This window comes from Rhodoferax sp. GT1R46 (assembly GCF_056521285.1).
The window spans coordinates 115,026-169,353 of the sequence record NZ_JBWMBC010000007.1 but is presented as its reverse complement, the minus strand read 5'-3'; the positions used below and the strand labels follow the sequence as shown (position 1 = coordinate 169,353).

Genomic DNA, 54,328 nt, shown 5'->3' with positions numbered 1-54,328 from the left:
CGTCTTCCGCCCACAACGAGTTCGTTGGCGGCACCACGTACAGCGACGTTTTCACGGTCACCAGCGCTGACGGCACCACCAGCTCGGTCACCGTCAATATCCTGGGCACCAACGATGCGGCTGTGATCTCCACAGCCACTGTGCCCCTGACCGAGACCAATGCGCCTCTCACCGCCAGCGGCACGCTGACCATCACCGATGTCGACAGCGCCGCCACCTTTGTGCCCGCCACCCTCACCGGTACCTACGGCAGCCTGGCCATCAATGCCGCCGGCGCCTGGACCTACACCGCGTCTTCCGCCCACAACGAGTTCGTTGGCGGCACCACGTACAGCGACGTTTTCACGGTCACCAGCGCTGACGGCACCACCAGCTCGGTCACCGTCAATATCCTGGGCACCAACGATGGCCCAGTGGCCATCGGCTCAGGCAACATCGGACTGGAAGACGCCGCCTCTATTCCCGTCATCCTGCAAGGAACCGACGTTGACGGCGTCGTCTCCAGCTTCAGCCTGTCATCACTGCCCACCAACGGCGCCCTCTATCTGGATGCGGCCCTTACCACGCTAGTGACTACCGGGACCGACATCGCGGCGACGGGCAACAACTTGACGTTGTACTTCAAGCCTGCGGCCGATTTCAACAGTGGTGCTTTGAGCGGATCCATTGTCCCCAGCTTCAATTTCACAGCCAAGGACAACACCGGATCCGTGTCGGGTGTTGCGACTGAGACAATTACGATCACTCCGGTCGATGACGGTGCGCCAACGACAGCCAACGATTCATTCAGAACCCTCGTCGGGACACCTCTCACCTTCACACGCGCACAGTTGATGGCTAACGACAACCTGCTCGACCATGCGACCATATCCACGACTGGCACATTGCCATCTGGCTTGACCTATGACACAGGAACCCAGACTTACACCTACAACCCGGCAACTGCAGGCACAGGGTCCTTCACCTATACCGTGACCGATGACGACGGACAAGCAAGCACGGCCACAGTCAGCCTGAGTGCATTCAACTCCCGCGATGACTTGGCGACGGTAAACGAATCTGCGCTCGCAAATGGCACGGGCGGCGGAGCAAGCACGTTCTCAGGCAATTTGTTTACCAACGACGCAGGTCTTAGCGGCAACATCAGCGCGATGACGGGAGGTACCGTTACGCTAGTGGGCAACACGTACACAGTAACAACAGTCTATGGAACGCTTGTGGTTGATCGAACCTCCGGCGCATACACCTACACACTCACCGCGACGGTCGACAACGACAGCGCCGCAGGTGCATCGCTCACAGAGCTGCAACAAACTTTTGGGTATACCCGCACAGGCGGCAGCGCCAATCTTGTCGTCACGATCGTTGACGATGTCCCGACTGCGCAAAACAATGTCGTCGAAATTCCGCAGTCCGGTGCACTCACCAACTACAACCTGGTGCTGATGCTTGACGTCTCGGGCAGCATGTCTGGACAAACGTCAGGGGGCGAGGTGCGCCTGACGGATGCAAACGGAAACGTAACCATCACAACACGCTTGGCAGCAGCCAAACAGGCCATGGTTGACATGGTCACCAAGTATTTTGATGAGTCAGCCAGCGTTTCAGTCCAGGTTGGATACTTCTCAACCAATGCAACGGCGGGAACAACAGTACTCACGACGAAAGCCGCAGCCATCGCTGCAATCAATGGCATTCCAAATGACGCAGGTAGCACCAACTACGAAGATGCGTTGTACAAAGTACAAAACATGTTTGGCACAGTGGACACCAGCAAAACAAATATTGCATACTTTATTTCGGATGGCGTTCCTACCGTGCAGGTGGGCACGGGTAACGGCATCAATGACCCGGCCAATGAGATTAACGGAGCAACCAATCCTGTCAGCTACACCCAATTCCTTGCTAACAATCCGTCGGTCAAGTCCTATGCTATTGGCATCGGTGGAGGTATCAGCAACACTGCACCACTCAACAGCATCCACAATGTGGATGCTGACGCCAGCAACGTCAAGGATCCCGCCATTCTGGTCAACGATCTGAATGGTTTGTCTGCTGCACTCACAAGCACCATTGCCCCCACCTTTGGCGGCAACGTGGGAACAGGCGGAACCAACCCCTACGTCCACATCGGAGCAGACGGCGGTTTCGTTCAGTACATTGACATGATGTTGGACAGTAACGACGCGGGAACGACACCGGATACGGTCGTACGTTTCAACTTCAATGGCACCAACCAAATCACTTACGACAACTTCTATCTCACCGGCACACACACCATAGTTACCGTGACTGGCGACCAGCTCACCTTGAACGCAGCACTTGGATTTACCAAAGGCACCCTGGTTTTCAGTTTCAGCAACGGTGACTACTCCTACTACTCGCAAGGCGCCGCCACCAGTGGTGACCAGTTTGACATCAGTTACAGCATCAAGGACAACGACGGCGATATTGCCAATGCGATCGAAACCATCAAGGTCATCAACGGAAAGCCCGTTGCAAATGAGGACCAGGACACCTTATTGCCCAAGAATGTATCCTTGGACGGCAACGTCATCAACGCAAGCAGCACGGATGGAGCCAACCAGTCCGTCACCGTATTCAGTTCCGGTGCTGGCGCTGACAACGCCCTTGACAACGCCAAGGTAACATCCATCACCTTCAATGGAGCTACATTCAACCTGGCAACTCCCAGCGCAGGCATTCTTGGCGGCGGAACCTACGCCGTCAATGCAGCCAAAGAGTTGACCTGGACCAGTTCTATCGATGCGACCAACACGCTGGTATTCCATAGTGATGGTTACTACAAGTACACGCCTCCATCAACGCAGACCACCAGCCCCGGACAAGGCACTTTGCAAACGGTGAGCTTTAACACTGCCGCGCTCGTTACCGCAGGTGGACTCACACTGCAAGCGGTGACCCGAACTGGCAATGTGAACGCACCCAATGGCACGGTGGACTACTCCTCCACGGGTGCAGGGGTCACCGGCGGATCCGCAAGCAACCGCGTCGACAACCTGGAAACATTGATCATCAATTTCACGGGCTACGCACAGGGGGTACAAAACGTCAGTCTCAATATCAATGCCGGGAGCAGCAACCTGACCACAGGCACGGCCATTGCCGTGAGTGTTTACGACATTTTGGGCAACCCACTGGGGCAAGCGGCCATAACCACGGAAGGGCTTGTCGGTTTGTCCAGCAACTGGAGCAATATTGGTAGCATCCGCATTGAACCCAATAGCAACGCGTCCGTTTTGATTGACGGCATTCAGTTCAACCCTGTCAACCTGAACACCACGGCAACCAACATCGCCGACACGGTGATTGGCTACACGCTGACCGATGCTCAGGGCGACACATCGTCCACCAACCTGACGCTGCATATCGTGACCAACGAAATTCAAGGTACAGCGGGCGTAGACACGATCACAGGCACAACCGGCAACGACGCCATCGAGGGCTTTGCTGGCAATGACATCATAAGCGGCGGTGCCGGCAGCGACATCCTCAAGGGTGGCGCTGGCGACGACAACCTGGATGGTGGTGCCGATAACGATCAGCTCTATGGCGGCGATGGCAACGACACCCTGGTCGGTGGGACGGGTGATGACCTGCTCTCTGGTGACGCCGGAAATGACAACTTGCAAGGTGGCGCCGGCAATGACACGTTACGCGGCGGTACGGGTAACGACACCCTCTCCGGTGGCGACGGAAACGACGTCCTTGTTGGCGGCGCTGGAACTGACATATTGACCGGTGGACTCGGTTCTGACGTGTTCAAGTGGTCATTGGCCGACGCCGGAGCAAAAGGCTCACCCGCCACGGATACCGTTACCGACTTCAATGTTGCCTCAGTTGCCGCTGGTGGTGATGTGCTCGACCTGCGTGACCTGCTGTCAGCGGAGAATCATGTAATCGGGACCGGCAACCTTTCAAGCTATCTGCACTTTGAGAAAGCAGGTACAGACACTGTTGTACATGTCAGCAGCACGGGGGACTTTGCAGCGGGCTTCAACGCAGCCAAAGAAGTCCAGACTATTACACTGGCGGGGGTAGATTTGATCGGCGGCTTCAGCAACGACCAGCAAGTCATCCAGAGCCTGTTAAACGCCAATAAGTTGCTCGTTGACTAGAGTAATTCTTTGACAGCAGGCCCGGTCGCTCCATCAAAGCCGACCGAGGCCAGCAACTCAAGCTCAGCCTCACTGGCTACACCCTCGGCAATCACCTTCAATCCGATGCCATGCGCGATGGCGGCCAAGCCTTTAAGGAAGTTCTGATTGCCGGCATTACCCTCCAGGCCCCGTATAAAACTGGCGTCCACTTTGATGAAGTCCAAACCCAAATCGTGCAAACGACCAATTTCACTGAACTGGCGCCCAAAGTGCTCCAGGCCCAACTGACAACCAACATCACGCAACTCCAGACAAAGCGATCTGAACGCATCAAAGTGGGCCAATGCACCCGCCTCCGAAACTTCAAGCCAAAGCCGCCGTGTCCCTTGGCGCCGCCTTAGCAATGTCTGCAACTCGCCGCGAAACTCAGGCAGCTGAATTGAACTGGCCGACAGATTGATGGCCAGGCCAGTCAACGACGGCTTGGCCTCCAATTCGTCCAGCCCAAGAGAGACTGCGGCAAGATCCAGCTGCGGTGTCAGTCTGAGGCGCTCGGCTACCGGCCAAAACCGCCCAGCGGGCTGCCACTCGCCTTTCTCGTCAAACATCAGGCGCAGCGGACACTCCCGGTGCAACAGACGACCCTCCAGTGATACAACAGGAAACGATACCAAGCGCACCCAATTTCGATCGAGCGCGCGTCGAATCAGCTTTGACCACTCTTCGGCGCTCTTCGGTACATCGTCTCCCTGGTGCATGTCCACCATGCGCAGCCCATTTCGCCCCTCGATTTCGGCCGATGCAAGCGCAGCATCCACCTGAGCCAAAATAGTCTCTGTCTCGACTCCGCGCGGAAAATGCCCACAGCCCAGCCACGTACTGGTCTGATCCGGCAGGAATGCGGTTGCAGCCTGGGTCAGCGATTGCAATAGCCGCTCCGCTGCGGGCTCTGACACGGCAATGCCCGGCACCAGCAGAGCAAAGTCAGCCCCATTCAAACGTGCGGCAAGGGCTTCGGAATACTCTTTGCCAACACCCGTGAGTGCGTTACCAAAAGCGCGTAACAGCTCGTCCGTTGCGTTGCGGCCCAACGCCTGATTCACAACAGCAAGATTGGCCAGCCGCGCGATGAAAACCGTGCCCCCCGTCGACTCGTCTGCTGTTGTCGCGTCACGCAGACGGGCCATAAAGTAACTCCGATTGGCCAGCCCGGTGAGGGAGTCGCAGTTGGCCTCGCGGCGCACCGCCTCCAGTCGCCCCGCCTCATCGTCAAACATCGTCTTCAAGCGGGTCACGGTCGCATTCATGGCCGTCGCCAATTGTTTGAGCTCGGGTACGGCCGGCTCCTCGATGGTGACAAAGCGACGTTGTGTGATCGCATTGGCCTGACCAATAACGGCATCCAGCGGCCGCCTCAAGCGGCGCAACACCAATGTTCCAAGGTAGCCGCCCATCAGCCCCGCCAAGGCCAGGGCCACCACGGTCTGATTCGCACTTTTCCACAAGGCGGCATAGGCAAATCGACTGTGACTGACCAATGTGACGGTGCCTACTTGTTTCCATCCGTTGCTGATTTGGGCCTGCCCGGCCTGCGCCGCAATCGGCAAGACTTGGACGAACCAGCCTGGGGCTCCCAAATCGCCCTCCGGGGCTGAGCGCTCGACCATGACTTTTCCTATGGGGTCGGTCACCCGGATCAGTTCGTAGTGCCCACGGTCAAACAAGGAGGCAACGACCAGGTCCACCATCACTTCATCCGGATTGCTCTGACTAAGCGAAAGCGCAAGCGCAGCGGCGTTGTCAGCATTCTTGATGGAAAGCTGAGACTCCAGATAGCTGCGCGCACTCAACAATGAAACGAACAGGCTGCCGGTCAGGGCAAGCAGCATGCTCGCAATGATTGCAAGCCATAGTTGACGGAACATCGACATCTTTTTCCTACTTTCCAAATCGCCTAATCAAAACCTTCAGCCCGCGCCCTTCGCAGCAAGTCTTCCCACCGGGACAGACGGCTCGTCCCCGCCACCGGGGTGGCATCCCTGCCAGACAAACCGGCAAAAACACCTTCACTATTGAAACTGAACACGGGAACCAGATCGGGCCTTCGGGATGCCGGTCGAATGTCCCCAATCAGGTTATCCAATACCAGGGGCTCGGCACCAGGCTGCGCATAGTAGGCCAGGATCATGTGTGCTTGTGAAGGAGCACTGTCAGACGACCCCACCTTGGCCCGCACATAAATTAGCCGGAGTTTTTCTGGGGCCACCCCGCCTTCTTTGAGGGAGTAGTATTTCGCAATGGCGAAGTCCTCGCAATCGCCCGCGCCGCGACCCAGGGTTTCCAGTGGCGTCGCCCAATAATCAAGTTGCCCCCAAATTTCGATGTCCTCACCAAAACGGATTTGCCGGTTGAAGAAATCGTTCACGCGCTTGAGACGCTCCGCATCTTGTGCCCCACTCAGACCCGCGACCAGATTGCGCCACCCGTTGAATTTTGCAGCATTGCTTTCGCCCCATCTTTGGGAGAATGACACCAGCAGACGGTCGAAATTGGCGCCGCTGTAGGCTGCACCGGCAAACCACACACCGCACCCAAGCAGGGCCACTGCCCCAATCAGGGCCTTAAGGTAGCGTGGGATAACCATGTTCGGTCTTGTGAACGGGCACTAAAGCCACCCAATCAATGCGCTCAGCTTTTTCGCACGGTGCATCGTCATCGCATCAAGAATTCGGGAAAACGTGAAATCCATCGCACTTAGCCCCTGTAATTGCATCGCAAGCCATTCGGTCAATACCCAAAAGCCAGTCATTCGAGGGAGAATTGATAATATCTATGGGTGGTCCACCTTGAGCATAGCCCACAACCCGCCACACTAGCCCCGCTCACGAGGCGATTGAATACTGCATTAATTTAATGACCAAACTGAAAGTCCTTAGTCAATCTGTCCTGTTCGCTTTTGCCGGACTCGGGGCAGGACTGGTCGCAGCTCAATCGCCAACTTCACTCAAAGAAGCGGTGGAGCGCGCCATATTGCAGAATCCGGAAGTGAAACTGCGCTTTCACAACTTGGAAGCTGCCCAACAGGAGCGCAAAGGTGCCGAGGGGGCGTGGCTGCCCCGCATCGACATTGAAGCCGCGACGGGTTCTTACCAAATCAAGACGCCATCCTTGGCTTCGTCTCTGAACTATCCCGGTAGCCGCTCATCCATTCAGTTGCGCCAGACGCTGTTTGATGGTTTTTCCACGCTAAACGAAACCCGCCGATTGAGCTACAGCGAGCAGACCGCATTCTTTGAGTTGCTCTCTGCCAGCAACCAGACCGGCCTGGAGGCCGCTCGCGCCTATATCGACGTCTTGCGGTATCGGGATCTGTTGCGCCTGGCTTCAGACAACTTCACAACGCACCAGGAAGTGCATGACCGGCTCAACCAGAAAGTAACGGCCGGTGTCGGACGACGAGTAGACCTGGAACAAGCAACCGGTCGCATGGCGCTTGCCGAATCCAACTGGGTAACCGAAACCAGCAACCTGCATGACGTATCGAGCCGCTATCAACGCCTGGTCGGTGAACTCCCGCCAGAATCATTGACTCCCGCAGAATCATTGGGTGGACTACTACCCGCCAACACGCGTTTTCTGAGTGAAGCGATTCGAAAGAACCCGGACTTTCTTGCTGCCGTTTCCACTATCCGGGCATACCGTGCTGACAGCGAAGTGCGTCGGGCTGCGTATTCACCTACGCTGGAGTTTCGGGCACGTCAAAGTTTCGAGACCAACCAAAGTGGTACCACGGGCGATTTTCGGGACTCGGCGCTGGAGCTGGTTCTGAACTACAACCTGTTTCGCGGTGGTTCAGACCGCGCCAGGGTCAAGCAGTACGTGGCAAAACTCGGTAGCGCGTTTGATCTCAGAGACAAAGCCTGCCGCGATGTGTGGCAAACCGGTGCCATTGCATTCAACGATTCCCAGCGGTTGGTGGCGCAGCTCAAACTGCTCAGCCAGCACGAACTGTCCACCTCCAAAGCTCGCCAAGCCTATCAACAACAGTTTGACATTGGCCAACGCTCTCTTCTGGACCTGCTGGACACGGAAAACGAGCTCTACCAAGCTCGCCGCTCTCTGTCAAACGCGGAATACGATCTGGTGCTGGCGCAGATACGCGTGCTTGCATCATCGGGTTCGTTGCTGAGCGCCTTGAAGTTACAGCCCCTTTCCAACGAATTGCCATCGGCGAATGGCGGCACGGAAGACGACGATGAATTGATGCAGTGCAGCAACCTGCCGCCGCCTGCACCCACCTTGAACCGCGATTTTGACTCCCGTCCGGCGACGCTTCCACCCGAACCCGTCAAGCCGGTCCCAGCGCTTGTCGCTCCAGCTACCGCGGTACCCAAAGCCGATGCATCCGGGCCCGCTTGCGCCCAGCTGCCACAAGTGGTCGAGACTTGGCTGGGTGCATGGAATAGCAAGAATATTCCACGCTATCTGAGCCTCTACTCCGACAACTTCGTGCCAGCGATGGGCATGACCCGCAACGCGTGGGAGAGCTTGCGCAAGAAACGCATTACGGAAAAGAAAGGCGATATTCAAGCCAGCGCCAGCCAGCTTCGCCCGGTGCGTTGCGATGCCCAGTCCGCAGAAGTGGCTTTCACACAGGGTTACGGGTCCACCGACTACCGCGACCAGGTCGAGAAGACCCTTTTGCTGGAGCGCGTACAAGGCACGTGGAAGATATCCCGCGAAACCGTGACCAAGGGACGGACGTACTGATCGCCTATTGATGAAGCGCTGCAGCGGTCAGTGTCAGCAGACCGATCAGCAGCGGCTGGTGCACCATGTACCAGGTCAGACTCCAGCGGCCGATGAACGCCAGGGCGCGCAAAGCGGCTCCGCTCCGGTTTGGCCGGGCCATGGTCAGCCATCCGCGAGCGATGGCAAGCTGTCCTGCCGCCATTCCCCACCACATGACGCCCAACCAGGGCAATACGGGAACGAAGTCTTCCGTGATCGGCTTCTGGCTGACAAAGCCAATCCAGCTCAGTACCTTTTGGTTCAGAACGACCAACTGGGGGAACATCGCGTGTGCAGGCTGTGCCAATAAACCCACGCCTATTGCCACGGCACCGGCCAGCCAGAGCCATTGCCGCCAGCGGCCGGTCAGCCTGCTGATCAGCAGCATCACCGCCATGCCATGCAGTACCCCAAAGTAAATCCAGCTTTGGGGAAACATGAAGACGGACCCGATACTGACCAGGGCGGCGCAGCCCGCAATCTGCACCCAGCGCCGCCAGAATTTGCCCCAGGTTTGACCGCTCGCTACCGCCAGCGACTGACCCAGACCCGCGCAAAATAGAAACAGGCTCAAGATACACGTGCGCTGCGTCGTCCAGAGGGGCGAGGTGTAGAAATCCTGATGAATGAACCCGAAGTGATTGAGGTCGAACGCAAAATGAAATGCCGTCATCCACAACACCGCAAAGCCACGCAGCGCATCAACGGATCCATTTCTGGCCGGCGCCAGCGCCAAGGCAGCCACCGGATGACCCACCGCGCGTCGCATCATTTACCCAAAACAGGCAGCTCCAGCGCGACTTCGGCGGGCGCATGCATGCCCGCAGCCAGCACAGCCCGACGGCCGTTGACCGACTGCAGCAGCAGCCGACCGTCCACGGTCGTTCCTACGCGAAACGGTTTGGCCGGCTTGCCATCCACCGCGATCAGTGCCGCCCCGCCACTGGACGTGTCGGCAACAACACCCACCAGAGCAAAGCGACTGCTGGCGGAAGGCGCTACGACGCCAGAATCGACTTGCGCAGCAACCACTCCACCACCCAAGGCACGGGCGACTGCCTGGGGGTCCACTGGCGGCGCAGCAGCAGAAAGTACCGGCGCGCGCGCGAGTGACGCGGAACCGAACCCTTTCAGGCCCCAATAGGTGGCGCTCACGGCGGCCAAGGCGGCCAGTGCGAAAGTCGCAACCCTCACCCCCCACATGCTGTTAGCGTTTGTTTGCATAGCCGGATTATGATTGACACAACATCCCCAAACGACTCACTCTTTCCATGCATCTCCTTCATACCGCCAAGCGCCGCTTGTCCGCCGGCTTCACCCTCATTGAACTGATGGTGGTGCTGGTGATCATCGGCGTGCTGGCCGCGCTGATCGTGCCCAATGTGCTGGACCGCGCCGACGACGCCCGCGCCACGGCGGCCAAGACCGATGTCAACAACCTCATGCAGGCGCTCAAACTGTACCGGCTGGACAACCAGCGCTACCCCACCGCTGCGCAGGGTTTGCAGGCGCTTTTGACCAAACCGACCACGGTACCGGTGCCTTCCAACTGGAAGCCCTACCTCGACAAGCTGCCCAATGACCCTTGGGGTAACGCCTACCAGTACCTGAACCCGGGCATCAAGGGAGAGATCGATGTGCTGTCCTTTGGCGCCGACGGGCAGGCCGGAGGCGAAGGCAAAAATGCGGATGTTGGCTCCTGGCAGTAGCCTGACGAACCAGCCGCGCCATCGCCGCGGATTTACCCTTCTGGAGTTGCTGGTGGTGGTCGCCATCATGGCGATTGCCACGGCAGGGGTGGGCTTTGCGATGCGTGACTCCTCGGGGGCCCAACTGGAGCGCGAAGCCCAACGGCTGGCAGCATTGCTGGAATCGGCCCGTGCACAGTCGCGCATGAGCGCCGTGGCAGTGCGCTGGCGGGCCACACCCACCGGATTTTCATTTGATGGCATCACTGGTGCGCCCCTGCCATCCAGCTGGCTCGGCGACGATGTCCGGTCCATTGGCACCGGCACGGTTGTACTGGGCCCTGAGCCCATCATCGGGCCACAGCAAATTCGATTGGTGTCCGTATCCAACCCGGCACAAAGCCTGACGCTGGCCACAGACGGTATTCGGCCCTTCTCGGTGCTTGCAGAGCCGCCCGCACCGGCTGGCACACCATGAACCACCATAAGACGCGCGGTTTCACGCTGGTGGAAGTGCTGGTAGCCCTTAGCATCGTCGCGCTGGCGCTGGCTGCCGGTGCGCAGGCCACGGCCGCGCTGACTCGCAATGCAGAGCGCCAGTCCGATTTGCTGTTGGCCCAACTGTGTGCCGAAAATGCATTGGTCGGCATGCGCTTGTCCAGACAAATGCCCGCGGTAGGCGACAACTCGACAAGCTGTGAGCAGGCGGGTCGCAGTTTGGATGTGCGGCTGGTAGTGCGGCCCACGCCCAATGCCAACTTTCTGCGGGTCGAGGCACAGGTGACGGAGGGCAGCATCCCGATGCTCACGCTGTCAACGGTTGTGGGCCGGTATTGATGGCCTCCCCAAAACATCTGCGCGGCTTCACCTTGATCGAGCTTCTCGTGGCCATTGGCGTCATGGCGCTGATGGCGGGTTTGAGCTGGCGCGGCGTTGACGGCATGGTGCGGGCGCAGACCCAACTGCAGCAACGTGCAGATGCGCTGCTGACCCTGCAGGCCGGGCTGGCGCAATGGGCTGCCGACCTGGACGCATGGGCCGATTTGCCGCAGACACAGACGCTCGACTGGGACAGTCGCGGCCTGCGCATCATCCGGCGCAGCACGACCGCACCGGAAGACGGCATGGTGGTGGTGTGCTGGTCCCGCCGCAACATCGATGGCACGGGTCAATGGCTGCGCTGGCAATCTCCACCCGTACGGACCCGCGCTGAGCTGCAAACCGCCTGGGCCAAAGCCGCCTTGTGGGCCCAGAACCCCGGGGATGATGAAAAGAAGTACGAAGTTCGCATCACCCCACTGGCGCAGTGGGAGATTTTCTATTTTCGCAATGATGGCTGGAGCAACCCTCTGTCCAGTGATGGCACCGCCGCCGCGCCGGTCGCCGGCAAACCCGTTGCGGCCGACCTGGCACACCCCGATGGGTTGCGCGTTGTCATCACGCTGCCGCCTGGCGAAGCCGTCAGCGGGGCTCTCACCCGTGACTGGATACGCCCCACCCTGGGAGGCGGCAAATCATGAAGACCCGCCAATCGGGGGCCGCGTTGCTGACCGCCATGCTCACGGTCACTCTCGTGGCCAGCCTCGCCGCTACCGCCCTTTGGCAACAATGGCGCAATACCGAAGTGGAGTCTGCCGAGCGCTCACGGCTGCAGTCCCTGTGGGTACTGACCGGCGCGCTGGACTGGGCCCGCCTGATCCTGCGTGAAGACGGCCGCTCGGGAGGGGCAGACCACCTGGCCGAACCCTGGGCAGTGCCGCTGGAGGAAGCCCGGCTCTCGACGTTCTTATCCGCCGACAAAAGTACCGCCGTGGAGAATGACGACACCATGCCGCAGGCCTTTCTGTCCGGGAGCATCAGCGATTTGCAGGGTCGCCTGAACGTGCTCAACCTGGTCGACGGCGCCAAGGTGTCCGAACCCGCCCTCAAAGCCTTTGCCAAAATTTTTGACTTGTTGGGGTTGCCGCCCACCGAACTGGCGGCACTGGCAGAAAACCTGCGTCTGGCACTGGACCCGAGCGCTGACAAAGGTGCCGCGGCGACGGCGCCCCTGCTGCCGCAACGCGTGAACCAACTGGTCTGGCTGGGGCTTTCGCCCCGCAGCCTTGCGGTTTTACGCCCCTACATCACCCTGCTGCCCGTGCGGACCCCGATCAACATCAACACCGCCAGCGCAACGGTGCTGTATGCGGGCGTTCCTTTTCTGGACATGGCGCAAGCGCAGCGACTGGTCAGCGCCCGACAAGTAACCCACTTCCGCACGCTGGCGGATGCCAGCAAGATATTGGGTGATGCCCCGGGGCAACTCAACGAGGTACAACACAGCGTGAGCTCCCGCTTTTTTGAGGTGCGCGGCCGTCTGCGCCTGGATCAGGCTGTAGTGGAAGAGCTGTCGGTTGTTCAGCGCGAAGGCCTGGAAGTGAAAACCCTATGGCGGGACCGTGGCGCACCGCCATTGCAAGGCACCTCCCTACAATGACGCTCCAGAGCACACCATGTCTACCCTGATCGTCACCCTTCCCCTGTTGCCGTTCTCGGCCTCAACGCCCTGCGAGAGCGTGCTGGTTGACGACGGTGCAACCGTCGCGCGCCAGGTCGAGGCACCAGTGGCTCTCTTGCCATCGGCGCCGGGTGCCGAGGTCGTTGCGGTCGTGCCGGTGCAAAGCTTGTCCTGGCACCGTCTTACGCTGCCACGCGGGACCCTGTATCACGGCTACTTCAGTGAAGGCAGCGCCCCCCGCCTGCGGTCAGTGTTGGAGGGGCTGCTGGAAGACCGGCTACTGGATGACCCCTCCCATTTGCACTTTGCCCTGGAGCCCAAGGCCCAGGACAGCGCCCCGGTGTGGGTGGCCGTCTGTGACCGCGCCTGGTTGCAGGCGTGGATCGCGGCGCTGGAGCAAGCGGGTCGCCCGGTGGCCCGCATCGTTCCCGAAATGGCGCCGCATTCCTCAGGCGCACCAGCGGGCGCGGACCTGCAGATCATGGGCACTCCCGAGCAGGCCCAGCTGGTGCACAACGGGCCAGACGGCCTGACCCTGCTGCCCCTGTCTTCTGCTGCGGTGGCACTGGTCACGCGGCCTGACGCGCAAGACGCCCCGGATGCTGTGGTGGCGGTCGTTGCCGAGCCAGGTGTAGCGGTCCTGGCGGAGCAATTTTTCAAGCGCAGTGTGGCCTTGCAGACGCGTACCGAACGCGCGGTTGCGGCGGCTCAATCCTCCTGGGACCTGGCCCAGTTTGACCTGCTGCGCACGCGTGGCACCCGAACCCGAAAACACCTGTCTGCGATGGTGACAACCCTGCTGCGTGCGCCCCAATGGCGCGCCGCCCGGTGGTGCGCGATTGCACTGGTCGCCGTCAACCTGGTGGGCGTGCAGGCCTGGGCATGGAAAGAACAATCCGCGCAGGCTGCCAAACGCACGGCCATCCGCGATACCCTGACGACCACTTTCCCCGATGTGCGCGTGGTGGTCGACGCGCCCCTGCAAATGGCCCGGGCCCTGGCCGACCTGCAACGCCAGAGCGGCGCGGCATCCAGCGCCGACCTGGAGACCCTATTGGGACAATTTCAGGCTGCAGCCCCCGGTACACCTGCGCCAGCAGCTATTGATTTCATAGCGGGCGAGTTGCAACTCAAAGGGCTCGACCCGGCTTTTGCCAGCTTGACCGACATCGCCTCCAGGCTGCAGACCCAGGGTTACGCCGCCCGCTGGGAAGCCGATTCTCTGGTGATGAAGCAGGAGCGTCGCCCATGAGCCGGATGACACCCATCACGGGGTTAGCGCCGCTACAGGCGCGCTGGGCGCAACTCGCCACCCGTGAAAAAAATCTGTTGAAACTGGCCGCCACGCTGGTGCTGGTGGCCGTGCTGTGGCTGCTGGTGTTGGCACCGACGGTTGCCACGCTGCGTACCGCCGAGACACAAGCCCGTGCGCTGGACGCACAGCTGGAACAGATGCGGGCACTGCAGTCACAAGCGCAGTCTCTCCAGAAACAGCCTCCGCTCGGATTCGACGAAGCCGTGCGGGCGCTGAACCTCGCCACCAAGCAGGTGCTGGACGCCACCGCCCAGGTCAATGTCGCAGAAGAGCGCGCCAGCGTGACCCTGCAAGGCGCATCACCCGACGCGCTGGCCCAGTGGCTGGCCCAGGCGCGTCTCAACGCCCGCTCAGTACCCGTGGAAGCCCGCCTGGTGCGCGGTACGGCCACACCCGCTTCGGCTGCCGCCAACGCCACCGGAGTCACCTGGAGTGGCGTGCTGGTGATGTCCCTGCCACAGCGCTAACGCCCATGGCGCGCACACCACCCCACTCCGCAAAAACCGCCCCTTGGGGCCTGGCGTGGGCGGGCGCGCTGGCCGGGCTGGTGCTTGCCACCGTGGCGTTTGCCCCGGCACGCTGGCTGGCAGCCGCCGTGCAGCAGGTCAGTGGTGCGCAAGTGCAGTTGGCCGATGCCCGCGGTACGGTCTGGCAAGGCTCTGCCCAACTGGTACTGTCAGGCGGCGAAGGCAGCACCGACGCCGTCGCCCTTCCGGGTCTGCTGGCCTGGCGCATTCGCCCCACCTGGGGTGGCGTGACGGCCCAGATCACTGCAGACTGCTGCACTGCGCAGCCGCTGCAACTCACCGCCGGACTGGCCGGCTGGGGCGGACTGAAGCTCACGCTGACCGACGGTCAGTCCCGATGGCCCGCCGGTCTGCTGGCCGGCCTGGGGACACCGTGGAACACGGTGCAGCCCCAAGGCCAACTGGTGGTCTCCAGCCAAGGCTTTGCTGCGCAGTGGGTGGAAGGACGGCTGTCCCTGTCTGGGCGCGTGCAGCTGGACGCCACCCAGGTCTCGTCACGCCTGTCGACCATCCAGCCCATGGGCAGTTACCGGCTCACGTTACAAGGAGGCGCCCCCTCCACCTTCCAGCTCACCACGCTGGAGGGCAGCCTGCAGCTCGCCGGCCAGGGCCAATGGGTGGGGCAGCGGCTGCGATTCGAGGGGGAGGCCAGCGCTGCGCCGGAACGCGTGGAGGCGCTCTCCAATCTCCTGAACATTCTTGGGCGACGCGACGGCGCGCGCTCCATCATCAAAGTGGGCTAAACGTGGGATCACGCCGTATGCAACGCATTCTCTACAAACGCCATCCATCCGCTATTATTTCAATAGCTGCTTACGCCGTATTGGCGGGGGCTACAGGCCTTTTTTCCTTCAATCTGCAGGCGCAGACGACCCAGCCAGCGGCCAATGCCGCCGTACCCAAACGCGGCCAGCCCATCACGCTGAACTTCACCAATGCCGACATTGAGGCGGTGGCCCGCACCATGGCTACGCTGACCGGGCGCAATGTGGTGGTCGACCCCCGGGTCAAAGGCACCATCACGCTGAACACGGAAACGCCCGTGTCCCCCGCCGTGGCCTACCAGCAATTCCGAACGCTGCTGCGGCTGCAGGGCTTCACCATCGTGCAGGGCGATGACCTGGACAAGGTACTGCCCGAGGCGGATGCCAAGCTGCAGGCGGGCACGGTGGCCGTGGCGGAATCCGGAGACCGGACCGGCAGCGGCAGCGGCAACCAGTTGATGACCCAGATCATCCGGCTGCAGCATGAGAACGCCAACAACCTGGTTCCTGTGTTGCGGCCCCTCATCAGCCCCAACAACACCATCAACGTCAACCCCGGCAACAACTCGCTGGTCATTACCGACTATGCGGACAACCTACGCCGCCTGGCCCGCATCGTGGCGGCGCTGGATGTGGCCAATGCCACCGATCTGGAGGTCGTTCCCCTCAAGAACGCCAATGCCTCCGACCTGGCCCCGCTGGTCCTGCGCCTGCTGGACTCCGGCGGCGGTGCGGTTGCCGGCCAGGGGGACACGAGCTTCAAGACCACCATCCTGGCTGAGCCCCGTTCCAACGCACTGATCTTGCGTGCTGCCAACCAAGCCCGCCTGGCACTGGCCCTGTCGCTCATTGAAAAGCTGGACAAACCCGCCAGCAACGGGGCCAATGGCGACGCCGGCAACATCTACGTGGTGTACCTCAAGAACGCCAATGCGGTGCAACTGGCACCGACCTTGCGCGCCGCCATGAGCGCGGAAGCCCGCCCGACCGTGACCCCTACACCCGGGCTGCCGGTCGCTCCCGGCACCACCGCAGCCGCAGCCAGTGCACCGTCCACCGGTGGCCAGATTCAGGCAGACCCTGCCACCAACGCCCTTATCATTACCGCATCGCAACCGCAGTACCGCCAGTTGCGCGCCGTGATCGACAAACTCGATGCGCGGCGCGCGCAGGTGTTTGTGGAAAGCCTGATTGCCGAGGTCAATGCCGACAAGGCGGCCGAGTTCGGCATCCAGTGGCAAGGGGCACTGGGCAAGGCCGGTGACGCCAACGTGGGCCTGCTCGGCACCAACTTCAGCATTGGGGGTGCCAACATCATCAGCCTGGCCACCAAGGCAGCCTCGGGCACGGTCGCGCCGTCCACCGGGATCAACATCGGCGTCGCCAACCAGACCAACGGCGTGTATGTACTGGGCTTTCTGGCGCGCTTTCTGGAGGCCAATGGCGACGGCAACATTTTGTCCACGCCCAACCTGCTCACGCTGGACAACGAAGAGGCCAAAATCGTGATTGGCCAGAACGTGCCGTTTGTGACGGGCCAGTACACCAACACCGGTGGCACAGGCAACACGGTCAATCCGTTTCAGACCATTGAACGCAAAGACGTGGGTCTGACACTGCGGGTCAAGCCGCAAATCAGCGAGAGCGGCACCGTCAAACTCACCATCTTCCAGGAAGTCTCCAGCGTGCAGGCCTCGTCGGTGAACTCCGCGACCGGCCTGATCACCAACAAACGCTCGATTGAGTCCAACGTGCTCGTGAACGATGGCGCCATCGTGGTTCTGGGGGGGCTGTTGTCGGACGAATACGCCGGAAACCAGGAAAAAGTGCCGGGCCTGGGCGACATTCCGCTGTTTGGCAACCTGTTCAAAAGCGAGGCCCGCAGCCGCAAGAAAACCAACCTGATGGTGTTCTTGCGCCCGGTGGTGGTGCGGGATGCCGCTGCCAGCGACGCCCTGTCCCTGGACCGCTACGACATGATGCGCAGCAACCAGCAGCAGGCCCAGCCGGTACCCAGCACCATGGTGCCGATCAACGAAGCACCCATGCTGCCTGCCGCCCCCATTCCGGCGCTGCCTGCCCCCACCAAACAGCCATGAGCCTGCCCGCACACTATTCGCTGCCCTACGCGTTTGCACGCAGCCAGCAGATGCTGCTGGAGGACCATGGGGGTGATCTCACCCTGTGGCTGCACAGCCTGGAAGGCAGTAGCGCGGCCAGTGGCGTGAGCGAAGTCATGCGCAAGTTTGCGGTGCACCGCGTTGAGGTGGAAGCACCGGAGTTGCTGCGCCAGCGCATCAGCGCCGCCTATGCCCAGAGCGAATCCAGCGCCGCCACGGTGGTGAGCGAGGTAGAAAGCGACATCGATCTGTCGCGCATGATGCAGGCCCTGCCCGCCATTGAGGATTTGCTGGAGACCTCGGACGACGCGCCCATCATCCGCATGCTCAACGCGCTCCTCACGCAAGCGGCGCGCGACGGTGCCAGCGACATCCACATCGAACCCTACGAGCGCAACTCCACAGTGCGCTTCCGAGTGGACGGCACGCTGCGCGACGTGGTGCAGCCCAACCGGGCGCTGCACGCTGCGCTGATCTCGCGCCTGAAGATCATGGCCGAGCTGGACATTGCCGAAAAGCGACTGCCGCAAGACGGCCGCATCAGCCTGCGCATTGGTACCCGCGCGGTGGACGTGCGGGTCAGCACCCTGCCCAGTGCCCACGGCGAGCGCGCCGTGCTGCGCCTGCTGGACAAGAGTGGCGCCAAGCTCAGTCTGGAGTCGGTGGGCATGCAAGGCGAGGTGCTGAAGCAGTTTGAGCATCTGGTTTCGCAACCCCACGGCATCATTCTGGTCACGGGGCCCACAGGCTCCGGCAAAACCACCACGCTGTACGCGGCCATGGAGCGGCTCGACACGCGCGGCCAGAACATCATGACGGTGGAAGACCCGATTGAATACGAGCTGCCCGGCGTCGGCCAGACGCAGGTCAACGCCAAGATTGACCTCACCTTTGCCAAGGCCCTGCGCGCCATCCTGCGCCAGGACCCGGACATCATCATGATTGGCGAGATTCGCGACTTCGAAACCGCGCAGATTGCCATTCAGGCCTCGCTCACGGGTCACCTGGTGCTGGCCACGCTGCACACCAATGACGCAGCCAGTGCCGTGACGCGTCTGACCGACATGGGCATTGAGCCGTTCCTGCTCAGCTCCTCACTCCTGGGCGTGCTGGCGCAACGGCTGCTGCGCAAACTGTGTACCCAGTGCCACGGCGCGGGTTGCCCGAATTGCGGGCAAACCGGCTACCAGGGCCGCACCGGTGTGTTCGAGCTGCTGGTCACCAACGACGCCATCCGGGCACAGATTCATAGCAAGGCATCCGAAGCCGAGATCCGGGTCGCCGCGCTGCACAACGGCATGACCTTGATGCGGGACGATGGGGAGCGATTGGTCCAAAACGGCATCACATCGCGCGAAGAGTTGGTACGCGTCACGCGGGACTGATTCAATTGGCCGGATTTCCGGCTTTTCTTTCGCTTTAGTTGTCCCTGCCGCGGCCCACAATCGGCAGCATCCAGGAGACAACATGGCACTGCAATACCAGCTCAAAAAAGGCAACTACCATTTGTATGACCTGAGCACGCCCGCGAGCAAGGTCACCGGCGAGCACCGTCTGCGGCTGATGACCGACACGGTGGCCATTGCCTTTGACGCCCGCACCGGCGAACTGCAGGAGCACGGCAGCCCTTCGCGCATTCACTCGTGGGCCAGCAACACGCGCCGCAGGCTGCGGGCTGCCGGCGCACAGGACAGCGCCAACGACATCGTGGTCATTTCAGGCCCGTTGCCGGTGGACGAAATCAACAAGTGCCTGGACATCACGGGTTACTGCGGCCATATGTTTTCCCGCCTGGCCAGCCTGCCGCACGGCAAGCGGCTACAACACTGACCAGACCCCAGAATCCGCCTTACTGCTCGTAGGCAGACAAGCGGCGGCGCTCTTCCTCGGTGAAACGGGATTGTTGCAACTGCGTCAGCGCAAGTTGCCGTTCTGACTCACTGACGTCCGCCTGTGACTGGAGCAGTTTTCCGCGTTCGCTCAGGTAGTTCGCGATGCGGCTTTTCCAGTCGGCCTCGTCCCGGTCCACATCCGCCAGACGCGCAGCGGCCTGTGCATCGAATTCCTTGGCACGCATCCGGTAGATCTCGTCTTCGCTGGCGCCCTTGGCCCGCAACTCGGTGGCCTGCTGTTCCACGCGAACCACCACATGGCTGGCTTCGCGCTCGCTGCGCAGGTTGGCGGGCATGGCGGCATCGAGGGCCGCGAGTTGCTGCTTCTTCTGCGCGTCATTCAGCGCCGGATTCTGGCTAACCTCCAGGCGTGCCACCGCATCCAGGTCGTAGGCATCGTCAAAGCCGAACATACCCCGTGATTCGTCGCCGCTGAAATAGCGGGAGCGCAGGTCCTGCATGGCCAGCATGCGCCGGCGAATGGCTTGCACGCCATTGCCTGCAAGGTCTGGCTTGGCTTCCAGCTCCACCAGTTCACGCTTGAATTCGAGGTACAGGGCAAACAGCCGCTGGGCCTTTTTCGCCTGTGGCGCAGGCAATCGCCGATCGAGCTCACTGTTCACTTGTTGCGCGATGGCCGCAATACTCTGCTCTCCCACGGCGCTCAAGTAGTAGTCAAACAAGCGCCTCAATTCTGCATACGCCAAACCGCCTGGCTGGCCCAGTGCCGGCCCGCTTTGCAGGGCACGCAAGTCACCATCAGGAATGGTGCCCTGCATGGAGGGCACAAAGGCCGCAGGTGGCGCAATGGGCGCAATCGCGGCTAACGTAGCGGGCTGCGCAGGCGCCTCAGCAGCCTTGTCCGGCCCGCCAAAAAACCAGAGCGCACCCGCTGCCACGGCAGCCAGTGCCCCTAAGCCCAGGATGGTCCGGGTGCGATTGCGCTGCATACGCTTTTTTTACAGACCCAGATTTTTGAGCCGGTTGGCGTGCTGGCGGTACAGGGTGACCGGGTTGGTCTCGAACAGGTTGACCAGACCGATGGTCTGGTTGACTTCGTCGAGGTGGTTCATGGCGTAGTCGTCACGGATCACGCGCCCCAAGTGGCTGGAACAGCTGGCCACCAGGCCATCATTCTTGGCGCCGCCAAACGCCAGAGACGTCAGTGCCAGCGCCGGGTCGATGATGTCGAGCAGGTTGGTGTAGGGCTTGGCGCCGCTCCAGGAAAAGTAGGACACGCCACGCGCGGTATAGGCCCCTTCACCGCATGCGGTGGTGGGCACGCCTTCCGGGTAAGCCTGGTTGAACTTGAGCGAGCCTGCCGTGCTCAGGGATTGGGACGCGGCCAGCGAGTTTTGGGTCAAACCTGAACCACCGGACAGGAAGTTGATGATCGTGGCGAGTCCGTTGGTCACCGAGACCAGCACGGTGTTGGACAGCGAACCTGCCGGGGCCACGCCCAGGATTAAATCGGCCACCGCGGAGCCCTTGTTGACACCCCCCACCGAGGTGGCGGATGCCACCAGGTCAGGGCGCACCGATGCGACATAGCGAATGGTGGGCCCACCATGGCTGTGGCCAATCAGGTTGACTTTGGCGGCACCGGTGGCAGCCAGAATCTGCTTGACCTGCGTGAGCAACTGCTCGCCCCGCACTTCAGTACTGTTAGCGGCAGACACCTGCGCCACATACACCCGGGCACCGTCCGAGCGCAGCGCCGACGGAATGCCGTACCAGTAGTCCACCGGTCCAATGTTGTCAAAGCCGAACAAGCCGTGCACCAGCACGATGGGGTACTTTGTTTCGGTGTAGCCCGCTGCCTGGGCAGAGGCAGGCGTCAATGCAAGTGCCAGGAGGCAGGCACCCAGCCAGGTCATCAAAGTCTTTTTCAAAATAGTCTCCAATAAGGCCCGTGAGGCCAAAAGGGTTGAAGGAATCCGTCTGAAAAGGCAGTGCGACCGGTGGGGGTGTGGGCGCTGTCGCCGGACGATCGGGTACCGATTGCTTGTGTCAGTCGGCCCCAATCAAAATAGCACGGTCGTGCTTTTAACGAAGCATAGTGTTGCGACTATTTTTTGTCACGCTGGTAAACCCGGGTGCGCCGGCCCACGCCAATAAAAAAGCCCCGCTGCGCGTCTGCGCAGCGGGGCTTTTCGCCCAAGCAGGATCGGGTTTAGAAGCGCCAGCCCACGCCCATGCCGAACAAGACAGGGTCCACCTTGAAGGTGCCGATGCTATTGCCACCTGTATTGACGTTGGACTTGATGTAGACCTTCTTCAAGTCGAAGTTCAGGTACATGTTGCCACTGAGTGGAATGTCCACGCCCACCTGCAAGGCACCACCCCAACTGCTGTTGTCCAGGGTGATGGCTCCGCCTGCAATATCCACGCTGGAAAACTGGGTGTAGTTCACGCCAGCGCCGACGTAGGGTTTGAAGCCGTTGGCATCAAAGTGGTACTGCGCCAGCAGCGTCGGTGGAAGATGCTGCAGCGTGCCGATTTCAGCGCCGTTGGAATACAGGGTGTGCTTCTGCGGCACGGTCAGAATCAACTCGACCGCCACATTCTTGTTGAAGAAGTAGCTGATATCCACTTCGGGAATCCACTTGTTGTTCACCGTCAGTCCCGCGCCCGTACTGTCGGTGTTGGAACTGATCAGATCCACGGCGCGAACGCGCACCATCCATGGGCCTTCCTTGGCCTGTTGGGCGAACACAGCACCCGACATCAGAGTGCAGAGTACGGCGGCGGCGATGACTTGTTTTTTCATATTGACCAGCTAATAAAGTGTCGGGGACATTCCCGAAATCGATTGAACGTCGCAACGCCAGAAACGGGTTTGATGTGCATCAAAGGGTTTACCCTTAGTCACACAAGACAAGAAAAAGTGGCCGCCGCACCACAACAAGCCTGCGGCTAACATAGCCCCATGCCCGCCTACACCTTTGAAGCACTGACCGCCGACGGCGAAACCCGCAAAGGAATCATTGAAGCCGACAGCGCCCGTACAGCCCGCGGTTTGTTGCGTGCCCAGGCTCTGGTGCCGCTGGGTGTGGAGCTCGTGGGCGCAGGCACTCCGGGCAAAGCGGGTCAGGGCACCGCCAGACGGGGAACCACCCTGTGGAGCGCGCGCGTATTTGGATCCACCGCGCTGGCCATCTGGACGCGCCAGATCGCCGGGCTGGTGTCGTCCGGCCTGCCGCTGGAGCGCGCACTCACCGCACTGGCTGACGAGGCCGAGGACGAGCGACAACGCAATCTGGTGGCCGCCCTGCGCGCCGAGGTCAATGGGGGTGCGGCATTTGCCACGGCGCTGGCGCAGCACCCGCGTGAGTTCTCCACCACCTACTGCGCCGTGGTGGGCGCGGGTGAGCACAGCGGCAACCTGGGTTTGGTACTGGAGCGGCTGGCGGACGACCTGGAGGAGAGCCAGGCCCTCAAATCGCAGTTGATAGGCGCCGCGTTGTACCCGGCCATCGTGACACTGGTGGCCGTGGTGATCGTCACCTTTTTGCTGGCCTATGTGGTGCCACAGGTGGCACAGGTGTTTGCCGGCAGCAAACGCGCACTACCCGTGCTGACGGTCATCATGCTGGGGCTGGGCAGCTTTGTGCGCAACCAGGGCTGGCTCATCATTCTTGCTATTGTTTTTATAGCTATCGGCGCACGTTTGGCGTGGGCTAGCGCCGCATTTCGTGAGAAGTTTGATGCCGCGTGGCTGAAGTTGCCGCTGGTCGGACGCCTCTCGCGGGGCTACAACGCAGCCCGCTTTGCCAGCACACTGGCCATGCTGGCGGCAGCGGGCGTGCCTATTCTCAAGGCGCTGCAAGCCGCCGCAGACACCCTCTCCAACCGCTCGATGCGCGCCGATGCGCTGGACGCCCTGGTACTGGTGCGTGAAGGCGCGCCGCTGGCTTCCGCCCTCTCGCAGAAGAAACGCTTTCCCGGGTTGCTGGGCATGTTTGCCCGCCTGGGTGAACAAACTGGCCAACTTCCGCTGATGCTGGACCGGGCCGCCAAACAGCTGAGCACCGAGGTGCAACGCCGCGCCATGCAACTGGCCACGCTGCTGGAGCCGCTTCTGATCGTGGGCATGGGTCTGGTGGTGATGCTGATTGTGCTGGCGGTGCTGCTGCCGATCATTCAGCTCAACCAGCTGGTGCGATAAGCGTCGGGAGCCCAACCGTCAGCGCAGCGTCGTCGCCTTTACCGCCACGTCAAAGCGCAACTGGCTTGACGCTTCACCGCGCCCCGCCGTTTTGCTGCGCCCGACCCAGAGCCAGCTTTTGCCATCACTGCTGCGCGCATACTGAAACTTGCGCTTGAGGCTGGCGCCGATGCGCGGCACCTCTTCTTCTTCGATCAGCAGGCGCTCGTCATCGGGCATGGGTTTCCCGGGATCATTGCGCAGAAGGTGTCCGCGTGGGTAGAACACATAGGCCCGCAGATTCGCATCAATCGCGAGTTTTTTTATGAAGTTCTTCTGCGCATCCAGCCCGTCCAAAAACGCCGAGTAGTCCGGGTCAACCGACCCCAGCATTTCAACCGACGCTTCGGGGTAGAACCGCTTCATGCCGGCGCGCTCCAGCCGGATTGCGAGCGGGTTCAGCACATCCAGCGGTAGCGGGCGTACCGGCAGCAGCGGCGTCCAGTTGGCGGGAACCGGCGTTGCCAAGCGGTAGACGAGTTGCGGGCTATCGTCAGCCGATTTGAAATCAATTTGCTGCTGGAACGCCAGGTTTTTGGCCTCCATGTCGCGGTCCAGCGGTTCGCCAGAGACGCCTTGTACTTTCTTCTCGATCGCCCACGCCAGGTTGGCCATCTCGTCGCGCACCAGAAAAGTATTCTCCAGCACGGCGCCTTCCTGCACGCCGTCCACGCTGTCGGGCAGGAACATGTTGTGGCGCAGTTGCCCCTGCAAGTTCGCGCTCGCAGTCAACTCAAACAGGGTCCACGGAACCGGGTTAGCCTGGTTGCCTGGCTCGCTGATGGGGCCCACACTGGCGGGGATGCCAAAGGTGTCGGTGACCTGGAAGCGGGCCACCCGATAGATCTCCCCTACGGGCAGACGCACCGGCACCACGAACCAGTCGTTGCCAAAGGTCAGCGCAAATTCGGTGATGGTCATGCGCAGCAGGTCGGTGACGCCGGCTTCAGCTCCGGCAAAGCTGACGTTGCCGTCCTCAAATTCCCAATACCGCTCGGCTGGCATGCCCGGGTAGCGCACTGGTGACGGGTGGCGCGATGCCACAGTGAACGTCTGTACCGGTGGTGCGCCGACTGCGGGTACCGCCTCGCCTGCTGGCGCGGCTTCCGCGCGGAAGTCATCCCAGTCCAGATGACCATCGGTGTATTCGTCCGCCTTCAGCACCACATTGCCGGCTTTCATGGAGAACGCATATTCCATGCGGTTCTTCTGCCAGGACGGGTTTTCGCCAGCGCCTTGGGTCGGGCCTTCATAGGCCAGTTCATCCAGCCAGGCCAGCCACGCGGCCAAGGCGGTTTTACTGGCTTCGGCATCAACCGGCGTGATGTTCAGCACGGCGGGAAGGGCGACAAGCCCACCCGCACCATCGTCAAGAGGCCGCAGGTCATCGGCCAGCCGCTGTGCATCAACCGTTCGGGCGTTGAACAGTGTTGACCAGAGCATGCCCGCCATGTCAGCCTGCGGGTCGGTCGGTGTCGCCAGCGTCATGGCGTACGCGGCGAGCAGCGCAGCGCGCGCGTCTGCGCTGGGCAGCATGCGCAAGGCATGCAGCCCGGCTTCGCCCCGCAGCCGCGCATGGGTCTTCCACACGGGTTCGGCTTCGACGTGGGCTTCAAGCGGCGCACTGCCTTGGACAAGAGGCTCCCACGGGCTTTGCAAATCGTGGCCCGAACGAAAAAAATCAGCGGGTGTGCCTTCTACCGAAAACGCCAGGTTCAACGGTGTACCGGCATCTTCACCCTGAAATTCATTGAACTGCCATTGCCGCGACAACATCCACAGCGGGTCGGCCAGCGCTGCCTGCAGGCCGCTCTTCAGGTTGATGGCTGCGGGCTGTGTTTCAAGCCGGGTGACGCCCGTGATTGACGGCTTTTTCGGACCGAAATATGTGGGTGCCGCAAATTCTTTTTTAAATTCCCAAACCATGGTGCCCTCCTGATTTATTACACTTTTCCGAGCGTGAAGGCCGCACCCTTCTTGAGCTGCGTGGACACCAGCCGTTTGCGCGCGTCGCGCAACAGCTTGAGCATCTGCACGCTGGGCAGCACGTCGGTGTAGTTCTGTGGCAAATAGTTGCCCGGCAGCACCAGACCCAAGCTGCCTTCCAGGTCTAGCGGTTTGACGCCGCGCAGCCTGGCCAGGTCCCAGGCTTCATGGATCACGTCCAGCACGTCGTCAAAGTGCCAGTTCTCCTGGCCCAGTCGCGGCGGCAGCGCCAGAACGATGCTTTGCGGAGGCCGCGCGCCCGGCGCGTCGTAGTGAAAAGCAATGGCGGCGGTCTGAAACGGGTCAGGCACAAATTCCGGCCATTCGTCGCACACCAGGCCGGCCAGCAGGCGGTCCTGAGCCAGTGCGTCCAGCCCGCCGGGCGCATGCAACACCAAGGCAAGGTCGGGCGCGGTGCGATTGATGTTTTTGTACGGCGCGCCGGATTGCTGCTTCAGATAATCGCGTAGTTCTTCGGGCACTCGGGTGGTGTCCAGCGGTGTGCCCTCAGGCTCACGCCAGGCCTGCGGCAAGGCCGCCCAAATTTGGCCGGGACGGTGCGGAAATTGCAGCAGTTTGAAGTCGTCGGTCCCCAGTCCAACCAGCGCTTCACGGGCCGATAGCGTTGCCGCAAACCGGTCCAGCCCGTCGCGCACACGCGCCAGCTTGGGCACCCAGCCAGCGACGCACCATGGCCTTTGCTGCGTCAGTGCGTCCTGCTCGGCCAGCGACGCATTGAACCCGGTGGCATAGGCGCCAATTGAAAATAGCGGCAGCACGGGGAAGTCTTTGCCCAGCAGCAGCTTGATCTGATCCATGGCCTGCTTGACGAGTTGCCCGTGGGTGGGTGCCAGCTGGTCTGGCAGCAATTCAATTGGCTCATTGACGGCTTCGCGCTTGCTGTCGGTAAGTGCCTTCAAAGCCAGACGTGCCTCCATCGCTCGCTCGTCCCGCGTGGCGGGGTCGGCTTTGGCTGCATCAATGGCCAGCACCTGCTGGGGCCATGCCTGGCGCGGCAGAAAGTCGTCCATGGCGCCCAGGTTGGCCAGCAACTCGTCGGCATTGGCGCTGGCGTCGAGCAGGTCTGCCAACGCGGAAAAATCGGCCATGAGTGCCGCGGCGCGCGCTTGCAGTTCCGCGCTGTCAACGCCGGGGTATTCGCCCTCAGGGGGCAGCGTCTTTTCAATCTTGTCGTCGGGCGGGAGCATGTCTTTGCGGGTCAGCACGCGGGTCTTGTCCAGCAGGGCACGCAAGGTGGTTGCCAGCGCCTCGAAGTGGCCCAACCCCAGCATGCCAGCATCCTCGCCCTCCTGCGAAACGTCCAGGCCAATGACGTTGCCCGGGTTGTCCAACTGGTCGGCAAACGCCGTGACCAGCCGGGCGCGAAAGCCGGTGTCGGCACCGTTAGCCACCGGGCCCGTCATGTTGCTGGCCGAACTGCTGGTGGCCATCAGAACCAAGGAGATGGGCGACAGGCCCAAAGCTGCCAAAGCCACGGTGCTGGATTGTTCGTCCACGACGGGTTTTCCCTGCGGATTGGCGTCATCAATGACAAGGCGGTGCACCTGGGCTGTGAACGAATAGCGTGCCGGGTCGCCCAGCATGTGCGCCAGCCAAGCGTTCAGCGACGGTTCCGTGCGCGAGCGGCGATCACGCGGCCAGGCCTCGTCTGGCGGTGGGCACAGCAGCGCCACGCGTTGCGTGTAGCTGGCACCGCCGCGCGGCGTGCGGGACACCTGGGTTTCAATTGGCAGCGACTGCTTGTCGGCCACTGCCATGGCGGCGCCCGCGCGCTCAAAATTGCCCTGCATGATCTGGTGCATGCCTTCGGCCATGAGCAGGTCGCTCACGCTGTCTGCCAGATCGAGCCCGTCGGCAACTATTTTTGCCACCTCGACCCACTCCACGTCAGACGGCGGCGCACCGGTGCCCGGGCGAGCGCTCATCGTTTGGGTCAGCCGCGCACGCACGGCCGCGCCGGCGTCCAACTCCCACGCCGCAAACAGGGCAACACCGTCCACCACATCGCGTGCACCAATGGCCTCCTGCGGCTCGTCTTTGGCGTCGCCACCGGCAGCGCGCCACGGGTACGTCAGGCGCAGCGGCCAGATGAATTTGCCCAAGGCCGCGTCGCGCAGGCCACGTTCCACGCGGTAGCCGTACAGCGCTGCCAGCGGCTGGTCGCGCCGAAGCCCTTCCAGAATGGACTGTGCGCGCCCCGTGCGCCGTGAGTCCAGATCGATGTTGAAGGCGCCCTGCTCCTGGTTGGCCATGAAGCCGCTGCGCAGAATGGCCGCACTGGATGCCTGCCCGAGCGACGGTGCCAACAAGTAGCCGTCACTGTCGGGGCGGTGGTCGGCCTTGAGATTTTCCACCCAGGCAAAGCCGCCAATGTGAATGCCCGTGGGGTTTTGCACGCGTAGCTGCTCCAGCCTGCGGCTGGCGCGCGCTGTGTGCCAGGCGTCCAGTCGGTAAGAGAAGGCATCCAACGTGGTGCGAAACGCGTGATTCAAGTCGCCTACCGTCTGTTTGGAGAGATAGTCCAGGCTCAGTGCCACGGCACCTACGTCGCGTGTTGGCTTGGTGTAGGACTGGACCGCGTCAAACAGCGCTGCTGTGGCCTTGGTGGCTTCGCTATCGACCAGTGCCATTGGCTGCAGGTTCAATTGCTGCACAACATGTTCACCCAGCGTGGCTTTGCCGGTGATGGACGGTATCGACACGCTCGCCAGTTCTTTGGGGCTGCTCACGCTGAAAGTGGCCTCCGTCTGGCGGACCGCTTCCACGTACACCATCTTCGTTGTCGCGTAGGCTGCGCCTTTGGACAGGGCTGTGCCCAGCCTGGCCGTGGCCTCCACTGCGTCATGGCGTTCCATTTGCGCCGAATAGGCCAGCAGGGTTTGTAACAGCGCCGGGCCATCCTGCTGGGCATTCAAGTCCGTGTCGCCGGCAGCGGGTGATTTTCGCAATGCGGCGGCGATGGTGGCGATGTAGTTCTTTTCAGGCGGCAGCGTGGCGTCGTTGGGTGCCTCGTGCTGCTCTGCCTTGGCATCGGCCAGCACCCACGGCACTCCCGCCAGGTACTCAGCAGGGTAAGCGTCCTCGGGCAAAAAATTCTTGTAGGTGTACAGATTGACGCGCCAGTAGTCCTTCACGCCAAACGAGGCCAGCAGCTTCTGGATGAGGTCGCCTTTGGTTCCGGGCTTTTCCTCCAGGAACGGTTGTCGAACCGACAGCAGCGGATCAGCCGCCCGGTCCCTGTAGTACGCGGCCTGGGACCACGGTGATGTTTGCAGAATGTCCTGGGCTTTTTTGACGTTTCCGTCCTTGAGCAGCGGCACTTTTGCCACAACGACTTCCCACATGGGCCGCAAGACGCCCAGTACACCGCCAATGGCATTGTCAATGGCCGTTTCGGCACTGCGCTCATTGGCATTCTCAAACCTGCGACCCACCACAGGCAATACCCCGTAAGGCTGCTTGTTCACGCGCAGCAACGGCAGCGGGCCCGCAGGACGCAAATACGACACCGCGTAACGGCGCAACGCATACAGCGTGGGCGTTTTCAGCAGACGGAACTCTTCTTCCCCCGGTGTGTTCCACAACTCCATCAGGTAATGGCCAAACGTGCCGCGCCACAATGCATTCATCATATGCAGGGCGGTGCGCTGCTCCGTCAGGTGTGCGTTGGCAATGTTGTCGGCGGGCAGGCTGTCAGGTGGCAATCCGAATGCGCTGGTGAGCAGTTGCAGGGCGTCTTTCTGCTTGGGCAGCAGCGCGTTTTCAGCAACTGTTGCGGGCGCAGTGCGCTCCTGTGACGGGCTGTGGCCGGCTGGAGCTGTTTCGGTATTGTTGGTCGGGGTGCCCAGTGGCACAAACCCCAGGCCATGCGAGTCACGCTGCGCAGCCAGCAGGTCGGCCAGTTCTTGTGCGCTGGTAGCGGGGTCTTTGGTCCATTCCAGACCCACCACCACCAGCCGCTCCAGTGTGCCGGTGGCCAGGTCAAAGGCCCGCGCGTGGTGCTGGCGGGCGTAGTCGTTGACGGCCTGCTGGCTGATGGTCAGCGCCATGCCTTTCTCCACAGCGGCATCAAAATCAACCAGCCAGGCCCGTTCGCCGCCCAGCAGCGGCTCGGGCGTGCCCGCGTTCAGCCAGTCGGGCGACAGCAGTAACTCGTCTGGAATGCGCTTGCCCCAGACGCGGAACACTTCGCGCCGGCCCGCCGCATAGCCGATGCCGCACCAGCGGTCGGGCAGCAACACAGCGCGCGTTTCCTTGGCTTTGGCGCTGATGGTTTGAACATCCGCAAAACGGGGTACCGCGCCTTCCTGGCCCAGAGCGTCAAGGTTGTCTGGCGTGGTGGCGCGGATGACCCAGGCGGCACGTCCGCGACCAAATACCAGCGCCAGGTCGCGTGAGATGCGTGCAGCGTCGTCTTCATCACCGCGAAATCGCGCCTGCCAATGGTCCATGCCGCGTTGCAGCTCGTCGCTGGTCAGGGCGTTGGTGTGCTCGATGGTGTTCAGGTCGTCCGGATAGACGCGCACGCGCAGGCTGTCGGGTTGCCCTGGCGGGAAGTAGCGTGTTTCAAGCCGCATCGGCAGCAAGGCGATAGGCTGCCCGCCGTCCATCGATTCGACCAGCTGTGCGGGATCGAGCTCGCGCAGCAAGCCGTTGGCAAGGCCGTCAACGTCGGCTGACAGGGCGCGACGCCGGTCTGCCAGGCGCTGGCGTGCCAGAGTGGCCTGCGCCACGGCCTCGCGCAGCACGCCCGTGACGTTGGGTGACTCGCCAGCGCGCTGCGCCGCGTCCAGCGCCGCCTGCTTGGCAGTCAGGTCAAGCTCGACTCTGCGCTGCTCTGCTTGAAGCGATTGGAGCGACAGACGCTCCCGCGCCAGTGCTGACAGGTTCAGATCAATGCGTGGCATGGCTGGCACCCCTCCCTGGTTATTCAGACGTATTTTTCTGTTTGTCTCACGCGTTTTTCAGCGTTTTCAGGCTCGCGCCGGAGTAGTAACCCCGGAAGGGCCGTTGCAGCAGGGCATCGGCCACCATGGCCGCGTGCGGTGCGGCCCATTTCGGATTGCCTACTGCCGGCTGGGCCTGCTGCAAGGCAGCGCTGCCGAAATAGGCGCCAGAACCAACGCCAATATCGAGCCAGTCCACATCCAGCCACTTGTTGCTGTTTTCCCCATTGCCAACGCGTTCGTCAAAGCCAAAACGCGGCTCGGTCATTTGCTCTTCGAGGATGAAGAAATACTTTGCCATGTCGTCCGGGTTGATGGCAAAGCCCACATACGTGATGTCTTTGCCAAGATGGCCTTTCATCACCGGTGGAATCATCCGCTTGGGGTCCATCTGCCTGGGGTCGTCCACATCGGCAGCCACTGGCGGGCTGCTACCGCCCGGCCGGTTTTCATTGGCGTCAATGGGATAGCCGTAGACCGACAGGGTGGGGAAGCGCTCCAGCAACTGGCCCCTGATCAGCAGGACCAGCATCGGTGTGCTGCCGTGTTGCTGGCCCAGCGGGCTGTCGAGCCATTCATTGATGGGTGCAATGTCAGTGCCGCCGTTCAGTCGCTGCCAGAAATGCTGGAACGGGGTACCGCGCTGGTCCGTGGGAAAGCCCTGCCAGAGCAGTTCACGGCCCATTTCGTGGTTGGCTCCCACCATCAACGCCTCGACAAAACGCGGGTTGGTCTTGACGGCCATGATGAAATCCTCAGGCAGCACGCCAACCCCTGGCAGGAACACGTCAGGCGCCAGCACCTCGAGTTTGCGGGACAGGGGAAATGGAAGATGAGGGAAGGCCATCACGCGGTCAAAGGTGCGCGGAATCACGTAGCGCAGTTGTTCTGTAAACGCGCTTTTCAGGCTTGTGGAAATGAAGGTGTTGGACATGCCGGCTGACGTCCAGGCCACCGGCTGATCCCCAAGCGACAACGTGCTGGCCAGCCGCGCTGGCACGGTCTGGCCTGGGTCTACCCGCGTGCGGACCTGGCTTGCCGAGCTGGCCATTGCAAAATCCACTGCAATCACCGACTGCTCCTGCGGCAGCGCGCTCCATTGGTCCTGGTATCCCTTGAACGCTTCCGAATAGCGCTCCAGCACCGCGCGGTCTTTGATGGCCGGCGGCATGGTGATGGTAGGCAGCACTCGGACCGGGTCATCCGGGCGAAGGCCGGGCACCGCGTCGAAGCGGCCCGGAGCTGACACACCGATGCTGACCGCCTTGCCACCCTGGCCCAGCGTGTTCGCAGGCAGGCTGGTGAACACGGCGTCGTTGCCATAGAGGCGCAGCGCACGGATGGAGACAGCGCCCACGCTGCCAGTAGCGGTTGCGCGGGTGGCCCTCTCCACCGGCGCGCCCCGGCCGCCGCCCGTGACCAGCCTGCCAGCAAAGGGCTTCAGGTTGCCGCTGCGGCCATCGATCTTCAATGCCTGCGCGCTGACTTGATTCTCCAGTTGGCCGTCTTGCTGCACCGACAGCAACACGCCTTCCGAACCGCGCACGCTGGCGCCTTGAATGAGTTGCACAAAATTGCCGGCCAGCGGCGCACCCGCAGCGCGCTCCAGCTCGGCCAGCCGCAGCGCATGCGTCTCGGTAACAAGGCCGCGGTGCCAGACATCGCCTATGGCGGGCGGCTTGCGCACAGCGCCTTGCGCCTGGCCCCGCAGCGTGGCATTGTCGCGCTGAATCTGTCGGATCTCGCCGACCGGCAGACTGCCAGGCAGGCCCAGGTAGGGCATCAAATCAACCATCGCCGCCGCATCGTCCGGCAGTTTGATGTTGTCAAACGAGCGGCTGCCCAAAAAGCCATCCGGCACCACACGGTTGGGGTCAATCGCATCCAGGTTTTTGGTGACGTTGGCAAAGCGGTCCACCAAAGACGTCATCTGCTGTGTCATGCCAACTTGCGCCAAATCCCGCTCGCGCCATTGCGCCATGCGGAAGGTGGGTCTTCGCGCACTCGTCAGCCTGCGCATGGCCCCGCCAAAAATTTCGTCGGGCAGCGTGGCCGTGCCAATGCGCCCGAACAGGCTCTCCTCGGGCGCGACCTTGATGCGCGCTCGCGCCGGTGCCAGTACCGCCAAGAGCCGGGCCTCTGGCAGCTTGGCAAGGTGGCGCACTTCAATGCGTTTCAGGATGTCGCGCGACAGGCGCGACAGCGAAAACGCCCGCTCGGCCGCCAGCACATCACCCACCTGTTGCCACGCCGCCTGCATGAACTCGTCCTGGTTGCGGCGTACCAACTCAGCCCCCCAGCCGGCAGCGAGCCGGTAGCGCGGCTGCAGGCTCAGGCCGTCAAGCCAGTGCTTGTCTGCCTCACTGCCCACCACGACATGCCGCTTGGCCGGGTGCTCGCCGTAGATGGGTGGTGATAGCGTCGGGACGAGATCCGCTTTGGGCACGCCGCTCGTAGCGAGTGCCTGGCCGCTGTTGAGCATTGCTTCGAGCCCCGCGGCAAAGCCGCCGTCGGCCGGGCTCGGCTTGAAATCAAGCGACACCATCGCACCTTCGAAAATGGTGCGCCCCGGCGTTGTGCCAGTAAACAGGAGGTGATCACCATCCACTGCAATCACCTGCTCGCCGATATGCTGCAACTGCGCGCGCAATGCCACGTCGGCGGGCGAGTTGGACGCGTATTGGTCTGGCCGCTTCAGCCGCCGCGCCAGGGTTTCAATGTCACCTACCGGGCCGGTCGAAAACTCCCAGTGGAAGTACACCGGCAGTTCCATCTCGGTCGGCTGCGCGCTGTCCCACGCGGGGCCCAGGCTGGCAGACTGAACCGGCTGACCCAGACCCCGCAGCCGGCCTGCGTCAAAGGCTGGCACCACACAGGCCACATAGCTTTTGCGCTCTTCAAGGCGGCGTGGGCAGACCAGTCGCGAAATGTTGCGGGCGGGCGCTGCCTGCATCTCCCGCCCCAGGCCATCGGAATCCGCTTTGCCGCGTTCGGACACGGCCTGTGCATGCGCCCACAGCGACGATTCGGCCAAGTCGGGCAACTCGGTGGCTACGGCTGCCGCACTCAAGGTGATGGAAGGAAGTGGATGCCCGCTTTTGAGCGTGGGTGGCGAAACGATGCTGCGGTCCACCACGATCAATACCAGCCAGGGCCGCAGCGGTTTACCGGTGTCGGCCCTGGCAGGCGTCAGCATCCACGGAAAATCGGGCGGATCAAAATCAACAATGGCGAGGTAGTTGGGCTCGAAGTTCGTGATGCCGGGTTTGGGGTCGGTGCGCACCATCAGGCGTGGATCGATGCCGATCACATCACCCGGCGCGTACAGCGTCAGATCAATGTTGCCGGATACCGCCGCCACCCCATTGCCGTCCTGCTGGGCCTGAATCGTCAGGCCGATAGTCACCTTGGGCCGGGTGGCCAGCGGGGCACCCACCGCGTCGGCATTCTGATGCGAGCGTGCCAGCCCGCGCCGCACCCAGGGCATGAATCTGTAGGGAATGCTCATGCTGTCACCTCCGCCAGTTCTGCCACCTGGGTGGTCGCACGTGCCAGGTTGCTGGCAAACACCCGTGTCTGCTCGGCCTGCCAGACGCTGGTAAAGATTTGCGCGCCAGCCACCGGTGTCAATGCGGCTTTGTCAGCCACCACCACGGGGGCAGGGTTCACGCGCAGGGCGGTGGCCTGCGGCGGTTGCATCAGCGCTCGGTCGCGCATTGGGGACAGGCCAGCCGCCCCAAAGGCCAGCAGCGGGCCGTGCATGGCGTCCAGATAAAGCTCGTCACCCTTTCGCCGTGATTTTTTGTCCACCCGGTCCGCACCAAGATCCGCCTCTTCATAGTTCAGAGTTTCTTCGAATATCTCTCCCAACTCGTAGGCATCGTCCTGCATCTCATACCCTGCCGGGAACGACTCGAACGACGGCTTGGCCATCTTGTCATCCTGCGACATCTCCAAAAACTGGGCGGCAGCAAAAAAGTCGGTCCGCGTCGTCAGCAGCTTGGGTGCAGGTGCAGCATCACCCTGCGTTAACTTCAGCGCAGCGTTACGGAATTCGTTGGCACCGGTAATTTTGCTGCCGCTGGCCTTGGCCATGCGCAGTTCCAGCGGTACCAGCTTTTGCTGGAACAACAGGCTGCCCAGCGGATGCGCCAGCACTGCGGTGCCGGGCTGAATGTCGGCCAGGCTCAGGTAGCTCTCGCCACCCTTGGGCAGTTGCGCACTCCAGTTGCCGGGCTTGTCAATTTCCTTTTTCAGCTCGGCCGCAATGTCCACCGTGATCTGCGGTGTGTCGCGGTCGGTACCCCAGGCCTCGTCAATGTTCAGCGAAAAATCCGGCAGCGGCCACGGCGTGTGCACTTTGGCGCGCCCGGCGATGTGCCAGCGCCCCGGGCCCGCCAGCAAGCCTTCGAGCCGGATTGACGCGAAATCGATGCCAAAGACTTCGATCGCCAGGTAAGCGAACAGGTCGATTTCAAAATAAAACCTGGGCACCAGGTAGCAGATGGCATCAAACCCGTAACCTCCTTCAATGCTGGCGATGCCAACGTCTGCCCACACCCGCAGCTCAGACCCGGCCTGGATGGTGGCTGACGTGACAGCAAAATAGCCTTTGAACGAGACGCCGATGATGCCAATGTCAAAGCTGGCCCCCACCCGGTCAAACGGCACCGGAATATCCGAAGGGATTTCCTTGAAGCGCGGGTGAAAACCGCCCGCACTGATCAGAAACATCGGGTTGTTTCCAAACTGCGCGCGAAACGCAAACTGCCCGGTGATGGTGATGAACGCCACGCGCGAGTTGACCAGCTTGGCATCAAAGGCGATGCGCAGCGGGTCAAACACCACCGAGCCGACGAAATCAAGCCGCAGGTAAAGAAGCGCGAGATTGGCCGATACAAGCGGTGGCAGCTGCACGATGGCCTGGCCCAGGATGACGAACTGGCTGGCTTCGATCAGCAGCCCCAGCCGCACAGTGACCAGGCTAGGCGTGCCCCAGCCGAGCTCCAGCATGGGCCCGATGACAAAGCCGCCGCGCTTGACCGGAAACAGCGTGCGCAGCGTGCTGATGATGCGCGGTGCATCGCCCACCGGGTTGGCCGGGAACAGAACCACGTCCAGCGAACCGTTGCCAATGCCTTGCGACAGCGCCGTCGGGCTGGCGGTGTGCTGCACACCAATCAGCCCACCCACACCGGTCAGGGTGAAACCAAACGACAGCTGAATGGCCGGGAACTGGCCAAAGATCAGCAGCAGCAGCGAGAAACCCGCCTCAGACTTCGTGTTCAAAATCGCGATGGCCTTGACGCCCACCGCCAGCATCTTCAATTCCAGCACGCCCGCATAGCCCTGCTCGTCCACGTTCAAATAGCCACCGCCCTTGACGATGCCCGCATCCAGCGCCAGGCCTATGCCGTTGGGCAGCTTGAAAGCGAAACCGAGCGGTGTGCCCGGGTTGTCAATGTTCAATTCCAGCAGCACGCCAAGGCGCTCCACTGACGCCTGGAACGGCCCCAACTCAACGCCAAATGAAGCGGAGAGCTCAACCTTCAATTTGAGAAAGCTGCCCGCGTCAGGTGACAGCCCAAAGGTGATGCCCTGCAGCTTGAACGGCCCGGTAGGCAGGGTGGGCACGGGCAGATTGGCCTTGAGCCCGGTGCCATTGACCAGCCGCAACTGGCCAAAGCGGTCAGCTTCGGCCTCAATGGCAAAGTCAAGCGAGATGCCGTCGCCCAGGATGGGTTTCAGAAAACCGTCGCTGGGTTTTAACGTTGCCTTGCCCTTGCGTGCAAAGAAACCCAGGCGAGGCTCGCCGTTGGCCAATCTCAAGGCGACTCCCAGCTCGCCAATAGAAAGCTTTGCACCCAGCGCATCGCTGCCAATGACCAGCGCACCGGCCGGGTTGCTGCGCGACAGGTTGAGGCCCACGTTGAAATTGCCGCTGACGCTGACCGCGCCCGGTGGCAGCACCGGCAGCAGCACGCTCACACCGGCGTCTGCCGTGAAGTCCACCGCGAAAGAATGGCCATCCTGCGGCACGTTGCGTTTTAGATTTAGCGCAAGCGCTGCCTTGATGGCGTTGGACGCGCCGATGTCAAATTCCAGCGTCGCACCCAGGCCCGGCGTTACAGGTAACGTCCACTTGGGTTTTCCCAAAAAGTCAGGCAACACCTGGGGCACGCCCCAGCCGCTGGCAGGTGCTGAAGATGGCGCGGTGAACGAACGGTCAATTGCGCTGCCAATCACCAGGCTGACAACCGCCAGCGCGGTCTGCACGTTTTCAACATCCTGCGGCGTGGTGGCGCCCATCAGGGTCGCCAGCTTGGCGGCTTCGCGCCCTGCCGCGGGGTTGGCACTGGCATCGCCACTCAGCATCAGCAGCATCTTCGCGATGCTGAAGGCGCTGGGCAGGTGGCTGTTGGGCTGCGAGTGTGTGAGCCGCTCGATCTGGCGCATGACCGGGCCAACCAGCACCAGTGCTGCGGCCGGATTGCCACCCGGTTGCAGTGCGGCCACAGCGTCTTTCAGAATATCAAGCGCCACCAGTGATTCGCCGATGACCTGAGACGCCTGTGCCAGCGATTGCCCATCGGCACCGCTGTCCTTGAAGTCTTCAATGTTGGGGTCGGCTGGCGGCGCTCCCGCGTTCAGCAAACCCAGCATTTGCCAGATCAGCGATTCCACCTGCGCCTGTTGTGCGGCAGGCATGTGGCTGGCGGCCAAGCCGCGCGCAATGGAGCCCTTGAACCACGAATAGGCTTGTAAGAAGACCTTGTCCGGCTTGGCCATGCAACCTCCCTGAGCCCGGGTCTTGCGGTGCACGCCGAGCCGGTTTTTGATTTGACGGTCGCAGATTTGGCGCCCTTTTTTTTTACCCGTCAATGAGTGGCGCACAGGGTGTTACAAATGTTTACCCTTTTAAGATGGAATCACACGAGCGCAATCCGCTAGTGAAACACGCGGTCACCAAGATAGCGCCCAGTAATAGTGATGCCAGCGCGTTCTTGGCGGCGGCACCCATTGGGCGATACCCCGCGCTGCTTCGCTTCGCAAACCTAACCAATTGGGTAATGGGCCAATACAAACGATTGAAATCAACACAAATAGTTGTTTGAAACCTAGATGGTTTTCGTCAACAGTTTTATTGACAACCAAATGCAAAAAGCCCGATTTCTCGGGCCTTTGTTCGTCTGTATCAACAAAACGGGGGAAACGTACTAATCAGAACGGAATGTCGTCATCCATGTCATCAAAGCCGCTGGCGGGCCGGGGCGCTGGGGCTTGCCGGGGTGCTGGCGCCGGGGCCGCAGCACGCGGTGCGGCAGCAGGTGCCATGCGCCGGGGTGGAGGTGCGCCGCCTTCATCGCCCTCGTTGCCGCCAGGGCCGCCCATGCCTTCGCGGCCACCGAGCAACTGCAGTTCGGTGGCGATGATGTCCACGGTGTTTTTCTCAATGCCAGCCTGGTCGGTGTACTTGCCGTATTTCAGGCGGCCTTCCACATAAATGGGGCGGCCTTTTCGCACGTATTCACCGGCAATTTCAGCCAGGCGGTCGTAAAAAGTGACGCGGTGCCACTCGGTGGTCTCAATGCTTTCGCCGGTGTTCTTGTCCTTGCGCCGGGTGCTGGTGGCCACACTGATGTTGGCCACGGCCTGACCCGAGGGCAGATAGCGGATTTCGGGGTCGCGGCCACAATTGCCGACCAGAATGACTTTATTGACGGATGCCATGGTGTACTCCAGATGTGTCAAGGGACAATGCTTTTTGTCCCTCAGTTAAAGCAAGTTAACAGTTTTCCCATCCCATTTGGGCATGTGAGTTGGTGCCCAATATACCAGCGCATCCGCTGTGCCCAGAATTGCACTGGCCCCATAGCGAAACGATCCGGATGCACAGGCTCAAACGGGGGCCCGTTCAGACTTTGAATAGAAGCCGATTGAGCAAGCGTCGGCGGCGGCAAGCGCTTGATGGTCCACGGTGCCGCTCTTCTCGGTCCACCCCGGCGCTTGAAAGAGGCCAATCTTCGGGTGCTGAACAGATTTTCCCAATGACATCCCAGGGCGTACCACTTTCAGACGTTCCGTGGCCGCAGACCGAGCCATTCGGCGCCGACCACCGCATCTGGAGTCTTGGTACCCCAAGGCATACGGAGCCAACAGGCAGTGAGTCTGTCGACCACACTGCGGTCAAACGCAAGGTCCTGCGCGGAAACGCTTTGCGCGTGGTCGCTATACCAGCCAGACCAGAAGGCTATCGTGTCAGGGGCGGCGCACTGCCAAGTCATTGAGCAACACTACCCCAACGCGGGCAATGGTCGGGCAGCCATCGGGCTTGACCGCATGTTGCGTATTCATTTCATCCAGCACTGGTTCAAATGTGAAAGGTATCAATTCCATTCAAATATGATAAAATATGAACATATAAACTAAAAATTAAATGTTTAGCCATGGCCATAAGCTATCACCAACCCTCGGTCAATGCGCTTTTTGACGCCATGCCCTTGCCCATGCTGACTTTTGGAGTCACGGGCCAGGTCACTTATGCCAACAAATCGGCCAAGGTGCATCCAGGCCGCCCGGTGGAATCGATGGGCGGAAAGCCGGTGATCAAGTCGCTGGCAACTGCCATCAATATGGGCAAGGTCAAACTGCCTTACGCCGTGGAAGTGGAACTGGCAGACGGCGCCCGCGTCAAGGGGCAATTCATGGCTGGCCTGTCGGGGCTGGATATTGCTTTTGTTTTCAATGCGGAATCCGTGGACAGCGCGTCGCCCCACATTGATCTGGGCGACATCATTGCACTGTTGCGCGACGAAATCGGCCCACCCTTACACCGCCTTTCCAATATGCTGGGCAGCCTGCCGGAAAGCCCCAAGGGCAGCAAACTGGAAGCAGCCGCCGATGAATTGAACGAGCGGCTGCGACGCCTTGCCGACCTGATCGCGGTCTTTGGCGATGAGGTTCTGCTCACTGGAGACCGTATTGATATAGCCGCACTGGTCAAGTCGGTTTGCGACGAACTCACGCCACGCGCTTTAACGAGAAAAGTGCACTTTGTTGTCAACGAACCCGGCCAGACACTACCTCCCATTTATGGCAATGCCAAAATCATCCGACGTGCGTTCTACGAATGCTTTGACAATGCCGTGACGCACTCACGCCGTGAAGTGAGCAGCAAGCAGGACCTAGCAGTCAATGTCACCTACATGCTCACGGGCGCGCATGTGTTGATCAGCGTTCGCAACCTCGGAGCGATTCCGGAGGAAATAAAGGGCGTGGAAACCCGCGATTTATTCACAAGGACCAGTGCATTGGGCCCTGCCGAATCCAATGGGCGATTGGGCTTGCCGCTGGTGCAACGCATCGTCGGCTTGCATGGCGGCAATATGCGGATGACGGCCGTCGGTGATGACGAGGTACGGGTGCTGATGGAGTTCCCGACTGGCGCGCCACAACGCGGGCATACCCAACTGGATATTGCACAGGCCCAGCGCTATGCCGCCGATCTTGCCAAGCTCATGTCACATCGTAAAAAGGAAGCCGTATGACACACAACGCCTTGATAGTTGACGATCAACCCGACATTCGCAAACTAATTCGAATGACAATGGAGTGCGGAGATTTTAATTTGCATGAAGCGGACAACGGGGAAGACGCTTGGCGCGTGGCCCAAAATCTGCGCCCGGCAGTGATCTTGCTTGATGTGATGATGCCCGGCGGTATGGATGGCTACCAAGTGTGCGAAAAAATCAAGGCAGACCCCCTTTTGCATTCCCTGACTAAAGTGATTTTGCTCACTGCGAGGGGTCAGCGCACTGATATTGAACGGGGACAAACCGCAGGCTGTGATGCCTATCTGGTAAAGCCGTTCAGCCCGCTTGAGCTGCTCGATACAGTAGACCGACTGGTAGCACCGGCATGATGCAGCACCGCCGTCTGTTTTTACAAGGCGTTGGGGCGACCCTTGCCGCTGTTACTACGTTTCCCGCGCTTGGATCAAAACCGCTGCGGCTGGCAGTTGTACCGCAGCTCACACCCTTGGAGATGACGCGTTATTGGTCACCTTTGCTAACCGCACTCGCCAGGGCAGGCGTTACCTGCGAACTGGTGGTCTACCCGTCCATCGCCAAATTTGAACCAGAGTTTTTGAAAGGGCAGGCGGACCTGGTTTTTCTAAACCCTTACCACATGGTGATGGCCCGACGCGCGCATCGTTACGAGCCTCTGCTGCACGATGCCCGCCCACTGGAAGGCGTTTTGGTGGTGAAGAGCGATGGCCCGGTCAAAAGCCTAGAGCAACTGAAAGACCATCAAATTTCGTTTCCCGCCCCCAATGCCTTTGCGTCCAGCCTCTACATTCGTGCAATGCTGGAACGTCAACACCACTTGGCGTTTGATGCCCACTATGCAGAGAATCACCGCAATGCGATACGCCAGGTTCTCGCGGGTGACTCGGCCGCCGCAGGTGTTGTGCGAACCACCCTGGAGAAAGAGCCGCAAGATGTTCAGCAGCATTTGCGGGTGATCTACACCACACCGCCGCTCGCCCCCCATCCCATTGCCGTGCATCCCCGGGTGCCCATGGCCGTTCGAAAGCAGATTACGGACGCTTTGCTGGCACTGGCCCAGGACCCCGCCACCAAGGGGCTGATGGCAGGAATTCAGATGCCCAACCCTGTTACAGCCAACTATGCACGCGACTACGCTCCATTTGAACGCCTGAACATCGAAAAATTCGTGGTAACGGAATAGGATAAGCCCAGCAACACCATGCTTAAGTTGATAGCAATACGTGACAATGTTCGCAGCCGGATGCGCCCACCCTACAACCTAAGTACGACCATTCTGGTTGCTGCCACGGTCGTATTGGCTGTGCTTGGAGGCATTTACAGTTTATTGGCCTACGAGCGTCTGGGGCGGGAGACCTTGGGCTCTGCACAGCGTTGGTCTGACTCAGTGGCACAGCTGGTGGCAGGAAGTACGACCGCTGCGGTAATCCTGAATGACATTGCGGCTGTAGAGTCCAATCTGCAGCAGGTTGCTTTGCTTCCTGGCATTTCCAACATCGCCATTTTTCGCCCGGACGGGCGGGCACTGGTCGAAGTCATGCAGACGGGGGAATCTCTTGCGTCCGAAGTGGGAGGTCGGTCACGCATTTCGCCGCCAAACCCTACAGCCAACCACATACCCGGTAGGGTTCTGGGCGACATGTATGAATCATGGTCGGTAGTGAATGCCGGAACCCCGAAGGCACTCGCGTGGGTCCGGGTGCAATTCAGCCTAGGGCAGCGCGCACAAGAACTCAACCGCTTGTGGCTTCAATCCCTGATCGCGACATTGATACTGGTGACAACGGTGCTGGCAAGCCTGTATGTCATCCTCGCACGGGCACTGCGCCCGATTCGCGACCTAACGCAGTTTGCACAGGGTATACCCCAAAACATTGGTAAGCAGTTTTATACGCCCCCCACCTGTGTGGAGGCCAATAACTTGAGCCAAGCTTTGAACCAGGCCAGCCTGGGCATTGCTGAGCAGGTGACGCGGGTACAGGCCATTGTCAACACTGCTGGCGAGGCCATCATTGGCCTGGATCACCTGGGCATGGTAACCATGGCCAACCCGGCTGCCAGTAGCATTTTTGGCAGACCAAAAGTGGGATTGCTGGGCCAAGCACTGGATGGCTGTGTTCCCGGCCTCAACAGTGCAGCGTTGCGCGACATGTTTGGCGACGGCTTTGGTGAGTATGGCCCAAGACGTATGGTGCGGTATGACCTGTTTGGCACACGCGCCGACGGTACGCTGTTTCCAGTCGAGATATCACTGGGAGAGGTTCAGGGTGTGAGCGACCTGCGTTACACCTGCATAGTGCGGGACGTAACCGATGAACGGGCCGCGCAAGAGACCACGGAACTGTATGAACGCGCACTGGCGTGCAGCCACAACGCCGTGTTCATCACCAATGCAAAGATTGCAACGCAACCCATTGTTTATATTAACGAAGCATTTCAGAAAATCACCCAGCTGCCTGCACACAAAGTGCTGGGCAGCAGCATGGACATACTGCGCGGCATAGATGCACAGGACCCCGGCGTAAGAGAGCTGACTCTTGCCGTCCGCGAACAGCGCACCGCCAATGTCACATTGCACCAAGTTCTGCCCGACGGCAACAGGCTGATTGCGGAGGTTTCGCTCTCCCCCGTTCTGTCATCCAGTGGTGTCTTGACCCACTTTGTGGGCATCGTCTCGGATGTGACTTCGCGGGTTCAAGCTGAAGAGGCCATGGCGAAACGGCGCGCCCAACTGGACGCCATTTTCAGCCTGAGCCCCGACGGATTTGTGCTGTTTGATACCAGTGACCGCATGGTATTTGCAAACCCGGCGTTTGAAACCATGACCGGGCTGAGATGGGTAGGCAACAGCCCGCCCATTACTCTTGAAATCTTTGAGAGGGTGCTTGGCGAACTGTGCGACAACAATATGCAGTTGCCACCCATTGACACCCATGCCAGCGAAAGTGAGCAATGGAAAGCCAGGCTGCATTTGACGCGACCACAATCACGGGTGGTAGAGGCGCAATTGCGGCGCAACATTGCCGAACGCAGCGAGACGATTCTGTACTTCCGCGATGTCACCCACGAAGATGCGGTAGACCGAATGAAGAGCGAGTTTCTGGCCGCTGCTGCACATGAGTTGCGCACACCCATGGTGAGCATCTTTGGCTTTACTGAGCTGTTGCTGCATCGCAAATTCTCAGACGAACGCCGCACAGACATGTTGCAGACCATTCACCGCCAATCGGGCCTTCTGGTGAAGATGATCAACGAACTACTTGACCTCGCCCGAATTGAATCACGAGGTGGGCTGGACATGCAAATAGCTGCACACCCGCTTAGTGACCTGATCGACAACAGCGTCAAAGGATTGATGCGTGCCGACACTGATCGCCAAGTAAACGTGGATGAAATGCCCGCGGTTACTGTATTGATTGACCCCGAAAAAATGCAATTGGCAATGAACAATTTGCTGAGCAATGCTTTCAAATATTCGCCAGAGGGCGGCATCGTTTCGCTAAAAGTTCGCGTTGAGTACACGGGTAACGAGCCGTTTGCCGTCATTGAAATTCGCGATCAAGGCATTGGCATGTCGCCTGAGCAGGTCGCCAGAGCGTTTGAGCGTTTTTTCCGCGCTGACGCATCTGGAAATATTCCCGGTACGGGTTTGGGTCTGAGTCTTGTCAAAGAAGTGGCTGAACTCCACAAAGGACGAGTGGAACTGTCGAGCGAACTCGGCGTAGGTACTGTGGCCAGATTGTGGATACCCGTTGCAAAAGATGAAATGGTTTAATATGATAAAATTTGGCATTATTTATTAATGCTATCGCCATATGACAGCAGTCATAACAACGTGCGAAGTCTTATCCATGCAAAAAATTCTGATTGTTGATGATCAGCCCTTAATCCGGCGCCTGCTATCAATCACACTTGGCCGGGATTACGAAATTGTTGAAGCGGGCGACGGAGCCAGTGCGCTTGATGCAATCCGCATCCACAAACCGCGCGCTGTTTTGCTGGACATCATGATGCCCGGAGAGATTGATGGCATACAGGTGCTCAAAATCATCAAAGCCGACCCCGAGCTCACTGGTATTTTTGTTGCCATGTTGACGGCTCGCGGCCAGGCGGACGATTTCAGGCTGGGGCAGGAAAGTGGTGCGGACGCCTACTTCATAAAACCCTTCAGTCCTCTCCAAATTGAGACTTGGCTAAAGGCAAAGTTGGTGTGAACACGCTCGAACTCCAACTGGAGCAATACGCCCAGGACTTTCAGGAGCTCGCTAGACGACACTCCGCGCTGGATTTACGCCATGAAAACCTGAAGGCATCTCACGCACGATTCGTTGCGGCGCGGGAAGTGCTGGCCAGTCAGACGTCGACTTTCAATGCACCATGCCTGGCAATTGACCAGCGAGGGGAGATCCTGCTTGCGACCAACAGCGCACGTGCCATGTTTATGCGAAATGGCGATCTTTCACCGCAGATCCAAAATATCGTCGCCCCATTTCATTTGACGCATCTGGAGACGATGCTCAGAAACATGGCAACCAACTGCATTGAGTTACTGTCGGGCTCGACAGAATTTTTCCTTTGCAAAGGCGGTGACCTCACTTCCGCTTGCCTGTTTTCAGTCCATTTCATTTGTTTGCCTGCTGGTGACAGTACCGTCATGTACTGGATCATGCGCGACCTGACTTCGCAGGCGCCGTCCGATAGTGATACCGACCGAATGGCCAATCTGGTCAAAAACCTGCACCAGGGTGCCGCGGTCCTCGGCCTCGACGGGGAAATTCTGGCAATCGATGCGTACTTCATGGGTCTTACTGGAGTTGGTATCGCCGACGTCACAAGGTCCACGCACTCAATACTTCAGTCAGCGACCGGCCAACCGGTATTCACCAGCGAACTGTATGCCGAACTCAAGTCCACCGGAAGCTGGCGCGGATCAGTAACTACCAGCACAAAGAAAGGACGACCACTGCATCAGTGGATGACCGTATCTGCGGTCAGTGACCGTTCGCTGTTAACAGTTGCCTACGTAGCGATATTCTCGGACCGGGAGAACATGCGTAAAGCTGAGCGCTTCATTCTCGCCAACGTCGACCACGATCCAGAGACCGGGTTGCCAAATCCTGAATTATTTCACGCGCTGGTAAGCAATAAGATCGCATCCGCATGGCGCGGTGGCCTGCGCGTGACCGTGCTATCTATTGCCTTGGACAGGCTCAAATGGCTGCGTGAAACCGAAGACTCCAGCGTGAGTCAGGCCCTATTGCTGATTGCAAGCGAACGCCTGCAGGTGGCCACACGGGGGTGCGACAAGATCGCACAGTCAGGTGACGGTCATTTTCTTGCCCTTTTGACCGGGGTCCGCAATGGCACAGAGCTGGGCGCAATAACCGAACGGATAGTTCGCGCGCTGTCTGAGCCGTATGTTGCAGGTAAACAAAAACTACTGACCAGCTGCAGCATAGGCTGTGCGATGTTTCCGCAAGATGGTGTGGACGCGGCAGATCTTATCTCTCATGCGGAGTCTGCAATGAAACGTGTACAGAAAGATGGTGGCGGGCGATTTTTGAGATACGACCCGCCCGACATAGCAGGTGAATCAACATGAAACAAGCATATCCACCGGATGTAGCCGACCGTGAGCGCGCGGCGATTGGTGGCGTCGCCACCACCAAGCACAAAGCACTTACCCTTATTGGAATATTGACGCTGTTGCTGTTAAGTGCGGTATGGGGATCGGTCTATTTGCAGTTGGCTAACATTCGGTCGCAGCAACAGACCGAGACCGAACGCACTTTAGCCAACCTGACCAGGGTAAACGAAGAGCACGCACTACGGACTTTTCGTGCTGCAGATCAGGCACTGAAATTCATGGTGGTCCGTTATTTAGCGGATGGCGACAAACTTGATCTCAAAGGAATGGTTGACCAAGGCATCATTGATGGCAGCCTGTTTGCTCAGCTGGGCATCATTGACGCTCGGGGCATATTCAAATTGAGCAATGTCCCCTTCCCGCCCCATCTGGATCTATCGGACCGTGAACATTTCAAGGTTCACACGACTGCCGACTCCAACTCACTCTTCATATCAAAGCCTGTATTGGGGCGCGCTTCAGGCAAGTGGTCCATTCAGCTTACGCGCCGCATCAACCAAATCGATGGTACTTTTTTGGGTGTTGCCGTGGCCTCCATCAGCTTGGACTATTTCACCGATTTCTACATCGATTTAGACCTGCCAGGGAGGAGCCTCGCGACCATGGTCGGGCTTGATGGAGTGAGCCGGGTTCAAGTCGTCGATGACCGTGCCATTTATGGCTTGGTCAATGACACGACACCGGTTTTAAAACTCATTCATGAGGGCAAGCTGAGTGGCTCCTTTACGAATCGATCAGCATCTGATGACATTGATCGCCTGTATTCCTACGCAAAGATCACGGGCTATCCCGTCTTTGTCAGCACAGGCGTTTCGACTGCTTCGATCCTGCAATTGTCCAAGACCAGTCGCGACGCGCTGGTGCTACAAGCGGGCGTGCTCAGTCTGCTACTAGTCATCCTGGGTGGTGCGATTTTCTACCATACCAGGTTGCTGCAAAGTGAGATATTGAGACGTCAGGAAATTGAAGATGCGCTACGTTCCAGCGAGGATCTCTGGCGTGTTGCCATTGATGGATCTAACGACGGCATTTGGAATTGGAGGCACGACACGGGGCTTGTTGAGGCCTCTCCCCGGATGTCCGATATGCTTGGTTATGGGACCGGGGTCACGACAATCACCCCAAGAGAGTGGACATCGATTGTTCACCCCGCGGATCTGGGTGACGCCTTGGCTCAGTTGAGAGATCATCTGGAGAAAAAAACCGAATTTTATCGGGCGGAGCTCCGCTTTCTCTGCGAGGATGGCACTTACAAGTGGATGCTGATTCGGGGTCGCGCCCGGCATGACAGCTCTGGCGTGGTTATTCGAATGGCCGGCTCTGCAACCGACATTTCTGAACAGCGGTTCCTCCAAGCACAGATGCAGGATCGCACCTTCCAACTTGACACCATTTTTTCGCTCAGTCCGGATGCCTTTGTTTCATTCGACCGGACTATGCGGGTCAAGTACATCAATCCCGCGTTCCAGCATCTGACCGGATTGAGCATCGCCGACGTCAATGGTCTGCAGGAGGAAACGTTCGTAGCAAAAATGAACGCGCTATGTGCACCAAGCACCCAACTTCGAGGAATGCAGACACTACGCGAGACTTCGATGACCGAGTCAGAAACCAATCCAGTCCTGATTGACCTGACAAGTGGCGTTCGCCGCGTATTGCAAGTTAATCTGAAAACAAGTGACTCCACCTCCGTTTCTCAAATCCTGTACCTGCGGGATGTAACACACGCGTTCATTGTCGAAGAAATGAAATCCGAGTTTCTCGCCACAGCAGCGCATGAGCTGCGCACACCCATGGCGAGCATCCTTGGCTTTTCCGAATTGCTGGTCCACAACAAGTTCACAGACGAGCAACGACAGGAATTTATGGGCATCATCCATGCACAGTCCACACTCATGGCAAAAATTCTCAACGAGTTGCTGGATTTGGCGCGGATCGAAGCACGCGGGGCTAAAGATTTCGCCCTCGAATCCGTGAATCTCCGAACACTAGTAGAAGAAATCGTTTCCGGTTTCAGCCTTCCAACCGGTCGAAGTTCGCCAATTGTCATGGTTCCGGATACGTTCGTTCACGCCGACCGGGCAAAAGCCGCCCAAGCCATTCTCAACGTACTTGCAAACGCCTACAAATACGCCCCTTCTGGCGGTGAAACGCTTATTTCTTTGGCGCCGAATTCTGACGACCGCACTGGTGCGCTTGCCGGTATCGTTATCAGGGATCACGGTATCGGTATGGAACCAGACCATCTCACGCAGGTCTTTGAGCGCTTTTACCGCGCCGACAAGTCAGGCCGCTTCTCCGGGACTGGTCTTGGCATGAGCATCGTCAAGGAAATTATGGATCTGCACCAGGGCGCTGTTTTGATCGACAGCACTGCCGGGGTGGGAACCGCCGTCACCCTATTGTTTCCAATCGACTAATTTCTATGGATTTGTTTCTCCCACTCAAGCCCCGCGTATTGATTTTGAACGCTCGGGTTCCGAACCTTGTGCTCGCGTCCTCCCGCCTCCTCACGATCTGTGATGCAGCCTGGGCCGGCGATGAAACCCACCTAATGGAGCTTGCAGGCAGAGAAAATAAACCAGACCTCATTTTGCTGGACACCAGCGAGGGTGGCTGCGATGGACTGACTGTCTGCACGGCCTTGAAATCCAATTTAAACACGTCGAACATACCGGTTATATTTTTTGGTGGCCCCGGCTCTGACGTCGAGAAAATTCACGCCTACGAAGTGGGTGCCATCGACTACATTCAGCAACCAGTGAATGTTGATCTCTTCTTTGCCAAACTGAAAGTGCAGCTGCGCCACAAGTCCAATACAGACTTTGTTGAGATGATCAATGACCAGCTCGAAATCGCGGTAGCCAGACGAACTGAAGAAATTCTCGCCGTTCAGGACGCCACCATTTTGGCTATGACCAGTCTGGCCCAGACTCGCGACTCGGAAACAGGCAGCCATATCCGTCGCACCCAACACTACGTTCTGGCTCTCAGCGGAAAACTTCAGAGCCATCCACGTTTTTCCGGCTTTTTGACCGAACACAACATCAATTTGCTATTCAAATCGTCACCGCTGCACGATATTGGAAAGGTTGGAATTCCTGATCGCATTTTGCTGAAGCCGGGTCGCTTCGACGCTGCTGAAATGGAGATCATGAAAACGCACACCACCTTGGGGCGTGATGCCATTGAACAGGTGGAAAACATGATGGGTTGCAAGCTGGAGTTTCTGACGATGGCCAAGGAAATAGCCTATTGCCACCAGGAGAAATGGGATGGATCAGGATATCCACAAGGGCTGATCGGTGATGCCATTCCGATATCCGCGCGCTTGATGGCACTGGCTGATGTTTACGATGCCATTATCAGCCGCCGTGTCTACAAAGAAGGCATGTCCCATGAAACAGCTGTTGACATCATCCTCGCCGGAAAGGGACAGCACTTTGATCCAGATATCGTTGATGCTTTTGTTTCAATCATTGATCAGTTCAAAGATATAGCGGAACGCTTCGCAGACTCTGACACCGAAATGAAGAAGAAAGTCGAATACCTCGAACTGGCCTGAGGGACCCAAAGCAACCTAGGTGAAGGCTATAAAAACCGCCAACTGCGCTAGCGGTGCGGCAGCGCCAAGGTTGTCGGTGTCAGCTCAACGTCTTCTGGTCTGACTGGATCTGGGTGCTCGTTCAGATAGATGATGAGTGTCCCTCGACGCAACAGCACATAGTCGACCGTCGCGCTTTCCCCTGCGCATACCACTCTGGTTCCGCGGTGGTACAGCGGTACATGCCAGACCATCGGGCTATGAACCGACTGACCAGTAACGCTGCAACTCTTGCAAAGGAATATCCACGCTCCCGGAACAAACTTTCAAGTCAGTCCGGTCACAGGTCATTTTTTTTGATGTTTGACTTGAGGGCCACCTGTTCGGCGATTTGCATCAATGCATTGAACGGGACAGGCTTGGGCAATACCTGAATATCCGGAGCCAAGGTGCCGCGCTTCCGGACTTCCGCAGCATCCATTCCGGTCACCACCACAATAACCATGTCGCTTAACTCGGGGACGCTGCGGATAGTCTCAATCATTCGAAAGCCATCCATGCCCGGAAGGTTCAAATCAACAATCAGTAAATCCGGTTTTGTGTTCCCCAGGAGGATCAAAGCCTCATAGCCATCTCCCGCCGTGGTAACTGCGGGGCGCATTGACCAGAGGGCTAAATTGAGTTCATAAAGTTTGCGCAGGTTGGTATCGTCTTCAACCACCAGAATACGGAAAGAACGCGGCGTTGACGCATCGGTCACGACGACCTCAGATGCGGAACTATTTGCGCCCAAAGGGGCCGGAGCCGCCGCGCTTGGGTTGAGTAGCAAGCGCTCGATGGATTGACGGGTAATACGCCGGTGGCCGCCACTGGTTTTCCAGGCTTCCAGCAAACCACTTTCTGCCCACAATTGAACAGTGCGTTGCGCTACGCCCAAAATTTTTGCCGCCTCCAGCGTAGTACAAAACGTTTTTAAAACTTTTTTTCGAGAATCCATGGTCTTGATTTTTTCGCCACTTACAGGCAGTTTGACGCGGTCGTTGGACCTCCCTCACTAACCGGCATTTATATACCAATTACTATCGTATTTTATCATTTTACAGTAGGCAGATGCACCACCACCGTGCCGAGCACTGAATCGTGGTCAGCGGATCCGCCAGGGAGACCGAAGGCGACAAGACCTTTCTTCTGTCTGACAACGGGTACCCCTTCATTCCTTTGGGTACCGCCCATCACTCGGCCCTTGATGCGACCGGCGACACGCCCGCCACGACCGGTGCGCGCATGGGCCATGCCACCACCAGCCAGGCCAGCATGGCGACGGTGCCAAACGCAAAAACGCCTTGCGGCCCTACGTTCTTGACCAGCAAACCGCCCACTACGCCACCCGTGAACAACCCTAGCGACTGCAGGCTGTTGTAAACCCCCAGCGCCGAGCCACGGGCGCTTGCCGGTGCGATGCGCGAGGCCATGCTGGGCTGGCTGGCCTCCAGCACATTGAATCCACAGAAAAATGCAAACAGCAACAAGGCCAGCAGCGTGACCGACGAGGCGCCCGGCGCAACCAGAAGCAAGCCCAGTTGCACCAGACCAATCAAGCCCACTGCACTCAGGAACACGGCGCGCAAATAGCCGCGTTTTTCCAGCGGAAACAAGGTGGCACCCATCACAAAGAAGGAAGCCAGCACGGCGGGTAGATAGACCCACCAGTGGTGGTCTTTGTCCAGCCCGGCGTGGACCAGCATGGCGGGCAAGGCAATCCACATGGCGAGTTGCACCGCATGCAGCACAAAAACACCAAAATACAGCCGCAGCAGCGCCGGGTGGCGCAGCACGGCGACCAAACCCCGGGCCAGACTGCCCGGTGCGGGCACCACATGCTCCAGCGGCTCCGCAGGCACCCACCACAGCACCACCGCGATGCCTGCCAATGCCAGCATGCCGGTCAAGGCAAACAGACCCCTCAGGCCGACCACCGCGTTCAGTAGCGGTGACAGCACCAGGGAGACGGCAAACACCAACCCGATACTCGCGCCCACCAAGGCCATGGCTTTGGTTCGCACCGCATCACGGGTCTGGTCCGCCAACAAGGCGGTGACGGCGGCCGATATGGCGCCGGCGCCTTGCAATGCACGGCCTGCCACCAGCCAGGCCAGCGTGGGTGCTAGCGCCGCCATGGCGCTGCCTGCAGCAAAGATCAACAGCCCGATCACCATCACGCGCTTGCGACCAAACCGGTCCGAAGCCACACCAAAGGGGATTTGCAGAATGCCCTGGGTCAGCCCATAAATGCCCATGGCCAGTCCGATCAGAGCCGGATCATCCCCGCCGGGGTATTTTCTGGCCTCCAGTGAAAACACTGGCATGACAACAAACAGACCCAGCATGCGCAGGGCGAAGATCAGGGCCAGAGAAGCGGCTGAGCGGCGCTCCTGCCCGGTCATGACCGTGGAACCAGGGGAAGGTGAATGGGATGGTGAGGGCAAGGCTTTACTCGTGGACTTGAATTGCAGCGAATTGCGCCGTTCGGTACGGCCAGAACCAAGCTATTGTCCCCCATCTGCGCGGCGGAACTGCCCGGCGATGCGCCCCGGCACCCGGCATTCACTATCATGGTGGGTTTCTCTCAACCGGCCACAACCTTGAATTCTTCTCCAGACGGCACGTCCCTCACCCATGATCCCGATGCCAAGTACCTTGCCCGGGTCTTGCAGCAGCAAAACATCAGCGTGCGGGGTGCGCGCACCCACAACCTGAAGAATATCGATCTGGATATTCCCCGTAACCAGCTGGTCGTCATCACCGGCCTGAGTGGCTCCGGCAAGTCCAGCCTGGCGTTTGACACTCTGTATGCCGAGGGCCAGCGCCGCTACGTCGAGAGCCTGTCGACCTACGCGCGCCAGTTTTTGCAGCTGATGGACAAACCCGATGTGGACGTGATTGAAGGCCTGTCGCCGGCCATCTCCATCGAGCAAAAAGCCACCAGCCACAACCCGCGCTCCACCGTGGGCACGGTGACCGAGATTCACGACTACCTGCGCCTGCTGTTTGCGCGCGCCGGCACGCCCTATTGCCCCGAGCATGGCTTGCCACTGCAGGCGCAAACCGTGAGCCAGATGGTGGACGCCGTGCTGGCCCTGCCGCTGGAGACCCGGCTGATGATTCTGGCGCCCATCGCCCGGGAAAAAAAAGGCGAGTTTCTGGATGTGTTTGCGGACATGCAGGCCCAAGGCTATGTGCGCTTTCGGGTCAACGGTGTGGCCTATGAGTTTGACGATCTGCCCAAGCTGAAAAAGACCGAGAAGCACGACATTGACGTGGTGATTGACCGCATCAAGGTGCGCCCCGAAATGCAGCAGCGCCTGGCGGAAAGTTTTGAAGCCGCCTTGCGCCTGGCCAATGGCCGCGCCATTGCGATGGAAATGGACAACAGCAGCGATGTCAAAAATGATAGCGCCTCACGCAGTGAAAACGGGGGCTACAGCCCGAAAGAGCACTTATTCAACGCCAAATTTTCGTGCCCGGTGTGCAGCTACTCGATTAGCGAGCTGGAGCCCCGCCTGTTCTCCTTCAACTCGCCCATGGGCGCCTGCACCAGCTGCGACGGCTTGGGCGTTCAGGAGTTTTTTGACCCGGCACGGGTGGTGGCATTCCCCAGCCTGAGCCTGGCCAGCGGCGCGATCAAGGGTTGGGACCGGCGCAATGGCTACTATTTCTCCATGCTGGAGAGCCTTGCGAAGCATTACAAGTTCGACATTGAGCAGGCATTCGACTCACTGCCCGAGGCAGTCCAACAGGCCATTTTGCAGGGCTCAGGTGAAGAAGAAATCAAGTTCAGCTACGTGGTGGACTCCGGTGCTTCGCAAGGCAAGAAGCTGAGCAAGAAGCACCCGTTTGAGGGCATCATCCCCAACATGGCGCGGCGTTACCGCGAGACCGACTCTGCCCTGGTGCGTGAAGACCTGGCGCGCCTGCGCAGCACCCAGCACTGCCCGGCCTGCGATGGCTCACGCCTGCGGCTCGAAGCGCGCCATGTCAAGATTGGCGAAGGCGACCAGGCCCGCGCCATTTACGAGATCAGCCGCTCCACCCTGCGTGAGAGCTACGCCTACTTCCAGACCCTGACGATGCACGGCGCCAAGGGCGATATCGCATCCAAGGTGGTGCGTGAGATTGGCCTGCGCCTGAAATTTTTGAATGACGTGGGCCTGAACTACCTGAGCCTGGACCGCAGCGCCGAGACCCTGAGCGGCGGCGAGTCGCAACGCATCCGTCTGGCCAGCCAGATTGGATCGGGCCTGACCGGGGTGATGTATGTGCTGGACGAGCCCAGCATCGGCCTGCACCAACGCGACAACGACCGCCTGATCGAAACACTGAAACACCTGCGCGACATTGGCAACAGTGTGCTGGTGGTGGAGCACGACGAAGACATGATGCGCGCCGCCGACCACATCATTGACATGGGCCTCGGTGCGGGCATCCACGGCGGGCGCGTCATTGCGCAGGGCAACTTTGAGCAGGTCAAGGCCAACACCGAATCGCTGACCGGCCAGTACCTGGCACATACGCTGCAAATTGCAGTGCCCACGCACCGCACACCCTGGCTGCCCACGGTGCACGGCAGCAGCTACAAGGGCCCGGACAAAGACAAACCGCAGCGCTACGCACCCAGCGCCGCTGCCGAACG

Annotated in this window: 37 protein-coding genes and 2 pseudogenes (1 of these 39 running past the window's edge); 25 read left to right on the top strand and 14 right to left on the bottom strand. The window is 60.0% G+C overall.

Annotated elements, in window-relative coordinates; genetic code table 11:
- Positions 1 to 4,139: beta strand repeat-containing protein (locus AC097W_RS15700; protein ID WP_479603558.1), on the top strand; the 4,139-nt coding region annotated here is incomplete at its 5' end.
- Here AC097W_RS15700 and AC097W_RS15695 read toward each other — a convergent pair.
- Together AC097W_RS15695 and AC097W_RS15690 are read right to left on the bottom strand one after the other, a co-directional pair.
- A complete protein-coding gene (locus AC097W_RS15695; protein ID WP_479603557.1) occupies positions 4,136 to 6,046 on the bottom strand; it encodes a bifunctional diguanylate cyclase/phosphodiesterase in 1,911 nt (636 codons plus the stop codon). The two genes, AC097W_RS15700 and AC097W_RS15695, sit on opposite strands and share 4 nt — an antisense overlap.
- A gap of 29 nt (positions 6,047 to 6,075) precedes the next feature.
- Entirely contained in the window at positions 6,076 to 6,765 is a 690-nt protein-coding gene (locus AC097W_RS15690) for a transglutaminase-like cysteine peptidase (RefSeq protein WP_479603556.1), read from the bottom strand.
- A gap of 269 nt (positions 6,766 to 7,034) precedes the next feature.
- Here AC097W_RS15690 and AC097W_RS15685 point away from each other — a divergent pair, with 269 nt between their 5' ends.
- Positions 7,035 to 8,891 (top strand): TolC family outer membrane protein, encoded by a 1,857-nt coding sequence (locus AC097W_RS15685; protein WP_479603555.1) that lies wholly within the window; start codon positions 7,035 to 7,037, stop codon positions 8,889 to 8,891.
- Positions 8,892 to 8,895: 4 nt separating this feature from the next.
- On the opposite strand, the gene AC097W_RS15680 is transcribed toward AC097W_RS15685, so the two are convergent.
- Together AC097W_RS15680 and AC097W_RS15675 are read right to left on the bottom strand one after the other, a co-directional pair.
- A complete protein-coding gene (locus AC097W_RS15680; protein ID WP_479603554.1) occupies positions 8,896 to 9,684 on the bottom strand; it encodes an acetyltransferase domain-containing protein in 789 nt (262 codons plus the stop codon).
- Positions 9,681 to 10,136, bottom strand: coding sequence for a type II secretion system protein N (locus AC097W_RS15675; RefSeq protein WP_479603553.1), 456 nt, complete (start codon positions 10,134 to 10,136; stop codon positions 9,681 to 9,683). The genes AC097W_RS15680 and AC097W_RS15675 overlap by 4 nt, the downstream gene beginning before the upstream one ends.
- 47 nt (positions 10,137 to 10,183) lie before the next feature.
- On the opposite strand from AC097W_RS15675, the gene gspG reads away from it, so the two are divergent.
- The 11 genes from gspG (at position 10,184) to AC097W_RS15620 (ending at position 19,656) form a co-directional block, all read left to right on the top strand.
- Positions 10,184 to 10,621: a type II secretion system major pseudopilin GspG gene (gene gspG, locus AC097W_RS15670; RefSeq protein ID WP_479603552.1), complete on the top strand. Its 438-nt coding sequence runs from the start codon at positions 10,184 to 10,186 to the stop codon at positions 10,619 to 10,621.
- A complete protein-coding gene (locus AC097W_RS15665; protein WP_479603551.1) occupies positions 10,596 to 11,078 on the top strand; it encodes a pilus assembly FimT family protein in 483 nt (160 codons plus the stop codon). The genes gspG and AC097W_RS15665 overlap by 26 nt, the downstream gene beginning before the upstream one ends.
- Positions 11,075 to 11,437, top strand: a complete 363-nt coding sequence (gene gspI, locus AC097W_RS15660; protein ID WP_479603550.1) for a type II secretion system minor pseudopilin GspI — start codon at positions 11,075 to 11,077, stop codon at positions 11,435 to 11,437. The genes AC097W_RS15665 and gspI overlap by 4 nt, the downstream gene beginning before the upstream one ends.
- Positions 11,437 to 12,120 carry a prepilin-type N-terminal cleavage/methylation domain-containing protein gene (locus AC097W_RS15655; RefSeq protein WP_479603549.1) on the top strand — a complete coding sequence of 228 codons (684 nt, stop codon included), beginning with the start codon at positions 11,437 to 11,439 and terminating at the stop codon, positions 12,118 to 12,120. Before gspI ends, AC097W_RS15655 begins: the two co-directional genes overlap by 1 nt.
- Positions 12,117 to 13,079, top strand: coding sequence for a type II secretion system minor pseudopilin GspK (gene gspK / locus AC097W_RS15650; RefSeq protein WP_479603548.1), 963 nt, complete (start codon positions 12,117 to 12,119; stop codon positions 13,077 to 13,079). The genes AC097W_RS15655 and gspK overlap by 4 nt, the downstream gene beginning before the upstream one ends.
- A 16-nt stretch (positions 13,080 to 13,095) precedes the next feature.
- Positions 13,096 to 14,352, top strand: a complete 1,257-nt coding sequence (gene gspL, locus AC097W_RS15645; protein WP_479603547.1) for a type II secretion system protein GspL — start codon at positions 13,096 to 13,098, stop codon at positions 14,350 to 14,352.
- On the top strand, positions 14,349 to 14,882 hold the full coding sequence (gene gspM, locus AC097W_RS15640) for a type II secretion system protein GspM (RefSeq protein WP_479603546.1): 534 nt from the start codon (positions 14,349 to 14,351) through the stop codon (positions 14,880 to 14,882). The genes gspL and gspM overlap by 4 nt, the downstream gene beginning before the upstream one ends.
- Before the next feature lie 5 nt (positions 14,883 to 14,887).
- The gene (gene gspN / locus AC097W_RS15635; RefSeq protein WP_479603545.1) at positions 14,888 to 15,685 is read left to right on the top strand and encodes a type II secretion system protein N; all 798 of its coding nucleotides are present in this window, start codon (positions 14,888 to 14,890) and stop codon (positions 15,683 to 15,685) included.
- Positions 15,686 to 15,702: 17 nt separating this feature from the next.
- Complete coding sequence (gene gspD, locus AC097W_RS15630; RefSeq protein ID WP_479603544.1) at positions 15,703 to 17,805, top strand: type II secretion system secretin GspD; 2,103 nt, start codon at positions 15,703 to 15,705, stop codon at positions 17,803 to 17,805.
- On the top strand, positions 17,802 to 19,211 hold the full coding sequence (locus tag AC097W_RS15625) for a GspE/PulE family protein (RefSeq protein WP_479603543.1): 1,410 nt from the start codon (positions 17,802 to 17,804) through the stop codon (positions 19,209 to 19,211). Before gspD ends, AC097W_RS15625 begins: the two co-directional genes overlap by 4 nt.
- Positions 19,212 to 19,293: 82 nt before the next feature.
- Positions 19,294 to 19,656 (top strand): hypothetical protein, encoded by a 363-nt coding sequence (locus tag AC097W_RS15620; protein ID WP_479603542.1) that lies wholly within the window; start codon positions 19,294 to 19,296, stop codon positions 19,654 to 19,656.
- Between the two features lie 19 nt (positions 19,657 to 19,675).
- Here the strand turns inward: AC097W_RS15620 and AC097W_RS15615 are convergent, their stop codons facing one another.
- From AC097W_RS15615 to AC097W_RS15605, 3 genes are all read right to left on the bottom strand, one after another.
- Positions 19,676 to 20,668 (bottom strand): lipase secretion chaperone, encoded by a 993-nt coding sequence (locus AC097W_RS15615; RefSeq protein WP_479603541.1) that lies wholly within the window; start codon positions 20,666 to 20,668, stop codon positions 19,676 to 19,678.
- Positions 20,669 to 20,677: 9 nt separating this feature from the next.
- A complete protein-coding gene (locus AC097W_RS15610; protein WP_479603652.1) occupies positions 20,678 to 21,595 on the bottom strand; it encodes a lipase family alpha/beta hydrolase in 918 nt (305 codons plus the stop codon).
- Positions 21,596 to 21,891: 296 nt separating this feature from the next.
- Entirely contained in the window at positions 21,892 to 22,488 is a 597-nt protein-coding gene (locus tag AC097W_RS15605) for an OmpW/AlkL family protein (RefSeq protein WP_479603540.1), read from the bottom strand.
- A 159-nt stretch (positions 22,489 to 22,647) separates the two neighbouring features.
- Between AC097W_RS15605 and gspF the strand changes: the two genes are divergently transcribed.
- Positions 22,648 to 23,886, top strand: a complete 1,239-nt coding sequence (gene gspF, locus AC097W_RS15600; protein WP_479603539.1) for a type II secretion system inner membrane protein GspF — start codon at positions 22,648 to 22,650, stop codon at positions 23,884 to 23,886.
- Positions 23,887 to 23,904: 18 nt separating this feature from the next.
- Here gspF and AC097W_RS15595 read toward each other — a convergent pair whose 3' ends face one another.
- From AC097W_RS15595 to ssb, 5 genes are all read right to left on the bottom strand, one after another.
- On the bottom strand, positions 23,905 to 25,851 hold the full coding sequence (locus AC097W_RS15595; protein ID WP_479603538.1) for a hypothetical protein: 1,947 nt from the start codon (positions 25,849 to 25,851) through the stop codon (positions 23,905 to 23,907).
- 17 nt (positions 25,852 to 25,868) lie between these two features.
- Positions 25,869 to 30,839: a hypothetical protein gene (locus tag AC097W_RS15590; RefSeq protein ID WP_479603537.1), complete on the bottom strand. Its 4,971-nt coding sequence runs from the start codon at positions 30,837 to 30,839 to the stop codon at positions 25,869 to 25,871.
- Positions 30,840 to 30,885: 46 nt separating this feature from the next.
- Positions 30,886 to 34,386, bottom strand: a complete 3,501-nt coding sequence (locus tag AC097W_RS15585) for a hypothetical protein (protein WP_479603536.1) — start codon at positions 34,384 to 34,386, stop codon at positions 30,886 to 30,888.
- On the bottom strand, positions 34,383 to 37,667 hold the full coding sequence (locus tag AC097W_RS15580; RefSeq protein ID WP_479603535.1) for a DUF6603 domain-containing protein: 3,285 nt from the start codon (positions 37,665 to 37,667) through the stop codon (positions 34,383 to 34,385). The genes AC097W_RS15585 and AC097W_RS15580 overlap by 4 nt, the downstream gene beginning before the upstream one ends.
- 432 nt (positions 37,668 to 38,099) lie before the next feature.
- Entirely contained in the window at positions 38,100 to 38,609 is a 510-nt protein-coding gene (gene ssb / locus AC097W_RS15575; protein WP_479603534.1) for a single-stranded DNA-binding protein, read from the bottom strand.
- Positions 38,610 to 39,152: 543 nt separating this feature from the next.
- Between ssb and AC097W_RS15570 the strand changes: the two are divergent.
- From AC097W_RS15570 to AC097W_RS15530, 9 genes and pseudogenes are all read left to right on the top strand, one after another.
- Positions 39,153 to 39,251, top strand: a pseudogene (locus AC097W_RS15570) (IS5/IS1182 family transposase); the annotation flags it as partial.
- A 74-nt stretch (positions 39,252 to 39,325) separates the two neighbouring features.
- Positions 39,326 to 40,426: a sensor histidine kinase gene (locus AC097W_RS15565; protein ID WP_479603533.1), complete on the top strand. Its 1,101-nt coding sequence runs from the start codon at positions 39,326 to 39,328 to the stop codon at positions 40,424 to 40,426.
- Positions 40,423 to 40,800, top strand: coding sequence for a response regulator transcription factor (locus tag AC097W_RS15560; RefSeq protein WP_479603532.1), 378 nt, complete (start codon positions 40,423 to 40,425; stop codon positions 40,798 to 40,800). The genes AC097W_RS15565 and AC097W_RS15560 overlap by 4 nt, the downstream gene beginning before the upstream one ends.
- Entirely contained in the window at positions 40,797 to 41,630 is an 834-nt protein-coding gene (locus AC097W_RS15555) for a phosphate/phosphite/phosphonate ABC transporter substrate-binding protein (protein WP_479603531.1), read from the top strand. The genes AC097W_RS15560 and AC097W_RS15555 overlap by 4 nt, the downstream gene beginning before the upstream one ends.
- An 18-nt stretch (positions 41,631 to 41,648) precedes the next feature.
- Entirely contained in the window at positions 41,649 to 44,222 is a 2,574-nt protein-coding gene (locus tag AC097W_RS15550; protein WP_479603530.1) for a PAS domain S-box protein, read from the top strand.
- Positions 44,223 to 44,298: 76 nt separating this feature from the next.
- Complete coding sequence (locus AC097W_RS15545) at positions 44,299 to 44,661, top strand: response regulator transcription factor (RefSeq protein WP_479603529.1); 363 nt, start codon at positions 44,299 to 44,301, stop codon at positions 44,659 to 44,661.
- Entirely contained in the window at positions 44,658 to 46,049 is a 1,392-nt protein-coding gene (locus AC097W_RS15540) for a diguanylate cyclase domain-containing protein (protein ID WP_479603528.1), read from the top strand. Before AC097W_RS15545 ends, AC097W_RS15540 begins: the two co-directional genes overlap by 4 nt.
- The gene (locus AC097W_RS15535; protein ID WP_479603527.1) at positions 46,046 to 48,514 is read left to right on the top strand and encodes an ATP-binding protein; all 2,469 of its coding nucleotides are present in this window, start codon (positions 46,046 to 46,048) and stop codon (positions 48,512 to 48,514) included. Before AC097W_RS15540 ends, AC097W_RS15535 begins: the two co-directional genes overlap by 4 nt.
- A gap of 5 nt (positions 48,515 to 48,519) precedes the next feature.
- Positions 48,520 to 49,659, top strand: coding sequence for an HD domain-containing phosphohydrolase (locus tag AC097W_RS15530; protein WP_479603526.1), 1,140 nt, complete (start codon positions 48,520 to 48,522; stop codon positions 49,657 to 49,659).
- Positions 49,660 to 49,978: 319 nt separating this feature from the next.
- Here the strand turns inward: AC097W_RS15530 and AC097W_RS15525 are convergent, their stop codons facing one another.
- Positions 49,979 to 50,635: a response regulator gene (locus AC097W_RS15525; protein ID WP_479603525.1), complete on the bottom strand. Its 657-nt coding sequence runs from the start codon at positions 50,633 to 50,635 to the stop codon at positions 49,979 to 49,981.
- A 104-nt stretch (positions 50,636 to 50,739) separates the two neighbouring features.
- Between AC097W_RS15525 and AC097W_RS15520 the strand changes: the two are divergent.
- Positions 50,740 to 50,904 (top strand): annotated as a pseudogene (locus AC097W_RS15520) (mannose-1-phosphate guanylyltransferase/mannose-6-phosphate isomerase); the annotation flags it as partial.
- On the opposite strand, the gene AC097W_RS15515 reads toward AC097W_RS15520, so the two are convergent.
- The gene (locus AC097W_RS15515) at positions 50,871 to 52,082 is read right to left on the bottom strand and encodes an MFS transporter (protein ID WP_479603651.1); all 1,212 of its coding nucleotides are present in this window, start codon (positions 52,080 to 52,082) and stop codon (positions 50,871 to 50,873) included. The pseudogene AC097W_RS15520 and the gene AC097W_RS15515 sit on opposite strands and share 34 nt — an antisense overlap.
- Positions 52,083 to 52,250: 168 nt before the next feature.
- Here AC097W_RS15515 and uvrA point away from each other — a divergent pair, with 168 nt between their 5' ends.
- Positions 52,251 to 54,328: the 5' portion of an excinuclease ABC subunit UvrA gene (gene uvrA / locus AC097W_RS15510; RefSeq protein WP_479603650.1), read on the top strand. The gene runs 1,036 nt beyond the window's last position; 2,078 of the gene's 3,114 nt are visible here — the first part of the coding sequence; its start codon is at positions 52,251 to 52,253; its stop codon lies beyond the right edge, outside the window.

What these genes read in the sequence shown, in the direction of transcription:
- gspN (WP_479603545.1), top strand. Translation starts at nt 14,888, where the DNA reads ATGGCGCGCACACCACCCCACTCCGCAAAAACCGCCCCTTGGGGCCTG.
- AC097W_RS15595 (WP_479603538.1), bottom strand. Translation starts at nt 25,851, where the DNA reads ATGGTTTGGGAATTTAAAAAAGAATTTGCGGCACCCACATATTTCGGT.
- AC097W_RS15695 (WP_479603557.1), bottom strand. Translation starts at nt 6,046, where the DNA reads ATGTTCCGTCAACTATGGCTTGCAATCATTGCGAGCATGCTGCTTGCC.
- gspM (WP_479603546.1), top strand. Translation starts at nt 14,349, where the DNA reads ATGAGCCGGATGACACCCATCACGGGGTTAGCGCCGCTACAGGCGCGC.
- AC097W_RS15580 (WP_479603535.1), bottom strand. Translation starts at nt 37,667, where the DNA reads ATGGCCAAGCCGGACAAGGTCTTCTTACAAGCCTATTCGTGGTTCAAG.
- AC097W_RS15535 (WP_479603527.1), top strand. Translation starts at nt 46,046, where the DNA reads ATGAAACAAGCATATCCACCGGATGTAGCCGACCGTGAGCGCGCGGCG.
- gspK (WP_479603548.1), top strand. Translation starts at nt 12,117, where the DNA reads ATGAAGACCCGCCAATCGGGGGCCGCGTTGCTGACCGCCATGCTCACG.
- AC097W_RS15675 (WP_479603553.1), bottom strand. Translation starts at nt 10,136, where the DNA reads ATGCAAACAAACGCTAACAGCATGTGGGGGGTGAGGGTTGCGACTTTC.
- AC097W_RS15545 (WP_479603529.1), top strand. Translation starts at nt 44,299, where the DNA reads ATGCAAAAAATTCTGATTGTTGATGATCAGCCCTTAATCCGGCGCCTG.
- gspI (WP_479603550.1), top strand. Translation starts at nt 11,075, where the DNA reads ATGAACCACCATAAGACGCGCGGTTTCACGCTGGTGGAAGTGCTGGTA.
- AC097W_RS15615 (WP_479603541.1), bottom strand. Translation starts at nt 20,668, where the DNA reads ATGCAGCGCAATCGCACCCGGACCATCCTGGGCTTAGGGGCACTGGCT.
- AC097W_RS15610 (WP_479603652.1), bottom strand. Translation starts at nt 21,595, where the DNA reads ATGACCTGGCTGGGTGCCTGCCTCCTGGCACTTGCATTGACGCCTGCC.
- AC097W_RS15585 (WP_479603536.1), bottom strand. Translation starts at nt 34,386, where the DNA reads ATGAGCATTCCCTACAGATTCATGCCCTGGGTGCGGCGCGGGCTGGCA.
- AC097W_RS15680 (WP_479603554.1), bottom strand. Translation starts at nt 9,684, where the DNA reads ATGATGCGACGCGCGGTGGGTCATCCGGTGGCTGCCTTGGCGCTGGCG.
- AC097W_RS15665 (WP_479603551.1), top strand. Translation starts at nt 10,596, where the DNA reads ATGCGGATGTTGGCTCCTGGCAGTAGCCTGACGAACCAGCCGCGCCAT.
- AC097W_RS15565 (WP_479603533.1), top strand. Translation starts at nt 39,326, where the DNA reads ATGGCCATAAGCTATCACCAACCCTCGGTCAATGCGCTTTTTGACGCC.
- AC097W_RS15685 (WP_479603555.1), top strand. Translation starts at nt 7,035, where the DNA reads ATGACCAAACTGAAAGTCCTTAGTCAATCTGTCCTGTTCGCTTTTGCC.
- AC097W_RS15550 (WP_479603530.1), top strand. Translation starts at nt 41,649, where the DNA reads ATGCTTAAGTTGATAGCAATACGTGACAATGTTCGCAGCCGGATGCGC.
- AC097W_RS15620 (WP_479603542.1), top strand. Translation starts at nt 19,294, where the DNA reads ATGGCACTGCAATACCAGCTCAAAAAAGGCAACTACCATTTGTATGAC.
- AC097W_RS15590 (WP_479603537.1), bottom strand. Translation starts at nt 30,839, where the DNA reads ATGCCACGCATTGATCTGAACCTGTCAGCACTGGCGCGGGAGCGTCTG.
- AC097W_RS15555 (WP_479603531.1), top strand. Translation starts at nt 40,797, where the DNA reads ATGATGCAGCACCGCCGTCTGTTTTTACAAGGCGTTGGGGCGACCCTT.
- gspD (WP_479603544.1), top strand. Translation starts at nt 15,703, where the DNA reads ATGCAACGCATTCTCTACAAACGCCATCCATCCGCTATTATTTCAATA.
- AC097W_RS15525 (WP_479603525.1), bottom strand. Translation starts at nt 50,635, where the DNA reads ATGGATTCTCGAAAAAAAGTTTTAAAAACGTTTTGTACTACGCTGGAG.
- AC097W_RS15625 (WP_479603543.1), top strand. Translation starts at nt 17,802, where the DNA reads ATGAGCCTGCCCGCACACTATTCGCTGCCCTACGCGTTTGCACGCAGC.
- AC097W_RS15530 (WP_479603526.1), top strand. Translation starts at nt 48,520, where the DNA reads ATGGATTTGTTTCTCCCACTCAAGCCCCGCGTATTGATTTTGAACGCT.
- gspF (WP_479603539.1), top strand. Translation starts at nt 22,648, where the DNA reads ATGCCCGCCTACACCTTTGAAGCACTGACCGCCGACGGCGAAACCCGC.
- AC097W_RS15515 (WP_479603651.1), bottom strand. Translation starts at nt 52,082, where the DNA reads ATGACCGGGCAGGAGCGCCGCTCAGCCGCTTCTCTGGCCCTGATCTTC.
- AC097W_RS15605 (WP_479603540.1), bottom strand. Translation starts at nt 22,488, where the DNA reads ATGAAAAAACAAGTCATCGCCGCCGCCGTACTCTGCACTCTGATGTCG.
- gspL (WP_479603547.1), top strand. Translation starts at nt 13,096, where the DNA reads ATGTCTACCCTGATCGTCACCCTTCCCCTGTTGCCGTTCTCGGCCTCA.
- gspG (WP_479603552.1), top strand. Translation starts at nt 10,184, where the DNA reads ATGCATCTCCTTCATACCGCCAAGCGCCGCTTGTCCGCCGGCTTCACC.
- AC097W_RS15560 (WP_479603532.1), top strand. Translation starts at nt 40,423, where the DNA reads ATGACACACAACGCCTTGATAGTTGACGATCAACCCGACATTCGCAAA.
- ssb (WP_479603534.1), bottom strand. Translation starts at nt 38,609, where the DNA reads ATGGCATCCGTCAATAAAGTCATTCTGGTCGGCAATTGTGGCCGCGAC.
- AC097W_RS15690 (WP_479603556.1), bottom strand. Translation starts at nt 6,765, where the DNA reads ATGGTTATCCCACGCTACCTTAAGGCCCTGATTGGGGCAGTGGCCCTG.
- AC097W_RS15655 (WP_479603549.1), top strand. Translation starts at nt 11,437, where the DNA reads ATGGCCTCCCCAAAACATCTGCGCGGCTTCACCTTGATCGAGCTTCTC.